49 protein-coding genes, 4 tRNA genes, 1 pseudogene and 1 riboswitch (1 of these 55 running past the window's edge) are annotated in these 56,858 nt (G+C 66.7%); of the genes and pseudogenes, 32 read left to right on the top strand and 22 right to left on the bottom strand.

Features of this window, described 5'->3' with window-relative positions; translation table 11 throughout:
• The 4 genes from FHJ30_RS04325 to FHJ30_RS04310 form a co-directional block, all read left to right on the top strand.
• Positions 1-119, top strand: the 3' portion of a protein-coding gene (locus FHJ30_RS04325; protein ID WP_139028043.1) for a DNA polymerase III subunit delta'. Its footprint begins 1,024 nt before the window's first position; only the last 119 of its 1,143 coding nucleotides appear in the window; its start codon lies beyond the left edge, outside the window; it ends in the stop codon at positions 117-119.
• 16 nt (positions 120-135) lie between these two features.
• Positions 136-1,701, top strand: coding sequence for an alpha/beta hydrolase (locus tag FHJ30_RS04320; RefSeq protein ID WP_139028041.1), 1,566 nt, complete (start codon positions 136-138; stop codon positions 1,699-1,701).
• Positions 1,702-1,805: 104 nt separating this feature from the next.
• Positions 1,806-1,878 (top strand) — tRNA-Thr (locus FHJ30_RS04315).
• Between the two features lie 223 nt (positions 1,879-2,101).
• Complete coding sequence (locus FHJ30_RS04310) at positions 2,102-2,668, top strand: hypothetical protein (protein WP_139028039.1); 567 nt, start codon at positions 2,102-2,104, stop codon at positions 2,666-2,668.
• Here FHJ30_RS04310 and FHJ30_RS04305 read toward each other — a convergent pair.
• The gene (locus tag FHJ30_RS04305; protein WP_139028037.1) at positions 2,665-3,558 is read right to left on the bottom strand and encodes a DNA/RNA non-specific endonuclease; all 894 of its coding nucleotides are present in this window, start codon (positions 3,556-3,558) and stop codon (positions 2,665-2,667) included. The two genes, FHJ30_RS04310 and FHJ30_RS04305, sit on opposite strands and share 4 nt — an antisense overlap.
• A gap of 173 nt (positions 3,559-3,731) precedes the next feature.
• Between FHJ30_RS04305 and FHJ30_RS04300 the strand changes: the two genes are divergently transcribed.
• A complete protein-coding gene (locus FHJ30_RS04300) occupies positions 3,732-4,679 on the top strand; it encodes a DUF6454 family protein (protein ID WP_139028035.1) in 948 nt (315 codons plus the stop codon).
• Between the two features lie 192 nt (positions 4,680-4,871).
• Positions 4,872-5,498: a hypothetical protein gene (locus tag FHJ30_RS04295; protein WP_139028034.1), complete on the top strand. Its 627-nt coding sequence runs from the start codon at positions 4,872-4,874 to the stop codon at positions 5,496-5,498.
• Between the two features lie 16 nt (positions 5,499-5,514).
• On the opposite strand, the gene FHJ30_RS04290 is transcribed toward FHJ30_RS04295, so the two are convergent.
• Positions 5,515-7,110, bottom strand: coding sequence for an alkaline phosphatase (locus tag FHJ30_RS04290; protein ID WP_139028032.1), 1,596 nt, complete (start codon positions 7,108-7,110; stop codon positions 5,515-5,517).
• 191 nt (positions 7,111-7,301) lie between these two features.
• On the opposite strand from FHJ30_RS04290, the gene FHJ30_RS04285 reads away from it, so the two are divergent.
• From FHJ30_RS04285 to FHJ30_RS04265, 5 genes are all read left to right on the top strand, one after another.
• On the top strand, positions 7,302-9,035 hold the full coding sequence (locus FHJ30_RS04285) for a phosphodiester glycosidase family protein (RefSeq protein ID WP_139028030.1): 1,734 nt from the start codon (positions 7,302-7,304) through the stop codon (positions 9,033-9,035).
• A gap of 49 nt (positions 9,036-9,084) precedes the next feature.
• Positions 9,085-10,056: a hypothetical protein gene (locus FHJ30_RS04280; RefSeq protein ID WP_139028028.1), complete on the top strand. Its 972-nt coding sequence runs from the start codon at positions 9,085-9,087 to the stop codon at positions 10,054-10,056.
• A complete protein-coding gene (locus FHJ30_RS04275) occupies positions 10,016-10,675 on the top strand; it encodes a DUF416 family protein (RefSeq protein WP_171058914.1) in 660 nt (219 codons plus the stop codon). Before FHJ30_RS04280 ends, FHJ30_RS04275 begins: the two co-directional genes overlap by 41 nt.
• Before the next feature lie 60 nt (positions 10,676-10,735).
• Positions 10,736-11,161, top strand: a complete 426-nt coding sequence (comJ, locus tag FHJ30_RS04270; RefSeq protein WP_139028025.1) for a competence protein ComJ — start codon at positions 10,736-10,738, stop codon at positions 11,159-11,161.
• A gap of 62 nt (positions 11,162-11,223) precedes the next feature.
• Positions 11,224-11,409, top strand: coding sequence for a hypothetical protein (locus FHJ30_RS04265; RefSeq protein ID WP_139028024.1), 186 nt, complete (start codon positions 11,224-11,226; stop codon positions 11,407-11,409).
• A gap of 109 nt (positions 11,410-11,518) precedes the next feature.
• Here FHJ30_RS04265 and FHJ30_RS04260 read toward each other — a convergent pair whose 3' ends face one another.
• The 8 genes from FHJ30_RS04260 to FHJ30_RS04225 form a co-directional block, all read right to left on the bottom strand.
• Positions 11,519-12,364: an aldo/keto reductase gene (locus FHJ30_RS04260; protein ID WP_139028023.1), complete on the bottom strand. Its 846-nt coding sequence runs from the start codon at positions 12,362-12,364 to the stop codon at positions 11,519-11,521.
• 63 nt (positions 12,365-12,427) lie between these two features.
• A complete protein-coding gene (locus FHJ30_RS04255) occupies positions 12,428-12,904 on the bottom strand; it encodes a hypothetical protein (protein WP_139028022.1) in 477 nt (158 codons plus the stop codon).
• A 7-nt stretch (positions 12,905-12,911) separates the two neighbouring features.
• Entirely contained in the window at positions 12,912-13,541 is a 630-nt protein-coding gene (locus tag FHJ30_RS04250) for a bacterial proteasome activator family protein (protein WP_139028021.1), read from the bottom strand.
• Positions 13,542-13,619: 78 nt separating this feature from the next.
• Positions 13,620-13,823, bottom strand: a complete 204-nt coding sequence (locus FHJ30_RS04245) for a YbdD/YjiX family protein (protein ID WP_139028020.1) — start codon at positions 13,821-13,823, stop codon at positions 13,620-13,622.
• Positions 13,823-16,123 carry a carbon starvation CstA family protein gene (locus tag FHJ30_RS04240; protein WP_139028019.1) on the bottom strand — a complete coding sequence of 767 codons (2,301 nt, stop codon included), beginning with the start codon at positions 16,121-16,123 and terminating at the stop codon, positions 13,823-13,825. Before FHJ30_RS04240 ends, FHJ30_RS04245 begins: the two co-directional genes overlap by 1 nt.
• Before the next feature lie 269 nt (positions 16,124-16,392).
• On the bottom strand, positions 16,393-16,677 hold the full coding sequence (locus FHJ30_RS04235) for a DUF1540 domain-containing protein (RefSeq protein ID WP_139028018.1): 285 nt from the start codon (positions 16,675-16,677) through the stop codon (positions 16,393-16,395).
• A gap of 94 nt (positions 16,678-16,771) precedes the next feature.
• Complete coding sequence (locus tag FHJ30_RS04230) at positions 16,772-17,305, bottom strand: PadR family transcriptional regulator (protein WP_139028017.1); 534 nt, start codon at positions 17,303-17,305, stop codon at positions 16,772-16,774.
• A gap of 38 nt (positions 17,306-17,343) precedes the next feature.
• Positions 17,344-18,327, bottom strand: a complete 984-nt coding sequence (locus tag FHJ30_RS04225) for an NAD(P)H-quinone oxidoreductase (RefSeq protein WP_139028016.1) — start codon at positions 18,325-18,327, stop codon at positions 17,344-17,346.
• Between the two features lie 107 nt (positions 18,328-18,434).
• Here FHJ30_RS04225 and FHJ30_RS04220 point away from each other — a divergent pair.
• The 3 genes from FHJ30_RS04220 to FHJ30_RS04210 all read left to right on the top strand — a co-directional run bounded on the left by FHJ30_RS04220 (position 18,435) and on the right by FHJ30_RS04210 (position 24,394).
• A tRNA-Ser gene (locus tag FHJ30_RS04220) sits at positions 18,435-18,522 on the top strand.
• 164 nt (positions 18,523-18,686) lie between these two features.
• Entirely contained in the window at positions 18,687-19,481 is a 795-nt protein-coding gene (locus FHJ30_RS04215; RefSeq protein WP_139028015.1) for a VOC family protein, read from the top strand.
• Positions 19,482-19,837: 356 nt separating this feature from the next.
• Positions 19,838-24,394 (top strand): ExeM/NucH family extracellular endonuclease, encoded by a 4,557-nt coding sequence (locus FHJ30_RS04210; protein ID WP_139028014.1) that lies wholly within the window; start codon positions 19,838-19,840, stop codon positions 24,392-24,394.
• Positions 24,395-24,516: 122 nt separating this feature from the next.
• Here FHJ30_RS04210 and FHJ30_RS04205 read toward each other — a convergent pair whose 3' ends face one another.
• Complete coding sequence (locus tag FHJ30_RS04205; protein ID WP_139028013.1) at positions 24,517-26,457, bottom strand: FAD/NAD(P)-binding domain-containing protein; 1,941 nt, start codon at positions 26,455-26,457, stop codon at positions 24,517-24,519.
• 84 nt (positions 26,458-26,541) lie between these two features.
• Here FHJ30_RS04205 and FHJ30_RS04200 point away from each other — a divergent pair, with 84 nt between their 5' ends.
• The 4 genes from FHJ30_RS04200 (at position 26,542) to FHJ30_RS04185 (ending at position 31,077) form a co-directional block, all read left to right on the top strand.
• On the top strand, positions 26,542-28,785 hold the full coding sequence (locus FHJ30_RS04200) for a prolyl oligopeptidase family protein (RefSeq protein ID WP_139028012.1): 2,244 nt from the start codon (positions 26,542-26,544) through the stop codon (positions 28,783-28,785).
• Complete coding sequence (locus FHJ30_RS04195; RefSeq protein ID WP_228405284.1) at positions 28,755-29,309, top strand: GNAT family N-acetyltransferase; 555 nt, start codon at positions 28,755-28,757, stop codon at positions 29,307-29,309. The genes FHJ30_RS04200 and FHJ30_RS04195 overlap by 31 nt, the downstream gene beginning before the upstream one ends.
• A gap of 102 nt (positions 29,310-29,411) precedes the next feature.
• Positions 29,412-29,499 (top strand) — tRNA-Ser (locus FHJ30_RS04190).
• A gap of 141 nt (positions 29,500-29,640) precedes the next feature.
• Positions 29,641-31,077, top strand: coding sequence for an MFS transporter (locus FHJ30_RS04185; RefSeq protein WP_139028011.1), 1,437 nt, complete (start codon positions 29,641-29,643; stop codon positions 31,075-31,077).
• A 59-nt stretch (positions 31,078-31,136) separates the two neighbouring features.
• Here the strand turns inward: FHJ30_RS04185 and FHJ30_RS04180 are convergent, their stop codons facing one another.
• Positions 31,137-33,347, bottom strand: a complete 2,211-nt coding sequence (locus tag FHJ30_RS04180; protein WP_171058913.1) for a RecQ family ATP-dependent DNA helicase — start codon at positions 33,345-33,347, stop codon at positions 31,137-31,139.
• 152 nt (positions 33,348-33,499) lie between these two features.
• Here FHJ30_RS04180 and FHJ30_RS04175 point away from each other — a divergent pair, with 152 nt between their 5' ends.
• From FHJ30_RS04175 to FHJ30_RS04160, 4 genes are all read left to right on the top strand, one after another.
• Positions 33,500-34,918 (top strand): phosphomannomutase/phosphoglucomutase, encoded by a 1,419-nt coding sequence (locus FHJ30_RS04175; RefSeq protein ID WP_139028010.1) that lies wholly within the window; start codon positions 33,500-33,502, stop codon positions 34,916-34,918.
• A 6-nt stretch (positions 34,919-34,924) separates the two neighbouring features.
• Positions 34,925-35,428: a hypothetical protein gene (locus FHJ30_RS04170; protein WP_139028009.1), complete on the top strand. Its 504-nt coding sequence runs from the start codon at positions 34,925-34,927 to the stop codon at positions 35,426-35,428.
• Between the two features lie 15 nt (positions 35,429-35,443).
• Positions 35,444-35,893, top strand: a complete 450-nt coding sequence (locus FHJ30_RS04165; RefSeq protein WP_139028008.1) for an Rrf2 family transcriptional regulator — start codon at positions 35,444-35,446, stop codon at positions 35,891-35,893.
• A 141-nt stretch (positions 35,894-36,034) separates the two neighbouring features.
• Positions 36,035-37,195: a globin domain-containing protein gene (locus tag FHJ30_RS04160; protein ID WP_139028007.1), complete on the top strand. Its 1,161-nt coding sequence runs from the start codon at positions 36,035-36,037 to the stop codon at positions 37,193-37,195.
• Positions 37,196-37,284: 89 nt separating this feature from the next.
• Here the strand turns inward: FHJ30_RS04160 and FHJ30_RS04155 are convergent, their stop codons facing one another.
• A complete protein-coding gene (locus FHJ30_RS04155; protein WP_139028006.1) occupies positions 37,285-39,120 on the bottom strand; it encodes a phosphoenolpyruvate carboxykinase (GTP) in 1,836 nt (611 codons plus the stop codon).
• Between the two features lie 277 nt (positions 39,121-39,397).
• On the opposite strand from FHJ30_RS04155, the gene FHJ30_RS04150 reads away from it, so the two are divergent.
• From FHJ30_RS04150 to FHJ30_RS21515, 6 genes are all read left to right on the top strand, one after another.
• Positions 39,398-39,474 (top strand) — tRNA-Arg (locus FHJ30_RS04150).
• 83 nt (positions 39,475-39,557) lie between these two features.
• Positions 39,558-41,009: an NAD(P)/FAD-dependent oxidoreductase gene (locus FHJ30_RS04145; RefSeq protein WP_373683169.1), complete on the top strand. Its 1,452-nt coding sequence runs from the start codon at positions 39,558-39,560 to the stop codon at positions 41,007-41,009.
• A 78-nt stretch (positions 41,010-41,087) separates the two neighbouring features.
• Positions 41,088-41,774, top strand: a complete 687-nt coding sequence (locus FHJ30_RS04140; protein ID WP_240793584.1) for an ABC transporter ATP-binding protein — start codon at positions 41,088-41,090, stop codon at positions 41,772-41,774.
• Positions 41,771-43,807 carry a YhgE/Pip domain-containing protein gene (locus tag FHJ30_RS04135; RefSeq protein WP_139028004.1) on the top strand — a complete coding sequence of 679 codons (2,037 nt, stop codon included), beginning with the start codon at positions 41,771-41,773 and terminating at the stop codon, positions 43,805-43,807. The genes FHJ30_RS04140 and FHJ30_RS04135 overlap by 4 nt, the downstream gene beginning before the upstream one ends.
• Positions 43,804-44,487 (top strand): TetR/AcrR family transcriptional regulator, encoded by a 684-nt coding sequence (locus FHJ30_RS04130; RefSeq protein ID WP_139028003.1) that lies wholly within the window; start codon positions 43,804-43,806, stop codon positions 44,485-44,487. The genes FHJ30_RS04135 and FHJ30_RS04130 overlap by 4 nt, the downstream gene beginning before the upstream one ends.
• 8 nt (positions 44,488-44,495) lie before the next feature.
• Positions 44,496-45,305 carry a hypothetical protein gene (locus tag FHJ30_RS21515; protein ID WP_240793583.1) on the top strand — a complete coding sequence of 270 codons (810 nt, stop codon included), beginning with the start codon at positions 44,496-44,498 and terminating at the stop codon, positions 45,303-45,305.
• Between the two features lie 30 nt (positions 45,306-45,335).
• Here the strand turns inward: FHJ30_RS21515 and FHJ30_RS04120 are convergent, their stop codons facing one another.
• Both FHJ30_RS04120 and FHJ30_RS04115 read right to left on the bottom strand, forming a co-directional pair.
• Positions 45,336-45,863, bottom strand: a complete 528-nt coding sequence (locus FHJ30_RS04120; RefSeq protein ID WP_139028001.1) for a histidine phosphatase family protein — start codon at positions 45,861-45,863, stop codon at positions 45,336-45,338.
• A 347-nt stretch (positions 45,864-46,210) separates the two neighbouring features.
• Positions 46,211-47,077 carry a winged helix-turn-helix domain-containing protein gene (locus FHJ30_RS04115; RefSeq protein ID WP_139028000.1) on the bottom strand — a complete coding sequence of 289 codons (867 nt, stop codon included), beginning with the start codon at positions 47,075-47,077 and terminating at the stop codon, positions 46,211-46,213.
• Between the two features lie 736 nt (positions 47,078-47,813).
• Between FHJ30_RS04115 and FHJ30_RS04110 the strand changes: the two genes are divergently transcribed.
• From FHJ30_RS04110 to FHJ30_RS21285, 3 genes are all read left to right on the top strand, one after another.
• A complete protein-coding gene (locus FHJ30_RS04110) occupies positions 47,814-48,554 on the top strand; it encodes a response regulator transcription factor (protein WP_139027999.1) in 741 nt (246 codons plus the stop codon).
• A 7-nt stretch (positions 48,555-48,561) separates the two neighbouring features.
• On the top strand, positions 48,562-50,091 hold the full coding sequence (locus FHJ30_RS04105; protein WP_139027998.1) for a HAMP domain-containing sensor histidine kinase: 1,530 nt from the start codon (positions 48,562-48,564) through the stop codon (positions 50,089-50,091).
• A 95-nt stretch (positions 50,092-50,186) separates the two neighbouring features.
• A riboswitch (cyclic di-AMP (ydaO/yuaA leader) is annotated at positions 50,187-50,347 on the top strand.
• Positions 50,348-50,352: 5 nt separating this feature from the next.
• The gene (locus FHJ30_RS21285) at positions 50,353-51,066 is read left to right on the top strand and encodes a hypothetical protein (RefSeq protein ID WP_171058912.1); all 714 of its coding nucleotides are present in this window, start codon (positions 50,353-50,355) and stop codon (positions 51,064-51,066) included.
• On the opposite strand, the gene FHJ30_RS04095 is transcribed toward FHJ30_RS21285, so the two are convergent.
• The 3 genes from FHJ30_RS04095 to FHJ30_RS04085 are packed head-to-tail and all read right to left on the bottom strand — an operon-like array spanning position 51,063 to position 52,947.
• A complete protein-coding gene (locus FHJ30_RS04095) occupies positions 51,063-51,467 on the bottom strand; it encodes a glyoxalase superfamily protein (protein WP_139027997.1) in 405 nt (134 codons plus the stop codon). The genes FHJ30_RS21285 and FHJ30_RS04095 overlap by 4 nt on opposite strands.
• 46 nt (positions 51,468-51,513) lie before the next feature.
• Complete coding sequence (upp, locus tag FHJ30_RS04090; protein ID WP_013599856.1) at positions 51,514-52,149, bottom strand: uracil phosphoribosyltransferase; 636 nt, start codon at positions 52,147-52,149, stop codon at positions 51,514-51,516.
• A gap of 12 nt (positions 52,150-52,161) precedes the next feature.
• Entirely contained in the window at positions 52,162-52,947 is a 786-nt protein-coding gene (locus FHJ30_RS04085; RefSeq protein ID WP_139028077.1) for a phosphatase PAP2 family protein, read from the bottom strand.
• Positions 52,948-53,029: 82 nt separating this feature from the next.
• Here FHJ30_RS04085 and FHJ30_RS04080 point away from each other — a divergent pair, with 82 nt between their 5' ends.
• A complete protein-coding gene (locus FHJ30_RS04080; protein ID WP_139027996.1) occupies positions 53,030-53,536 on the top strand; it encodes a nucleoside deaminase in 507 nt (168 codons plus the stop codon).
• Here FHJ30_RS04080 and FHJ30_RS04075 read toward each other — a convergent pair.
• From FHJ30_RS04075 to FHJ30_RS21605, 4 genes and pseudogenes are all read right to left on the bottom strand, one after another.
• Positions 53,533-54,735 (bottom strand): glycosyltransferase family 4 protein, encoded by a 1,203-nt coding sequence (locus FHJ30_RS04075; protein WP_240793582.1) that lies wholly within the window; start codon positions 54,733-54,735, stop codon positions 53,533-53,535. The genes FHJ30_RS04080 and FHJ30_RS04075 overlap by 4 nt on opposite strands.
• Positions 54,736-54,739: 4 nt before the next feature.
• Positions 54,740-55,141, bottom strand: a complete 402-nt coding sequence (locus FHJ30_RS04070) for a 6-carboxytetrahydropterin synthase (protein WP_139027995.1) — start codon at positions 55,139-55,141, stop codon at positions 54,740-54,742.
• Positions 55,142-55,144: 3 nt separating this feature from the next.
• Positions 55,145-56,203: a zinc-binding alcohol dehydrogenase gene (locus tag FHJ30_RS04065; RefSeq protein ID WP_139027994.1), complete on the bottom strand. Its 1,059-nt coding sequence runs from the start codon at positions 56,201-56,203 to the stop codon at positions 55,145-55,147.
• Between the two features lie 132 nt (positions 56,204-56,335).
• Positions 56,336-56,858, bottom strand: a pseudogene (locus FHJ30_RS21605) (hypothetical protein); the annotation flags it as partial.

Here is a 56,858-nt window from a genome sequence, read left to right as displayed (position 1 = left end):
CCACGCCGGAATCCACGCTTGCCCGGATGGATGCCATCAACAAAGCCCGCGAACGCATCACCACCACCAACGTTGCACCGCTGTTGACCATTGAGTCCATGGCAGCCAGCCTGATCTAGTCCTTCAAGGAGACCGATGACTGCCCGCCCCCTGCCCGCACGGCCGCGATCCGTGGCGATAGGCGTCCGCGCCCTTGGTGCCATGGTCCTGGCCATGGTCCTGGCGTCCTGCAGCCTCCTCAACGGCGGCGAACGCAGCCAGGAGGCTGCCACGGCCAAGGCCGACCCGTCGATCGTGGCCTCTGCGCCTGCCGGGCTGGAGAAGTTCTACTCACAGGAAGTCGTCTGGGAGCCGTGCGAGGGCGAGTTCCAGTGCGCCAAGGTGGCAGTGCCCATGGACTACGGCAACCCCGACGGCGGGACGATCCAGCTGGCCGCGCTGAGGGCTTCGAGCACGGGGAAGAAGACGGGCAGCCTGCTGGTCAATCCGGGCGGTCCCGGCGCTTCCGGCTATGACTTCGTCAAGGACGCCGCCGGCACCCATTTCTCCCAGCCTGTTCGCGATTCGTTCGACCTCGTGGGCTTCGATCCCCGCGGCGTGAAGCGCTCCGCCCCCGTGACCTGCATGACGGACGCGGAACGGGACGCGGCCAGGGCGAAGGTCTACGCCATGGAAACGGATCCCGGCCTGGCTGCCGCCCTGGCGGACAACAAAGCGATCGCCGCGCAGTGCGGTGAGCAGACCGGCTCGTTGCTGGGGCACATCGACACCGTCAGCTCCGCGAAGGACCTGGACATCCTCCGTGCCGTGGTCAACGATGCAAAGCTAAACTACCTCGGGTACTCCTACGGCACCTTCCTGGGGTCCACCTACGCTTCCCTCTTCCCTGAGAATGTGGGCCGGATGGTCCTCGACGGTGCCCTGGACCCCTCCATCAGCTATGAGGAGCTGACCAGCGGACAAGCCCGCGCCTTCGAGAAGGCAATCCGGGCATACGTAGCCAGCTGCCAGGCCCAGGACGGATGCCCGCTGACCGGGGACGTGGATACGGGCGTCCAGCAGATCCGCGACCTGATCGCCGCCGTCCAGCAGACTCCCCGCACGGCCAAGGACGGGCGTGTAGTCAATGCCACCATCTTCGTGAGCGGCCTCATCACGCCGCTGTACAACGACCAGAGCTGGCCCGCCCTGACACAGGCTCTGGAAGCGGCAATGACGGGAGACGTGAGCCTCATGCTGCGGCTCGCGGACCTCGGCGCGGACCGGTCCTCCGACGGGACGTACACATCCAATTCCACTTTTGCGTTCAACGCCATCAACTGCCTTGACTACCCCATGGTGTCCGATACCGCCGGGATGCGTGCGGAACAGCAGCGCCTGACGCAGGACTCCCCCACCTTCGGGTATTTCTTTGCCTACGGCGGCACCAACTGCGTCGACTGGCCGTATCCGAACGTGCGCACGCCCGCCCCCGTGGAATACGACGGCGCATCCACCATCGTGGTAATCGGCACCACCGGGGACCCCGCCACGCCGGTGGAGTGGGCGTCATCGTTGCGCAAGCAACTGGGCAACGCTGCACTTATGACCTGGAAAGGCGAAGGCCACACCGCATACGGCCGGTCCAACGGCTGCATCGAGGATGCGGTTGACGCCTACCTCGTCCGCGGGCAGGTTCCCGCGGACAACACGGTGTGCTGAAGGCCTAAGGCTGTACCCGGCCGCCCATTTTGACCCGGGCGCTGGGACTCTATTACAGTTGACTCTTGCATGAGGCGCCCGGTTCCGCCGGAGATTCATGCGGTGCTTCCTTAGCTCAGTCGGTAGAGCGTTTCACTCGTAATGAAAAGGTCATCAGTTCGATTCTGATAGGAAGCTCGGGATAAACCCCCTAGAAATCAAGGTTTCTAGGGGGTTTTTCGCTGGTTTAAGAGCCAATCTGGATTGCCGGGCAGTCCGCGGTTTCCGTCACCCCCTGCGCCAAGGGCCGCTTTCCCGCCTTAATCGGTGCTGGCGCCCCCGGGGCTCTTTACAGCCGGCAGGCCTGCCCCGCATTCTGGTGTGAAGGCCCAAGCAGCGGGGCCCCGGACAGGAGACCGGCATGGTTGATTCCACAGGCTTCCTCGGGCGCGCATTCCATCGAAACACCACCGCAGCCCCGCCCCTGGCCGATTTACTGCCGGCGCCAGGCCGGGAGTTGCGAACGCGGTTTGAACCCCGCTTTGCGGAGCTTGTGGGTGCTGTCGTGGCGACGCTCCGCGTCGCCGGAAAGACGCCCGTACCGGTCAGCGATCCCCATGGGCGGCAATGGGCCCCCGCCTACATTCTGGGCAGGCTGGAGCACGAGCAAGACCTAACGGATGCTGCTTCCAGCCTGGCAGTCGCGGAAGTGGTGGTGGACGGTTCGGGCCGCATGGTCCGCAACCATCCGGTGCAAGTGATCCGCGGTGCACATAAGCTCCTGCCCGTCAGCTGCCCGAGCCTGGCCGACCGCTACGAACAGTTCATCCTCGCCGTACGGATGGGCGAGGAACCGCGGGGCGATGCCATGGTCCTGACACGGCACGGGGACCTGATGATCACAGGCCCCGGCCTGGCACCCATTGCCGTGGCCGACTACCTGAACGGCCTCTGCCGTTCCGCCGTCGGGCGCGCTGTGGCCTTTTAGTCCGCCAGGTCGAAGTCGAGATCCAGGTCTTCCATCGCCGCCAGCTCCCGCCAGGTTGATCCGACCGTAGCTGCTCCGAGCGTCGCTGCGATCGGCATGCGGTCAGCGGCAATCAGCTGGCGCAGGTCCAGGCCGGTCAGCTCTGCGATGTCCCGGATGGGTGCCTGGAAGGTGCGGAACGGGCCGAGGGGCGGGGGGTCGTCAAGGGCGCCGGGCCGCGGCACGTCCGGCATTTCCGCCAGCTGCGGAGTCTGGTCCACCACGTAGCCGGCGGCGGCCAGTTCGCCCTCATGGATAAAGGCCGCGACCTTGAAGAACCGCAGCGGGATGTCCACCCCGCGGTAAACAGGATCGACGTCGCTGAAGATCGGACCGGTGAAGACCACGATCCGCCGTCGGTGCCCTGCGGCATGGTCCAGCAGGTAGGACTCCATCCCGAGCCACAGTTCCAGGCCCTGGTTGAACTTCGCCGCCTGGGGAGCCGCATTGGTGTAGTGGAAAGTGTCCCCGTTTGCCTGCGCCGCCTCGGCACGGGTGTCTCCCCACACAGCTGAGGCACGGCGGACCAGGTGCCCTCTATCGATGTCGTTCCTGGCGTAGACCCGCTCCCCCGTCTGCTGGTCTTCGCGCAGGCGGGGGTCCAGCCGCCAGTTGATCCCGTCCCGGTCCAGGTCCATCAGTTTCCCGCCATCGATTCCAAGCCCGGTCACGGCAGCGAGGCGTTTGTCCAGGCGCATCAGCACGGAGAAGTGGGTGTAGGGCAGCAGGACGGTGTCGGCGCCGGGCAGGCCGGGCAGGGGCACCCGGCGGTCCAGGAAGTCCTCGTCAAGGCCTTTCCTATTGGCAAGGTCCACGGTGGTTGCGGCAGCGGCAGTCAGCAGTTCGTCCATGGGGCGGACCCTACCAGTGACCGGTGACAGGCAGCTGAATCCGGGGTATCGCCGGCTCCGGCCATTGGCTTCACCCTCTCGACACCTGCCGTTGTCTGCCATGCCATCCCGGGCGCCTAGGTTTGATCGGGCGCCCAGCCCCCGGGCACCCCCATCACGCACCTGGAGCAGACATGAAGATGAACCGAGTCCTGGCCATTGCGGCAGTCGCCGCGGCCGCCCTGACAGCCGGAACCTCCGCTGTTGCCACCAACGGGCAGACCCCCAAGGGCCTCACGGCAGAAGCGGAGGCCTTCACCAAGGTAGACCGCAACACCCAGTGGGACCAGGTCCAGAAGCTCAAGCTGGACTTCCCGACCTTCCACCCGCAGGGCATGTCGCTGGTGGGCGACAAGATCTTCCTGAGCAGCGTCGAGATCCTCGAACCGACAGTGCGCTACCCCTCGCCCGTCGACGGCTACGACCGCACACCCGGCAAGGGCCGCGGCCACGTCTTCGTCCTCGACCGGCAGGGAAAGCTGCTGAAAGACATCGTCCTGGGCGAGGACACTGTCTACCACCCGGGAGGCACGGACTTCGACGGTGAGAACGTCTGGGTTCCGGTCGCGGAATACCGGCCCAACAGCAGCTCAATCGTCTACACAATCGATCCTGACACCTACGAGGTCACGGAGCAGTTCCGCCAGGCGGACCACGTGGGCGGGGTCGTCGCCGACCGCAAGACCAACCGAATCAGCGGCGTCAGCTGGGGTTCACGCAAGCTGTTCACCTGGAACAGCCAAGGTGCGCTCCTGGGAACCCAGGCAAACCCCAGCCACTTCATCGACTACCAGGACTGCGAGTATGCCGACGCCGGGCACCAGCTCTGCTCCGGTGTCACCGGCCTCAAGACTGCCGACGGGAAACCGTTCGAGCTCGGCGGCCTCGCCCTGACCGACCTCTCCGACCGAAAGATTGTCCACGAGGTTCCGTTCCAGAAGTTCTCCACCGCCGGGCACTCGATGACCCGCAACCCTGTTGCCCTGGAGTCCGATGGCGGCGTGCTGCGCCTGTTCGCCGCCCCCGACGACGGCGAAGAAGCCGCCGGAACCGAACTCTTCGTGTTCGAGGCCCGTCCCTGAGCCGGTAGGAATCCGTCACTGCGGGAGGGGCCAGGGATTCCCGTCCCCTCCCGCAGCACACCCTGGGGAATGGATCCCGGCCGTAGTGCCGCGGCAGGGCTAGACTGGCCGGACAAGGACGGGTTGGGGGATCCAGGGCGGCACTGCCGCCGTTCCGCTGGTCGGTCGCAGCCAGCAACCCGAGGAACGACCGTGACCTTCTTCCAGGACTTTCCCATCCCGCCGTCCGGCCCAAGGCCGGCCACCCCCAGGTTCGTCCCGCCTCCGTGGGCCTCTCCACCGGCCTACGAACTGCCGGTCGTTGTCCACCTGGGCTCGTTCCTGCACCACAGCCCGGAGATGGTCATGGCAGTCAAAAGTGCCGAGGTGTTCTCCACCGGCTGCTCCTTCAGCCTGTCCTGGATCATTCGCCGCGGCGAAGAAGACGAGGATGACTGGGCCGACAAGCACGCACTGTTCTTCCAGCCGGGCATGCACCTCCGCCGCGGCACCGTACCCTTATCCGGGCTGATGTTTGGCGTCCAGTTCGCCGATGGATCCAAGGCAAGCACGGGAGCCCGCGGTCCCCACGGGTTTATGGGCAGTGACGACGAGCCGGAACCGCCAACCCTTGTCCTGAACAACGGTGGCGGCGGCGGTGGGCCCGATGAGCTGGCGGGCAGCGGCACCCTTTGGCTCTGGCCGCTTCCGCCCGCCGGCAACCTGCGCTTGGTGGCCCAATGGATCGACTTCGGCATGGAGGAGAGTTCGGTAACGCTCGACGGCGGACAGCTGCGGCAGGCCGCGGAGGGCGTGCAGCGGTTCTGGCCGGACGAGTAGCCGGAGGGGGTAGGTGCTAGGAAACCCGCACCGCTCCCGGCGTGCCGTCCGCGACCTCGAACACCGCATGCGTGTACTGCCCTGCGGTCCGGCTGCCCACTCCCGTGGCCATGCGAAGCTCCGTGCGCCAGCGCTCCGGAGTGACCCGGCAACGGACGTAGCCCCGCCTGTCGCCGTCGAAGAATTTGATGTGCGGATTGAACCCGATCATCGGCTCGTAGTACGGCCCGTAGACTGGCACGTCGCCGTTGGTGCTGATGGAGGTCCCGACGAACTCGGTGGCCACAACCGGGGAGTCCGGCCGGTCGAAGTCAAGGTGGACGTCATTGACGAACGTGGAGTGCCAGTCCCCCGTGACGAACACGGCGTTGCGCACGGCCGGCCCGGCGACCACATCCAGCAGCCTCTTGCGGGCCGCCGGAAAGCCATCCCAGGCATCGTGCCACAGCAGCTCACCGGCGGCGCCGTCATGGTCGAGGCGGGAGACCATAACGTTGTTCCCGAGGATGTTCCACCGCACGTCCGAGTCACGCAGGCCGGCGTAGAGCCACTGCTCCTGCTCCGGGCCGAGCATGCTGATGGCGGGGTCGTAGGCCGCTTCGCATGCCTGCGCTTCGCCCCAGCCGCAGGGCGGGGCGTCACGGTACTGCCGCCCATCCAGGACGTCCAGCTGCGCCAGACGGCCGTACCGCAACCGCCGGTAAAGCTGCATGTCCGTGCCCTGGGGCAGCGACCGTGCCCGCAAGGGCTGGTGCTCGTAGTACGCCATGTATGCCGCGGCCCGCACGGCGGTAAAGGCCTGGGTTTGCCCTTCCCATCCTCCGGCGTAGTCATTGCTGACCTCATGGTCGTCCCAGGTGACGATAAACGGGAACCGGGCGTGCGCCGCCTGCAGGTCGGGATCCGACTTGTAGAGGGCGTAGCGGGCCCGCCACTGCTCAAGCGTCTGCGGGGCCGGCTGGGCGGCGGCGGGCACTGGCGTGCGGCGCAGCCCGCCGTCGGCCCCGATCTCGTACTCGTAGACGTAATCGCCCAGGTGCACCACGAAGTCCAGGTCCTCTGCGGCCATGTGGCGGTAGGACGGAAAGAAGCCGTCATCCCACTTCTGGCAGGAGGCGAAGGCGAAATCCAACTGCCTCACATCGGCCCCGGGGGCTGGCAGGGTCTTGGTTCGGCCCACCGGGGACCAGTGGCTACGGAACTTGAACTCGTAGAAATACTCGGTGTCCGGTTCCAGGCCCTCCACCTCCACGTGGACCGAGTGCCCCAACTGCGCCGGGGCGTGTGCACTGCCGTCCCGGACAACATTGCGCATCCCGGCGTCGGTGGCCAGACGCCACTCCACGACGGCGTGGCCCGGGGGCACACCGCCGTCCGGCTCGAACGGTTTCGGGGCCAGGCGGGTCCACAGCACCACCCCGGACGGCGTGGGGTCCCCGGATGCAACGCCGAGCGTGAAGGGATCATCCTTGCTCCGCGCCGGCGTCGCGGCAGCGTCCGCCCTGGTGGCCGGGGCGGTGGCCAGCGCGGCAGCGGCGGAGATACCCGCTACGCCGGAGAGGAAGAGGCGGCGGTCGATCAGACGGGAGTTTCCAGGCAGGATCAGGGGCATGGTGCCAGCGTCCCCCGGAGCCCTGAACAGGAGGTCTCACGCCGGGGACTCCGAGGGAACCCGCCGGTAAACAAGCGATGAAGCGGCGCGGCAGCCGCCAGCGGAAACGAGCCGTGAACACTCCGCCACAACCTGCTGAACTCCGGCGTTTGGCTTCGCCTTCCGGCTGATCGCCTCACTAAGGTCGCAGCATGGAATCCCCACACAAACTCCCCGTCAAGGCTGCCGTCACCGCCCTGGTCCTCGGGCTTCCCGGAGCCTTCCTCACCACCGCCGGCCCTTCCACAGCCAGCCCGTCCCTCCCGTCCGGGGACGCAAAGGCCCTACCCGCCGTCGAACTTAACCTCGGCGCCCAGGACCTGCCCGAAACGCGCGACGTGACGGAACTGGCCCCGGGGCTGACCCGCACGTCGATTACCCGCGGAACGCCCAACCCTTCGCTTTTTTGGACGGCTGAAGTTGCCATTCCGGCCGATTCACCCGATCCGGACGCACCGTCGTCGGCCCTGTCCGGTGAGGCGCAAGCCCAGTCCGTTGCCAACGCACTCACCGCCGCCGGCGTGGCGGCCAGGGTGGAAAAGGTGCAGTCCCCGCAACTTGCCGATGCGGGCGGCGACTTGGGTTACCGGGTCCGTGCCGGCCAGTTCGCCACAAAGGACGACGGCGCCGCGACCGTGGCGCGGATCAAGGCGGCCGGCTACTCATCCTCCGTCCTCTACACAGGGTGGGACGGTGACGCCGGAAGCACCGACCAGTCAAGGGGCCAGTGGAAGCTGGAAGTCCTCAGCATTGATCCGAAGCAGTTCAAAGGCGAACTCTCGTCAACGTTCGGCTCCGACCTGGTGAACCGGGAAACCACCAGCCAGCTGGCGGCCACCGATGGTGCGCTCGCCGGCATCAACGGCGGCTACTTCGTCCTGGACCCCAAGGCCGGCGCCCCCGGGGACCCCGCAGGAACGGCCGTTGTCAACGGCGAGGTCCTCAGCGAACCGGTCGGTGACCGGCCCTCGCTGGTGATCGACGGCAAGAAGAACGAGTCCAGCATCCAGCGGCTGGGCTGGCGCGGCAGCGTCACCGCGGCGGGCGGCGCCCCGGAAGACAGCGTCCCGCCGGGCGGCGCCCCGGAGGACACCGGCGCCGGCAGCGCCGCCAAGGACGCGCCGCTGGCCCTGGACGGCATCAACCGGGTCCCCGGGCTCATCCGGAACTGCGGCGGCACGGGAGATGCCCCCACCGTCCTCCCGCTGCACGACTACACCTGCACGGACCCCGACGAGGTCATTGCCTTCACGGAGGACTTCGGCTCAGCCACACCGTCCGGGCCGGGGCTGGAAGTGCTGCTGGACAGCCACGGCACCGTCACTGCGGTCAGCACCTCCCGGGGCGCGGCCGTGCCCGCCGGGGGACGAACGCTGCAGGCCACGGGTGCCGACGCTGCCACGCTGGGCAGCCTGGCAACGGTGGGCGCCCGCCTCGACGTCGATGCGGACCTCGTCAGCGGGGACGGCAAACCCTTGAAGACCAACGCGTCCACGGATGTGGTCAACGGCGGCCCGGTCCTGGTGTCCGGCGGCACCGAAAATGTCACCGTGAGGCGGGACGGGATGGCGCGCAGCGGGGACAACAACAGCTTCTATTACGGCTGGGTGCACAAGCGCAATCCGCGCACCATCGCCGGCGTTGACGGCCAGGGCCGCACGCTTTTGGTCACCGCCGACGGGCGGCAGACCGCATCCCTTGGGCTGAGCATCAAGGAGGCGGCAGACGTTGCCAGGTCCCTGGGCATGGTGGACGCAATCAACCTCGACGGCGGCGGGTCCACCACCATGGCCGTGGGCGGTCAGGTGGTGAACCGCCCTTCCGACGCGTCAGGTGAACGTCCCGTAGGCGACGCGATCCTCGTGCTCCCCCGCCGCAAGGACTGAACGCCCGCCGCGGCTGCTGGATGCAGCCGCGGCACCTAAGATGGCGTCCATGGAAGACGAGGCCCTGGCAGGGATCGCGGGCGGGCTCTACGCCAAGCCGATGGAAGACTTCGTTGCAGCGCGTACCGCCGCGGCCAAGGACGCTGCCGGTTTGGACAAGGAACTCGGAGCAGCAGTGCGCGCCTTGCCGAAACCGTCAGTCGCCGCCTGGGCCGTCAACATGCTGTCCGTGCACCGGCCTGATGTCCTCGCGGAGCTGGCGGACCTTGGCGGCAGGATGCGCGAGGCACAGTCGTCCCTGGACGCCGGGGCACTCCGGGAGCTGGGGCGTGAGCGCCGCACCCTGCTCGCCGCCGCCGTCGAGACTGCCCGCTCCGTTGCCAAGGAGAACGGCCGGGGCCTCAGCGATGCCGTGGCGGGGGACGTCGAGGAGACCCTTAGGGCCCTGACGGCCGATGAGGGAGCGGCGGCCGCCGTGCGGAGCGGGCGCCTCCTGACCGCGCTGTCTGCCGACGGAATGAACACCGTTGACCTGGAAGGGGTTGTGGCCGTGCCCTCGGCGCTGCCGCCGGCTGCTCCGCCGGCCAGGCCGGCAGCCACAGCGGACAGGAAACCGCGCACGACGACGGCCGGCACCGCCCGTGCCAAGCCGGACAGGCCGCGGCTTGAGGCAGTCCGCCAGACCCCGCGGCCGGCGTCACCGCCGGCATTGGAGAAGGCCAAAGCCGCCCTGGCGGAAGCGCAGGCGGCAGAGGCTGATGCGGCCCAGACGGCCCGGGAGCTGCAGGACCAGGCGGACCAGGCACGGACCGACATTGCGGAACTCATGCAGGAAGCGGCTGAGCTCCGCGCCCGGCTCAGGGGCGTTGACGAGCGGCTGGAGCGCTCCCGGAAAATGCTGGCTGCCACCACCGCGGAGGCCAAGCAGGCGGTGCGTGCGGCGGACAAAGCCGAGCGGACGGCGATGCTCGCGCAGGAACGTGTCCTTCGGCTGGCTCAACTACAGCAAAGTGGCCACTGACGTGCTGAATCGGGTATATGACGAGACGGCGCTGAAAGGCCGGCTTTCACGCCTTGACAAGAGAGCCAAAACGGCATTCGCCGCCGCATGCGCGGAGAGTCTGGCCGCACTTCAAAACCGCTATTGGGACAGGACGGGCGGCAGCGGCGGTGCGGCGCGAACGCGAGACATCCTCGACGCTGCCTGGGACGTTGCTTCCAACGGCAATGCCGACGTCAGCTCGCTCGATTCGGAAGCCGCCGCATTGGCACCCTCGGATGACGAGGAGTGGTCGTTTGATATGGGATACGCACAGAACGCGTCTGCGGCGCTGGCGTATGCGATCAGGACATGGCTATCCGACGACGCGCAGGAAGCCGCGTGGGCCGCCCGGCAGATATACGAAGCCGCCGAATACTCGTTCAGTCAGCCTGACGTGGGCCCGGGCGATGTGCTTGTCCGCAAGGTCAGTGAGGTCTCATCCCACGCTGCGGGCGCTGCTTCATCGGCAGGCATGCAGTCTGTCTTGGCTTTTCTTGACCAAGCACTCAGGATCTGCGAAGACCTGCCACCGTCCTGGACCCAACTGCAACTGATTGCACGGTCGGCGGGTCAGTCGTGGGCCTCCTCTTTCAGGTAGGGCTGAAGGAGCCTGTTTCCTGGGGACACTGTCCGGATAAACATCAAGCAGGGAGCAGAGATGGACGCCGAATTCGACCTCTTCACCGATTACCACCAGTTCACGGTCTCGGACTCGACCGCGGACTTCTCGGATCTTTGGGCGAAATGGACGGACGAAACGGTCGAATCCATGTTCGTCCAGGGCGACCGCTATATCGCCGTGGGCACAGCGCGCGATTTCAACGCACCCGTTCTGATCCGCCTCGACTCGGAGCGGTCATTCACCGGCAGCGTGGACAGGGTCATGACGGGAATCCTGGAGGTCCCCAGCGGAGTGGTGGAGGTATCGGGACCCACGGACAACGGCATGAGCGGCGGGAAGGTGGAGGTGCCACCGGGCACCTACCGGGTGGAGGTGCAGTACTTCAACCTGGAATCGATCGATGACGACGGCATCGAAGGCGACGACCGCTATATGGTCACCCTGACCAGGGTGGAGCGTTGATCCCACAGCAACACGCGGGGCTGATTCCGAAAAATGTCAGACCCCGGTTGCAGACTGGATTCATGGAAAACCAACTGGTACAGGAATTTCACGTCACGTACTTCGACTCCGACTGCGGCCGTGCCCGGGCCGAGGTCTTTGACACTTTGGCCGACGCCGAGCGCTTCGCCAGCCGGTACTGCCGCGAGGAGGACGGCTGGGCCGTCGTGGACGCGGTGGCCGTCGAACAGGTCCGCACTGCCGCCTGAAGAGTTCCGGCTCCCTGCTGACGCCGCTTAAAGCAGGCCGCCCCGGCCTGCTGGACACAGGCCGGGGCGGTTTGCGGAGCCGGCACCCGCTTCGGGCGCCGGTCGCCGGCTAAGCGAAGTCGGAAACTGCAGGATCCGCGCCAATGCGGCCTTCACCGTTGGCGGAGCGGTCCAGCGCGTTGATGGCCTCGACGTCGCTGTCATCCAGGCTGACGTCGAGCGCTGCGAAGTTTTCACGGATCCGGGACTCCGTGACCGACTTGGGAATCACCACGTTGCCGATGGCGAGGTGCCAGGCGATGACAACCTGTGCGGGAGTTGCGTTGTGCTTGGCGGCGATGGATGCCACCGTTGCGTCCTCCAGCAGCTCGCCGCCCTGGCCCAGTGGCGACCAGGCCTGCGTCAGGATCCCCTTGGAAGCGCCAAACTCCCGCAGTTCCCGCTGGCTGAAGTACGGGTGGAGCTCGATCTGGTGGATCGCCGGAACCACGCCCGTCTCGTCGATGAGCCGCTGCAGGCCCTCCACGGTGAAGTTTGAAACACCAATGGACGTGACCCGGCCGCGCTTCTGCAGCTCGATCAGGGCCTTCCAGGTGTCCACGTACTTGTCCTGCTTGGGCTGCATCCAGTGGATCAGGTAAAGGTCCAGGGTTTCCAGCCCGAGCCTGTCCATCGAATCCTCGAAGGCAGCCAGCGTGGACTCATAACCCTGGTCTGCGTTCCAGAGCTTGGTGGTGATGAAGAGCTGTTCCGGGGACAAACCGGAACTGGCGATCGCCCGCCCCACGCCCGCCTCGTTGCCGTAGATCTTGGCGGTGTCGATGTGGCGGTAGCCCGCTTCAAACGCCTGGCGGACCACCTTTTCAGCCACGCCGTCCTCAACCTGCCACACGCCGTAGCCGAGCTGGGGGATGGTGTTTCCGTCATTGAAGGTCAATGTAGGTGAAAGTGTCATCCGTCCATCCTGCCAAACCGCGGGTACCGTCCGGGCGGTATTACCGGAAAGTAAGCCAGGCGCTTAACCGGGAATACCCAAGTGCTGCGGCCCGGAACCCTCTTCGCTCAGGTGCCGTTCGGCGTCGGCCACCTGCTGGAACACGGACTCGGCGCGACGGCGGACGGAGGCCGCTCCTACCGGGATGGGGCCCACGGCGAGCCGGAGCATGGCGGCTGCTTCGGCGGTCGTGGCCAGCGAGTTGCCGGCCTTGGACAGGGCGCGGTGAACCCCGGAAAGGGCCACGGGGATATCAAGGCCGTCGTTGGGCGAACGCCGCTGCGCTTCCATGCACACCAGCCGTACCCTTTCGAGGAGGCCCGCCAGTTCATTGGCGATCTCCAGCAATTCGGCGTACAGCTGGTCGTCCTCCACGCCTTCAAGCACCTGGTGGAAGCGGTCCAGGCCCCGCTGGAAACGGTCATGGGCCCGGCGCCACAGCCCCTGGCCCAGCTCCGCGTCGTCCTTGCGCCCCTGCCTGGCGGCGCTGAAAAATCCCAAGCGGAACCTAGAGGTATTGTCCGGGACCGTGGTCCGGGTCGTCCCGCTGGCCAGGCCGTGCCGGGCTTCCGGACCGGGCACCCGCACCGGCGCGCTGCGGCTCCCCGTTTTCCCCGATGACCACTCCCGGCGCGATCATGGTGCCGGGCGGGAGCTGGCGGAGCTGCATCTGCGCGGCCGCGTGCTCACGGGCCGCATGCTGTGCAGCAATGGCAGTCTGGATCCCGTGGAACAATCCCTCCAGCCACCCGACAAGCTGGGCCTGGGCTATCCGGAGTTCAGCGTCGGAGGGAGTGGCCTCGTCGGAGAAGGGCAGGCTGATCCTGTCCAGTTCCTCCACCAGCTCAGGTGCCAGCCCGTCCTCCAACTCCTTGATGGAGCGCGCGTGGATCTCGGCGAGCCTGCCCCGGGCAGCGTCATCCAGGGGCGCAGACTTCACTTCCTCCAGGAGCTGCCGGATCATGGTTCCGATCCGCATCACCTTGGCCGGTTCATCCACCAGGTCCTGGAGGTTGCTTCCCTTGGGCCTGCCATCCGCCGGGGCGGCCTGGGCGGGCACCGGCGGCTGCCGATCATCGATGGGAGTGCCTTCTACGGGGAGGTCCTCAGCTGACTGAGTGTCTTGTGGATCGCTCATGCGTTCATACTCTCATGAGCGATCCACCCGGGACTCACTCGATGAACCCTCCCGGCGGCTTGTCCGCTGCAAGCTCAATCAGCAGCACCGGCCTTGGGGGTTGCTGTCCTGGCGGTCGGTCCGGTCGCGCCAGAACTCGCGCTCGGTCAGGGGCGCTGTCCCGTGCCCGGCCGCCCTGTGATGCTCCAGGTACTTGGCGTAGGCGTCCGCGCCCATGACACCGCCGAGGTACCGGGCGAAGCCCTTGAACCCGATGGAGAGTCCGGTGAGGGCCGCGCCCATCAGTGGTGACCTGCCCGTTCGAAGCGGAGTTCAGCCGGAACCTTGTCCCATTCCGCCATCAGCTCGCGCTCAGCGGGAGTGGGAATCAACCCGGCAGGGGCAAAGACCCGTGAAGGCTTGGCGGGATCTTCATTGTCCGTGATGACCGCTCCCGACGTGCGGCTGCGGAACGCCTTGATCGTGGCGAGCAGCGCCGTCGCGATCACAATGATGCTGAGCACCACGAAGATCACCGACAGCCAGCCCTGGATGGCAGTGTTGCGGACCACGGCTTCCATGGCTGCCACGGACTTTGCGGTACCAAACTCGGTCTTCCCGTCGGCCAGTGCCTTGCTGAAGGCCGCGTTGTTGGCGAAGTAGCCCACTGCCGGGGTGGACGAGAAGATCTTCTGGTAGCTTGCCGTAATGGTGACCACGGCGGCGAACGCCAGCGGCAGCGCGACGATCCAGAGGTAGTTGAAGGTGCCGCGCTTGGCTACGATGGCCAGGCACACGGACAGGGCGATGGCCGCGAGCAGCTGGTTGGCGATTCCGAAGAGCGGGAACAGCGTGTTGATGCCGCCCAGGGGGTCTGTCACACCCATCAGCAGCACGGCGCCCCAGGCCCCGACCATGATCGCCGTGCAGAGCCAGGCACCCGGGCGCCAGGAGTGCTCTTTGAACTTGGGGATGAAGTTGCCGATCGAGTCCTGCAGCATGAACCGGGCAACACGGGTGCCGGCGTCCACTGCGGTGAGGATGAAAAGGGCTTCGAACATGATGGCGAAGTGGTACCAGAACGCCATCATGGCCGTCCCGCCGATGAACTGCTGCATGATGTGCGCCAGTCCCAAGGCGAGCGTGGGCGCGCCGCCGGTCCGGGACACGATGCTTTGCTCGCCCACGTTCTCGGCTGTCTGGGCCAGGAGGTCCGGGCTGATGTTGACCCCCGCCAGGCCCAGGCTGTTGACCCAGGTAGCGGCTGTTTCCACCGTTCCGCCGGTCAGCGCCGCCGGCGAGTTCATGGCGAAGTAGAGGCCGCGGTCGATCGAGATGGCGGCCACGAGCGCCATGATCGCCACGAAGGACTCCATCAGCATGCCGCCGTAGCCAATGAAGCGGGTCTGCCGTTCCTTTTCCACCAGCTTTGGAGTGGTGCCCGAGGAGATCAGCGCATGGAAGCCGGACAGGGCGCCGCAGGCGATGGTGACGAACAGGAAGGGGAAGAGCGCGCCGGGGAACACCGGACCGTTCTCCCTGCTGGCGAACTCGCTGAAGGCCGGGACGGTGATTTCCGGGCGGACCGCAATGATGGCCACGGCGAGCATCACGATCACGCCGATCTTCATGAACGTGGACAGGTAGTCACGCGGTGCCAGCAGCAGCCACACCGGCAGGATGGCCGCGATGAAGCCGTAAATGATGATGCCCCAGGCGATGGTGACCCGGTCCAGGCTGAAGACGTCCGCACCCCACGGGGTTTCGGCCACGATGCCGCCGCCGATGATGGCCGCCATCAGCAGCACAAAGCCGATCAGCGATACTTCCAGGACCTTCCCGGGACGCAGGTAGCGCAGGTAGACACCCATGAACAGGGCGATCGGGATAGTCATGCCGACGGAGAAGACACCCCACGGGCTTTCACCCAGGGCATTGACGACGACGAGCGCCAGGATGGCGACGATGATCACCATGATGAGCAGGGTGGCTATTAGGGCGGCGGTGCCGCCCACGACGCCGAGCTCCTCGCGGGCCATCTGTCCCAGCGACCGTCCGCCGCGCCGCATCGAGAAGAACATCACCAGGTAGTCCTGGACCGCGCCCGCAAGGACGACGCCGATAATGATCCAGATTGTGCCGGGCAGGTAGCCCATCTGCGCGGCCAGCACGGGTCCCACCAGCGGACCCGCGCCGGCGATGGCGGCAAAGTGGTGGCCGAACAGGACATTTCGGTCTGTCCGGACGTAGTCCTTGCCGTCGGCCTTGTACTCGGCAGGCGTGGCACGGCGGTCATCAGGTTTGGTGATGTACCGCTCGATCACCTTGGAGTAGAAGCGGTAGCCGATGAGGTAGGTGCAGACCGAAGCGAACACAAACCAGATGGCGTTCACCGTCTCGCCGCGGATGATGGCCAGCATGAACCAGGCCACGCCGCCGAGGAGTGCAATCGCAGCCCAAAGCGCGATCTTTCCCGGGGTCCACTTCCTCTCTTCGGCCTCACGGACCGCGTCATCCACCGCTGTGGGCGGCAGGGCCGGGTCGGTGGCGGCAACGCCCCTGCCTCCGGATGCATTTCCCCGCTGATCAGGCGTTTTGGCCATGTCTCCTCCTTGAGATGGTACTGGTCTCCCCTACTAAGCCAGCTTACCTAGCCGCGCTCCCATTCCAGAGGGGTTTATGCATGGCGATGCGAAGTCATGCGGCGAGCGGAGTGGATGCGGCGGCGAGTGACAGGCAAAACACGGAAACAGGGAAGCACTGAAAGCACTGAAAACGCGCCGCAAGGAACGCGCGGCGTACGCAGGGAAGGCCTCCGTCCGGACAGTCCGGGCGGAGGCCTTGGCTTCTTCGCTGGACGCGCGGAACCGGCTTAGGCGTGTGCGTAGGTGAGACAGTCAGCGTTGTCCGCGCCGGGGCCGACGTGGACCTCGGGTGCTTTGCACATCAGGTGGTCATTGTGGACGCACTCGGCGCGCTGGCACGCCCCGACGTCGGCAAGGACCTTGGGCAGTCCGCCGTGGATCCCGGTCTCGATGAAGGTGGCGCAGTGTGCATGGTTCTCGGCGCCGCCCACAGTGATGGCGGCGGCATTGCAGTTGGTGTGGTCGTTAAAGGAACAGTTCGTTACGCTGCAGTCGGCGACGTGCGTTGTCATGAGCTTCCTCCGTTGGTTCCACCGCCCGGCCGGACGGTTCGTGGAACTTACGGTATGCCCGCCGGTGGCATTCAAAAAGACCCAATTGTGTTTCCTATTTCCCCTGCGCCTGCTGGATCATCCTGGCCTCGCACAGGTCCAGCCACCGTACTTCCGCCTCCGCCTGGAAGATCAGGGAGTCCAGGACCAGCAGCGACGCCGTGTCACCGGCCCGCTGGTTCAGTGCGGTGTCCCGGCGGGCCTTCGAGTAGTCCTGCAGCGACCTGAGGGAGGATACCCGCTGGTTCTGGATGATGGCCTGGACGTCGACGCCGGGGAGGGTGACGGCGAGCGCCAGCTTGATGGCAAGCTCGTTGCGGGGCGGGTTGTTCCGCTCCACGGGTACCGCGAACCAGTTCCGGATTTCGGCCTTGCCGGCCGCGGTGATGCTGTAGACCACGTGGCCGTTCCCGTCGTCGCCATCCCTGGCCACCAGCGCATCGCGTTCCAGCCGGTCCAGAGTGGTGTACACCTGCCCGATGTTGAGCGGCCACGTGGCACCAGTGCGGTTCTCGAATTCAACCCGCAGCTGGTAGCCGTAGCGGGGCTGGTCCTCCAACAGGGCGAGGAGGCTGTGGCGGATGGACATGCTGTTCCTTGTATTTGGCGGGCATCGGCGTGCGGAACCTACATCAGCAGGAGGACCTTGCCCACGTGCTCGCCGGTGTCGAAGTACCGGTGGGCGGCGCGCACCTGGTCCAGGGGGAAGGTCTTTGCCACCAGCGGGCGGACGGTTCCGTCGCTGATAAGCGGCCACACGGCGTCGCGGACGGCGTTCATAATGGCGCCCTTTTCCGCTACCGGACGCGGGCGCAGCGCGGTGGCCACGACGGCGGCGCGCTTCTTGAGCAGCTGCCCCAGGTCGAGCTCCCCCTTGGTTCCTCCCTGCAGCCCGATGACCACCAGGCGTCCGTAGTCGGCGAGCGCGTCCACGTTCTGCGCCAGGTATTTGGCGCCCACGACGTCGAGGATTACGTCCGCGCCCTTGCCCCCGTTCTGGCGGCGAAGGCTTTCGGGAAAGTCCTCCTCGGCATAATTGATGGCGATGTCGGCCCCCAGGAAGGCTTTTGCCGTGCCCACCTTTTCATCAGATCCGGCAGTGGCTGCAACCCTGGCGCCGAGCGCCTTGGCGAGCTGGATAGCCATGGTGCCGATCCCGCCCGTTGCCCCATGGATCAGGACGGTTTCACCCGCCTGCAACTGCGCCGTCATCACCAGGTTGGAGTAGACCGTGGCCGCAACCTCGGGAAGGGCAGCTGCCGTCACCAGGTCAACGCCGTCGGGCACGCGCAGGACCTGCTCGGCCGGGACCGCCACCTGCTGCGCGTACCCGCCGCCGGCCAACAGTGCCACTACCTTGTCGCCAAGGGAGAAGGCTTTTGTGACACCGGGACCGAATCCCGCAATCCTGCCGGACACTTCAAGGCCGGGAATTTCCGATGCGCCGGGCGGTGGCGGATAAAGGCCCCTCCGCTGCTGCACGTCCGCCCGGTTAAGGCCGGCCGCTACGACGTCGATCAGCACCTCTCCGGTACCGGGTACCGGGGCTTCAGCCTCCCGGACCTCCAGAACTTCCGGGCCGCCCGGCTCCGAAATGTAGACGGCTTTCATGGAACACTCCCGTTTCTGACTGAATACTGCGTGCAACCAGTGTGCACCGGACACCTTCCGGGCTCTGTTTTGTTGCAGGCAAGTGCCTATGAAACACTACTGGGTGAGGAAGGTTGTCCGAGCGGCCGAAGGAGCTAGTCTTGAAAACTAGTGTGCGGTAACCCCGTACCAAGAGTTCGAATCTCTTACCTTCCGCGAAACAGGACCCCTGTCCGCCAGTACGCTGGCCGGCAGGGGTCCTTCGTTTAGCCGGACCCCGTGAAACTGGGCCCCTTGAAAGTGTCAGACCCCGGAAATAGGGTCGGGGTGTTCCACCCCGAAGGCCCCCGCCTGCCGGCGCACACCAAGAGGAGACTGCCATGCCCAGCCCCGTACCCACACCCGGCGCACCCTGCTGGATCGACCTCATGACCACCGACGTCAACACAGCCCGGCGTTTCTACGGCGAGCTGTTCGGCTGGGAGTACCAGGCCGGGGACGAGGAAAAATACGGCGGGTACGTGACCGCATCGAAGAACGGCAAAGCGGTTGCGGGGATCATGCAGAAGGACGGGAGCCAGGCGGGCAAGCCTGACACGTGGTCCACTTACCTTCGAACCGACGACGCCGCAGCCACTGCCAAAGCGGTGGAAGCCCACGGCGGGCAGGTCTATATGCCGCCCATGGACGTTCCCGGGCAGGGGCACATGGCCATGTTTGGTGACGACACGGGAGCAGCCATCGGTGTGTGGCAACCGCGGGAAATGCTTGGCTACGAGCTGGTCGGCGAGCCGGGAACCGCCGCCTGGCACGAACTCCACGCCAAGGACTACGACGCCGCCGTGAAGTTCTACCAGGATGTGTTCGGCTGGGAAACGGAGGTCATGAGCGACGCCCCCGGGTTCCGCTACACCACCATGGGCTCGGGGATGAATGCACAGGCGGGAATCCTGGACGCCTCGGGCTACCTGACCGGTGAGATCCCCTCGCACTGGCAGGTGTATTTCTCCGTGGAGGACACCGATGCCGCCATCGACCAGGCCAAGGCCATGGGCGCCACAGTCCTGGAGGGGCCGGCGGACAGCGACTTCGGCCGGGTAGCGCAGCTCGCCGATCCTGCCGGGGCCACCTTCAAGATCATCTCGGCGCAGGCAGGCTCGGGGCAGGCCCAGTAGGTCTCTGCCCGGGTGCAGCCACCCGGGAAATCAAACCCCTGCCGGCCGGAGCTTTCCAGGAAGCTACCGGCCGGTATCCTTTGTGATGCCCGGCACATTCCGTTCCGGGCACCAACCAAGCATCGACAGCATCCACCGGGACCGGGCGACTGGGGCTCCGGCCGGTGGGGCGGCGTGTTCCGCTGGGGAACGGCCCGCCGAATGCACGCGCTATCAATCCTGCGTTCATTCAGAGCTGTTGGGATGTGCCGGATACCACTTGACCAGGAGCAGGATCCGGGCCCTTGTGCGCTGGGTACAACCCGGACACCTTCCATCGGTTCCCCTACCGGGGACCCTTCTGAAAGTAAGAGCGGATGCATCAAACACCTTGGAAACTGGCGCTGGGAACAGTGCTGTCGGCGGGGCTGGCAGCAGCGCCCGTGGCAGCCTTGCCCGCAGTCGCCGACTCGACAGCCGCGGAGGTCTCAGCCGCGGCAGGAACCTCCCCCGTTGTGATCAACGAGGCCTACCTCAGCGGTGGCAGCAGCGGCGCCGCATACAAAAACAAGTTCGTGGAGCTGTACAACACGTCGGACGCCCCCGTCCCGCTGGACGGCTGGTCGGTCCAGTACCGTGCAGCCTCAGCCGCGACGGCCCCCACCAGCGTGGCCGCCCTCTCCGGTTCGATCCCGGCCAAGGGGCACTACCTGATCCAGGGTGGAAGCAACGGTGCCAACGGTGCGGACCTTCCCGCACCTGACCTCGTTGCCGGTGCCCTGAACTTCAGTGGCTCGGCCGGCACCATCGTGCTCGCCAAGCAGCCCACCGCCGTCGCGCTCGGCACCGGTTCCCAGGTGGAACCCGCCGGAGTGGCCGACCTGCTGGGCTACGGCACGTCCAACACCTTCGAAACACACGCAGCCCAGGCCCCCGCAGGAAATACCGACGTCAAGAGCCTGAACCGGGCAGCAGGGTCGGACAGCAACAGCAACGCCGCGGACTTCGCCCTGAACGCCGCCATCACACCCACCGGGACGGGCAGCACCGCCACGCCCGATCCTGGCCCCACTGCGGACCCAACGCCAGCGCCCACACCGTCCACGCGGTCCATCGCCGAGATCCAGGGCACTGGCACCGCGAGCCCGCTGGCAGGTTCCACGGTCACCACCACCGGCAAGGTCACCGCAGTCTTCCCCACGGGCGGGCTCAACGGCTACTACCTGCAAACGGCTGGCACCGGCGGCGACCTGACGGCAACCAACCATGCCGCTTCGGACGGAATCTTTGTCTACTCCCCCGCCACAGCGGCTTCGGTGCAGGCCGGAGACTACGTCCAGGTGTCAGGCGCGGTGGCGGAGTACTACGGCATGACGCAGCTCAACGTCACTGCGGCGTCCGGCCTCACCAAGCTGGCCGAGGCCGCGCCTGAAGTCAAGGCCACGGCCTTCGCGCTGCCGGCCAACGAGGCTCTCCGGGAATCCCTTGAGGGAATGCTCCTCGCTCCCCAGGGCCCGCTGACCGTCACGGACAACTACAGCCTGAACCAGTACGGGGAGATCGGCCTGGCCGGCGGGACAACACCCCTGGTCCAGCCCACCGCCGTCGCGCCTTACGGCTCCCCTGAATACACCGCCACGGTAGCGGAGAACGCCGCCCGCGGCATCAAGCTCGACGACGGCTCCAGCACCAACTTCCTCAAGGACGCCGCCACCAAAGCCCAGGTCCTGCCCTACCTGACCGCCACGGACCCGATAAGGGTGGGCTCCCCCGCCACCTTCACCACCAACGTGGTGCTGGGCTACGGCAACAACGCCTGGAAGCTCCAGCCGCTGACCCACCTGACGGAAGCCAACAAGGCCGCCGTTCAGCCGGCGTCGTTCGGGGCAACCCGCACCGATGCTCCGGCCGCTGTGGGCGGGAACCTGAAGATCGCCTCCTTCAACGTGCTCAACTACTTCCCCACCACCGGCGACCAGCTCACCGGCTGCACCTTCTACGAGGACCGCGAAGGCAACCCGATCACGGTCCGCGGCGGCTGCAATGCACGCGGGGCAGCCAACGCGGAGAACTTCAAGCGGCAGCAGGACAAGATCGTCACCGCCATCACCAAGGCCGGCGCGGACGTTGTCACGCTGATGGAAATCGAGAACTCCGCCCAGTTCGGCAAGGACCGGGACGACGCCCTCGCCAAGCTGGTGGACGCGCTGAACATCGAGACCCCGGGGATCTGGGACTACGTCCGCTCGCCTGCCAACGCCCCGCCGCTGAGCGACGAGGACATGATCCGCACCGCGTTCATCTACAAAAAGGCCGTCGCTGAACCCGTGGGTGAATCCATCATCCACAATGACACCGTTGCATTTTCCACCGCACGCAAGCCCCTGGCCCAGGTCTTCAAGCCCGTGGGGGGCGACCCGGGGACAGAGTTCATCGCCATCGCCAACCACTTCAAGTCCAAAGGCTCCGCCGCCACGCCGGACGACACCGACCAGGGCCAGGGCGCTTCAAACCTGGCCCGCACCGCCCAGGCCAAATCCCTGCTGGAGTTCAGCAAGTCCCTGCAGGAGTCCAAGGGCACGGACAAGGTGTTCCTCATTGGCGACTTCAACGCCTACGCCAAGGAAGACCCCATCAACGTCTTCACTGCTGCGGGCTACGTCAACCAGGACGAGAAGGCACGCAACGCGGACGGTTCCGCCAAGCACTCGTACCTGTTCGGCGGGACGGTGGGCTCCCTGGACCACATCCTGGCCTCCCCCGCCGCCAACGCGGCGGTCACCGGAGCGGACATCTGGAACATCAATTCCGTAGAATCCGTGGCCCTGGAGTACAGCCGCTACAACAACAACATCACCAACTACTACGCCCCGGACCAGTACCGCGCCAGCGACCACGATCCCGTTGTGGTGGGCCTGGACCTGCGGTCCGCGCCCGCCACCGTTGACCTGAACTTCCTGGGCATCAACGACTTCCACGGCCGGATCGATTCCAACACCGTGCTGTTCGCCGGGACCATCGAGAAGCTCCGGGCGGCAGCCGCCCCCGGGGCTACCGCCTTCCTCTCCGCCGGAGACAACATCGGGGCGTCGCTGTTTGCCTCCGCCGTCGCCAAGGACCAGCCCACCATCGACGTGCTGAACGCACTGGAACTGAAGGCCTCGGCCGTGGGCAACCACGAGTTCGACGGCGGGTGGGCGGACCTGCGCGACCGCGTCATCTCCGGCGGCACCAACGCGAAGTTCCCCTACCTGGGGGCCAACGTCTACAGGAAGGGCACCACCGAACCGGTCCTGCCTGAATTCACCGTCCTTGAGATGAACGGCGTCAGGGTGGCCGTGATCGGCACTGTCACCCAGGAGGTCCCGTCCCTGGTGACCCCCGCCGGCATTGCCGACCTTGAGTTCGGCGATCCGGTGGAAGCCATCAACCGGGCGGCGGCGCGCATCACCTCAGGGAACCTTGCCGACGTCATCATCGTGGATAACCACGACGGCGCCGGTTCAGGTGTGGTGGAAGGCGCCACGCTGGAGCAGGAAGTGGCAGCCGGCGGTCCCTTCGCCAGGCTGGTCACCGAAACATCCGCGGACGTTGACGCCATTTTCACCGGCCACACCCACAAGGAATACGCCTGGGATGCCCCCGTCCCCGGCGTCGAGGGCAAGACCCGTCCCATCGTCCAGACCGGCAACTACGGCGAGAACGTGGGGCAGATCCAGCTCACCGTGGATAACGCCACGAAGCAGGTCACGTCCTACAAGGCAGGCAACGTTAGGCGCACCACGGACCCGGTGGCGGACCTGATCGCCGCCTACCCGCGAGTGGCCGCCGTCGACGCGATCGTCAGGAAGGCACTCGCTGAGGCCGCCGTCGTCGGAAACCAGCCTGTTGGTTCCGTCACGGCGGACATCACCACGGCGTTCACCACGGACGCCGCCGGTGCTGCCAAGCGCGATGACCGCGGGAACGAATCCACCCTGGGCAACCTGGTGGCCGATTCGCTCCTGGATTCGTTGCAGCCGGCCGAGCTGGGCGGCGCCGAAATCGGCGTCGTCAATCCTGGCGGCCTGCGGAACGAGCTTTACTACGCCCCGGACGGGAGCATCACGTATGCGGAGGCCAACGCCGTGCTGCCGTTCGTGAACAACCTCTGGACCACATCCCTGACGGGCGCCCAGTTCAAGACGCTGCTGGAGCAGCAGTGGCAGACCAACGCGGACGGGACGGTGCCCAGCCGCGCCTACCTCCAGCTGGGCCTGTCAAAGAACGTGAACTACACCTACGACGCCGCCCGGCCCGCCGGGGACCGCATCACGTCGGTCCGCGTGAACGGCGCCGCCCTGGACCCGGCGAAGTCCTACCGAGTGGGCACGTTCAGCTTCCTGGCAACAGGCGGCGACAACTTCCGGGCTTTCACGGAGGGCGCCAACACCAAGGACTCGGGACTGGTGGACCGGGATGCCTGGATCAGCTACCTGCAGGAGAGCAGCCCCGTTTCGCCGGACTTCGCCCGGCGCTCCGTGGCGGTCGCCAACACCACGCCGGCTGAGGTCAAGCCCGGGGAGCAGGTCAGCCTCACAGTGTCCAAGCTGGACCTCACATCGCTGGGCAGCCCGGTCAACAAGACTCTCTCCGCAGTGTTCACCGACGCCGCCGGTGCGGTAACCCAACTGGGGATGGTGCCGGTGGAAGCTGGCACGGCCAACGTGAACCTGCCCGTACCGTCCGGCGCAGCCGGCGGGACAGGGACGCTTGTGCTCACGGCGGCTGAATCCGGCACCGTGGTGACGGTTGCGGTGACAGTGGCGAGCATTCCGGTTGAACCAGGATGCACCACTCCCGTCAAGCCCGCCCGGCCCACGGACCTTGCCGGGCAGCTGAACTACGGACAGGCCATGGCCGCCTACCGGGCCTGCCTGCGCGCGAACCGGTAACCATCCCAACAAACGCTCTCTCACTCAATGCGCGTTTTTCCCCTACGCTCTCTCACCCAAAATTTTCGGGTGAGAGAGCGTTCGGGTTTAAGGCGCATCAAGTGAGAGAGCGTCCGGGAAAGTTACAGCCCCAGGATGGCCCCGGCGATTTCGTCAGCGTCGCGCAGGGTCCGCTGGCCGCTGCGGTAGTTGGGCCCGCCGGGCTGGAGGGCCTCGGCGGCGATGGCCGTGCCCCACTGGACGGACGAGAGCTGCAGGCCCAGCACGTACAGGCCTTCGGTTACGGAGCCGTTGGCTGCAACTGGGCGGTAGGGATGTGCCACCACGTCCAGGCCGGTGGACTGGACGGGCGCCCCCTCCACCGTCATCATGAGCCGCGGCCGCACCAGGCCGTCCGCCAGCAGCTGCTCGAGCACCGGCGAATCGTTAGCCGAAACCCGGTTTCCGGGCGCGAGCGCCTCCACCATGGTCCGGGCAGTCACCGGAGCCCCGCCCACCCAGGGTGAAGACGCCGTAAACGCGCCGTTCTTACGGTCAACCGCGAACTTGGGGTCCGGCCCCACGAAGCTCACCACACCTGCCCGGGCCAGCGCTGCAAGCTGCTCGGAGCGCAGCGCGGGAGGCCCGCTGGCGAGTCCCTCCACAAACGACTCGAACCAGCCACGCAGTCCCGCCACCCAGGATTCATCGGTGATGCCGCCGTCGGCAACTGCCGTCTTCAGCACGGCGCGCCCGTGGTGGAGCGCCCCGATGGCCATCTTCACGGGGTCGTCCTCGCCGAGCGCGGACCGGCGGGCATCGTCCAGCAGGTAATCCACGACGGCGGCATCCAGTTCCGCGCGTGAGGCAAAGGAGCGTCCGGCCAGGGGTGCGGCGAGCGCCGGCAGGTCCAACCGGTGCCGGGGCCCCACATGGACGGCCAGCACACTCTGCACGCTGTCCTCCCAGTTGGCGGCACTGTGCGCGTGCGGGTGGAGCGCCTCCTCCAGGTCGGCAAGGAACGCCTGAGCGTCAGGTACCGCGTTCGGCTGGGAACGGACCAGGGTGGAGTAGTACGCCCAGAGCGCGTCACGGTGAAGGAGCGGCCAGAAGTCATGGTCGAAGGCGGGGCGGATTCCGGCCGTGCGGAACCGTTCCAGTGCCGCTTCGGTGAAGTAGCGCAGGGTGACCGACGCCGGGTAGTAGCCGTTCAGCGCGGCTTTCCCCCGGTAGGGCGTTCCCCGCCGGGAAGCGGCAATGATCCGCGGTTCCTGGCCCGACGGCTCGTAGCTGAGCGCCGTTCCGTTACTGACGAACTTTCCGCCGCGGCCCTCCGTCAGCTGGACCATGGTGTCGAAAAAGTTGAGCCCCATGCCCCGGACCAGGACGGGCTCACCTGCGGGAATGAGCGACCAGTCCACGTCTGCAGGAACGGCCGGCGGGAAGTACTGCAGGCCCAACCGCCGGGCCGACGCCTCCAGTTCGCGCTGTTCAGGGTTCAGGCGTGACGGGACGTGGCCCAGGGCAAGCACCACGGCGTTGGTGCGCAGCGTGGCTCCGGTGGCCAGGCCGACGTCGAACGTTCCGTCCCCCGACGGGCGCACGGACTGTGCTGACGTTTCGTGGAAGGTGATGGTGACGCCGTCGGGCGCTTTGGATGCCAGCTCCTCCAGGGTGCTGCGGAGGTAGCGGCCGTAGAGGGCGCGGCTGGGAAAGTCGTTGGCCTCCAGGACGGCCAGTTCAGCAAGTTCGTCCTCGCCGAGCGCAGGCGACGGGTGCCGCTGCTGCCTGGCCCGCCACTGGTCAAAGGTGGTTCCGGCGACCGGCGGGGCCAGGTCCGGATCCTCCGGAATCAGCGTGGGGTAGAAGGACTGCGTGTTCATCAGGAACAGCCGGGACTGATGCGGCTGCCACACGTGCCCAGGGCCCGCCGGATAGGGGTCGATGACATCGATGTGGAGGCGCACGGGGCCCGCACCCGCAGTGATCTGCGCGGCACAGCGGGCGAGCAGGCGTTCCAGGACGCTGGTGCCCCGCGGACCTGCGCCGATGATGGCGGTCCGGGTGCTCTGCGTTTTTTCCACGCCATCCAGCGTACGGGCTGAAAACAAAGTGTGCGCCCGACGCTTGACTTGCCAGCCGGGGTGCATGTTGTTTGGATGAGGCGCATGACCACCACTGAAGCTGATCCAGCGCCCGCCCCCGGTTCCGGCAACACCACCGGCACCGCCCCGCAGGGCATCGCGCCCGAGCCCACGGACGAGAACGTCTGGCTTGAGGATATCTACGGCGAGGAGCAGCTTGCCTGGGTGAAGGAGCAGAACTCCCGCACCGAGGACCTCCTGGAGGACGCGGACTATGTCCAGCTTGAGGGCAGCATCCTTGAGGTCCTGGACTCCACGGACCGGATCGCCATGGTGGGCAAGCGCGGTGACTGGTACTACAACTTCTGGAAGGACGGGAAGAACCCCAAGGGCCTGTGGCGCCGCACCACGTGGGAGAGCTACTGCACGGATACCCCCGAGTGGGACGTTCTGCTCGACGTCGACGCGCTGGCGGAGGCCGAGGGCCAGGAGTGGGTTTTCCACGGTGCCACCTTCCTGCGGCCCGCTTCCGGCGAACCATACCGGCACGCGTTGTTGGCCCTCTCCCCCGACGGCGGCGACGCCAACCGGTACCGCGAATTCGACGTCAAAACCCGCGCCTTCGTGGACCCCGCGAAGGGCGGCTTCGACCTCCCGACGGCGAAGGGCAATGTTTCGTGGCTGGACGCGGACACGCTGCTGGTGGCCTCCACCGCGGACGGACTGCCGAAGACCGCTTCCTCCTACGCCCGGACGGCCGTCACGCTCAAGCGCGGGGACACCCTGGCCGGGGCGCCACGCCTGTTCGAGGTGCCCGAGCACCACATGATGACCGTGGTTGCCCACGATTCCACCCCCGGTTTTGAGCGCACCTTCGCCGTTGACTACATCGATTTCTTCAACCGCAGGAACCTGGTGCTGCGCGACGGTTCCTGGCTCCAGATCGACGTTCCCACGGACGTGAATGTCAGCGCGCACCGGGAATGGCTGCTGTTCCGGCCCCGGCAAGACTGGGCACTGGGCACCTCGACGTATCCGGCCGGCTCGCTCCTCGCCGCCCGGTTCGAGGACTACCTGGCCGGCTCACGGGACATTGCCGTGCTGTTCACCCCGGATGCGAATACGTCCCTGCAGTCCTGGAGCTGGACCCGCGACTTCCTGCTGCTGAACCTCCTGAAGGACGTGTCCTCCGAGATCCGGGTGCTCGATCCCGCCCGGCCAACGCACAATGCGCAGGAAGCGTGGGCGTCTTCGCCGTTGGATGCCTGCCCGCCGCTGCATGACGTCAACGCCTACGCGGTGGACGATGAAGACGAGGCCGACGGCGGTGCGGGCAACGACTTCTGGCTGGTCGCCACAGGTTTCACCACCCCCACCACGCTGATGCGCGGCACCTTGGAGCGCGCGGCTTCCGGTACCCCCGGCGTGGTGAGCCGGCACGCGGTGGTCAAGGCGTCGCCGTCGTTCTTTGCAGACGGCGATTATGAAGTGCAGCAGCACTTCGCCGTGTCCGACGACGGGACCCGGGTTCCGTACTTCCAGGTTGCCTCCCGGGACCTGCCGCTGGACGGGCAGAACCCCACCCAGCTTTCCGGCTACGGCGGATTCGAAGTTTCCCGGACACCGGCCTACACCGGCACGGTGGGCAGGGCCTGGCTGGAACGCCGGACCTCGGGCGCGCAAGGGACGGACGGGGAAGCCCCCCACTCCCGCGGCGGCGTGTACGTGGTGGCGAACATCCGCGGCGGCGGCGAGTACGGGCCGGCATGGCACCGGGCGGCGCTGCAGGAAAACCGGCACAAGGCCTATCAGGACTTCGCCGCCGTTGCCAGGGACCTGATCTCCCGGGGCGTCACGTCGCGGGAGCGGCTGGGCTGCGTGGGCGGGTCCAACGGCGGCCTGCTGGTAGGCAACATGCTGACCCAGTACCCGGAGCTCTTCGGGGCCGTTTCATGCGGGGTGCCGCTGCTGGACATGCGCCGCTACACCAGGCTCTCCGCCGGCCACTCCTGGATTGCCGAGTACGGCGACCCCGATGTCCCGGAACAGTGGGAGTACATCAGGACGTTCAGCCCCTACCACCTGCTGAAGGACGGGGTGGAGTACCCGGAAACGTTCATCTGGACGGCAACCTCCGATGACAGGGTTGGCCCGGTCCAGGCGCGCAAGATGGCGGCCCGGATGCTGGCCATGGGCATCCCCAACGTCTGGTTCCACGAAGCGCTGGAGGGCGGCCACGCGGGCGCGTCGGACAACCGGCAGGCCGCGGCGCTGCAGGCCCGCAGCCAGCACTTCCTGTGGAAGTCGCTGGCCGGCGGGGCCTCATAACGTTGGCGCTTGAGGTGCGGCGGGCGCTGGCCCCGGACGTGGAACGGCTGGCCGCGGTCCACGTCCGCTGCTGGCAGGAGACGTACCGGGGCATGTTGTCCGAGGGATTCCTTGCCTCGCAGAACGCCGGTTCCCGGCTGCCCCTCTGGCGCCACCTGCTGGAGGCCGCCGAGCCGGCGCATGCGTGGGTGGCTTCCGACGGCGGCACGGTCGTTGGGTTTGCCGGCATCCGCAGGGAGCCAGGGGCCGCCTCACACAGCTTTGCGCCGCCGTCGTCCGGGAACCTGGAACTGTGGGGGCTGTACCTGCTGGCTTCGCACCAGGGGCTGGGCCTGGGCCGCCGCCTTCTTGTTGCAGCACTGGGCAATGAGGCGGCGAGCCTGTGGGTGGCTGCCGACAACCAGCGCGCCATTGGCTTCTACCGTCACTTCGGGTTTGAACCTGACGGCGCCGCCGACGTGATTCCGGAGTGGGAGGACCTTCGCGAAATCAGGATGGTCCGGGGCGCACAGCCCCCGGGGTGAAGCCCGCGCCGTGCAACCGTGGCGTCCTGTATCGGCCGGGGCGATCCGTTTTGCACTGCATGCCCGGTTCTGCGTATCCTTGGTGGGCTAGGAATAGCAATTGGAGACGTGCCAGAGCGGCCGAATGGGCTTCACTGCTAATGAAGTGTGGGGCACAACTCCACCGGGGGTTCAAATCCCCCCGTCTCCGCGTTTGGCCCCGGTCCTGGACCGGGGCCTTTTGCTTGCCGTGGCATTTCCACCGCGCCGATACGTCCACCACCGCGGACATATCCGTCCGTCGGACGGACACCCGGCGCTTTGCACGTCCCGCCGATGGCAGGATTGTCGGATGGCAGCAAGCAACACGGTGGATGAGGCGCATGGCGGCGCGGTGCAGGTGTGGAGTCCCCGCCTGGCGCTGCTGGTGGCCGCCACTTTCTTCATGGAATTCCTCGACGGCACGGTCCTCACCACGGCCATCCCCAACATCGCCGCCGACTTCCGGGTTCCAGCCGCGGACGTGAACATCACCATGACCGCATACCTCCTGACCGTCGCCATGGGCATCCCGCTCAGCGGCTGGCTGGCTGAGCGCTTTGGTGCCCGCCGCATCTTTTGCCTTGCCATTGCCATCTTCACAGCCGCATCCCTGGCGTGTTCACTCAGCCAGGACCTCGTTGCCCTCACTCTCAGCAGGACCGCGCAGGGGTTCGGCGGCGCCATGATGGTACCGGTGGGAACCCTCCTGGTCCTCCGCGGGACGCCGAAGGCCGACCTCCTCCGCGCCACGGCGTTCCTGGTATGGCCCGGGCTCCTGGCGCCGGTGCTCGCACCGCTGGTGGGCGGCGCCCTCACCACCTACCTTTCCTGGCACTGGATCTTCCTGATCAACCTCCCGCTGGGTGTGGCGGCGTTCATTGCGGCCCTGCGCCTGGTGCCTGCACGGGCCGGTGACCGCGGGCGACGGCTGGACTGGCTGGGGTTGTCGCTCACCACCCTGGGGGTTGGTGCCCTGGTGGCGGGCCTTGAACTGGTGAGCGCCCACCCTTCCGCTCCCTGGGCCGCGCTGAGCGCCGGGTTCGGTGTGGTGGCTGTTGCCTGCGCCGTCATCTGGATGCGCAGGACCCGGAATCCGCTCTTTGACCTCGGGGTCTTCAGTACCCGCACCTTCAGGGCGATGGCCACCGGCGGGTTCGCCTACCGCCTGACCATCAGTTCCGTCCCTTTCCTGCTGCCGCTGATGTTCCAGGCCGGGTTCGGGTGGTCCCCGCTGCACGCGGGCGCCATGGTGGCGGCCGTGTTCATCGGCAACATTGGCATCAAGCCGGCCACCACACCCCTGATCCGGCGTTTTGGCTTCAAGGCGATGCTCGTCTTCGCCTCCCTTGCTTCTGCCGCTACGTTTGTCCTCTGCGCCCTGCTTACGGCAGAAACGCCAGAGCCGCTGACGTTCGCCCTGCTGGTCTGCAGCGGCGCCTTCCGCTCGATCGGGTTCTCGGCCTATGCGTCAGTCCAGTACGCCGACATCGCACCCGCGCAGCTCACCTCGGCAAATATGGTGTCTGCCACCTTGGTCCAGCTCGCTACTGCTGCCGGCATTGCTGTGGGGGCCCTGCTCATCCGGCTGTTCGACGGGCTCAACAGCTTTCCGGCTGACGCCGCCGGCCCGTTCCGCGGCGCGTTCCTCGCCATGGCGGTGTTGATGCTGGCGAGCACGGCGGACAGCCTGTTCCTGCCGCCCCACGCCGGTGCGGAAGTCAGCCGGCGGAAGGCGCAGCGCGTCTAGATCCAGCCTGGGTAGGCCAGCCCGCCTTAGCCAGTCGGCCGTGGGCGGGCCGGGATGAATCAGCCAGCCTGGGCCAGCACCAGCGGAAGCACGGCACCCGCCCCGGCCTGGCGAAGGGCCCGGCCGGCCACGGTGAGCGTCCACCTGCTGTCCACAATGTCGTCGACCAGCATCACGCTGCCGCCCTGCAAGGAACCCAGCGCGGCCTCAAGGTCCGGCCCCACCACAAGGCGGTCCCACACCCCCGCCAGCCGGTAGGCGCTGTTGCCCCCGCGGCTTCCCGTGGGGCCACCATGGGCCAGCTGAAGCTCGCCCAGGTACGGAATCCGGCCGATCTCCGAGATTCCCTTCGCAAGGGACCCCACTAGCTCAGGTTTGCCGCGCGACGGGATGCTGACGATGGCGGCCGGCCTGCCCGCCCCGCTCCATCCTGGATTGCGGGGGTCGCCGGCACCCCATTCGCGCAGCACCTGGACGCACGCCTGAAGCATGCCGGGGTCAACGGGCCGGTCCTCCGCGCCTGCCGCAAACAGCTCCCGCAGGGCGCCGCCCCAGCCGAGGTCCGTCAGCCGCGCGAGGACCCGCCCCTCCGAGACTCCTTCCGCAGGTTTGAGCTTGCCCTTGACCGGAACGCCGAGGCGGTCCATGCCGGAGGGCCACTGCAGCCGCGCTTCCAGCACTCCGCCCGCCCTGCTGAGCGTCTGGCCGGCCGCCGCGGTAGCCTGCTCGGCGATCTCCGCCGGAAACCACCGGCCGGCACAGTTATCGCATCTGCCACAAGCATGGGCGGTCTCGTCGTCGAGGACGGACGTGATGTACTCCATCCGGCAGCCGGCAGTGTCCTGGTAGATCACCATGGAGTCCTGCTCGTCCACGCGTGCCTCGGCTATCCGCCGGTACCGTTCGGCGTCGTAGGCCCAGGGCTGCCCGGTGGACCGCCAGCCGCCACCCACCCGCTCCACAGCACCATCCACCGAGAGGACTTTCAACAGCAGTTCCAGCGGAGTGCGACGGAGGTCCACCCTTGCTTCCAGGGCAACCGTGGACAATGCCGTACCGGCTTCGGCAAGCGCCGTGAGGACGGCGGCGGCTTTTTCCTCGGACGGCATGGAAGCAGTGGCGAAGTACTGCCAGATGTCCCGGTCTTCGGAACCTGGCAGAAGCAGGACATCGGCATTTGCCGCCCCACGGCCCGCACGCCCAACCTGCTGGTAGTAGGCCACCGGCGAGGAGGGCGCCCCCAGGTGGACAACAAAACCCAGATCGGGCTTGTCAAAACCCATGCCAAGCGCGGACGTGGCAACCAGCGCCTTTACCTGGTTGTCCTTCAGGAGCTGCTCGGCACGTTCCCTGTCCGCGGGGTCCGTGCGGCCAGTGTAGGCCAGCACTTCATGGCCGGCCTCCGCCAGGAGGCGCGCCGTATCCTCCGCAGCGGACACCGTTAATGTATAGATGATTCCGCTGCCGGGAAGGTCGGCCAGATGCGTCAACAGCCAGCCCAGGCGCTGCTTGGCGTCAGGAAGTGACAGGACCCCCAGCCGCAGGGAATCCCTGCCCAGCGCACCACGGATGGTGAGGACGCCCGCGCCGAGCTGCTCTTCGATGTCGTGGACCACCCGGGAGTTCGCAGTGGCGGTGGTGGCCAGCACCGGAACCGAATCCGGCAGCTGGGTGATCAGGTCGGCGATCCTGCGGTAATCGGGCCGGAAGTCGTGGCCCCAGTCGGAGATGCAGTGGGCCTCGTCGACGACCAGCAGGCCCGTGCGCCGGATGAGTTCGGGCAGCTGGTTTTCCCGGAAGGAGGGGTTGGTCAGCCGTTCCGGCGACACCAGCAGGACGTCCACCTGGTCAGCGGCGAGCTGTTCGCGGACGGTGTCCCATTCCAGCTGGTTCGCAGAGTTGATGGCCACAGCCCGCACCCCTGCCCGGGCAGCCGCGGCTACCTGGTCCCGCATCAGGGCGAGGAGCGGCGACACGATGAGCGTAGGCCCGGCCCCGCGGCGGCGCAGGAGCAGGGACGCCACAAAATAGACTGCGGATTTTCCCCAACCGGTGCGCTGCACCACCAAAGCCCTGCGGCCGTCGTCGACCAGTGCCTCAATGGCTTCATACTGGCCCTCATGGAAGCCGGCCGTGGGGTTGCCCACCAGTTCGCGCAGGACGGCTAGCGCCTGCGCGTGGGTTGCCGACGAGGGAGGGACGGTGCTGCCTGCCGGTCCAGGAACGGTTGCGGGTTCTATGAGGTTGGTGGCGTGCTGGTTATCGACCATTGATTCAGTATCCCAGCCCCCTCCGACACCAGGCACACGGGGGCGCCCTATGTGGAAACCCCGCCACCGCAGGGCCGTCCGGCCCGTGTCACATACGCCGCTCCCCACCTTTCCTCCACAGCCACTTCCGCGGCCCACGTAAGATAAAGCCCGTGACTAGCGAACAGACAACGACTTTTGACCTTTCGGCATCCTTCAAGGCGTACGACGTCCGCGGCATCGTGGGCGAATCCATCACCGCCGAAATCGTCGAAGCCGTGGGGGCCGCCTTCGTGGACATCCTGAAGCTCGAAGGCGAGACCATCCTGGTGGGCGGGGACATGCGCCCTTCCTCCCCGGAGTTCAGCAAGGCCTTCGCCAACGGCGCAGCCACCCGCGGCGCCAACGTTGAGCTGCTGGACCTGATTTCCACGGACGAACTGTACTTCGCCTGCGGTTACCTGAACCGGGCAGGGGCCACCTTCACCGCCAGCCACAACCCTGCCGGCTACAACGGCATCAAGATGTCCAAGGCCGGCGCCGTTCCCATTTCTTCCGAGTCCGGCCTCAAGGACATCCAGGCCCTCGCCGAGCAGTACCTCAACACGGGCGCCATCCCGGCCGCGGCCAAGCGCGGGCTCATCGGCGTCCGCGACGTACTCAAGGACTACTCCGAATACCTCCGCAAACTGGTGGACCTGTCCGGTTCCCGGCCGCTGAAGGTGGTGGTGGACGCAGGCAACGGCATGGCCGGCCTCACCACCCCTGCCGTGCTGGGCGACACCCTGCTCCCCAAGCTGCCCCTGGACATCGTTCCCCTGTACTTCGAGCTGGACGGCTCCTTCCCCAACCACCCTGCGAACCCCCTGGAACCGGAAAACCTCCGCGACCTGCAGGCGGCAGTGGTGGAGCATGGCGCGGACATTGGCCTGGCGTTCGACGGCGACGCTGACCGCTGCTTCGTGGTGGACGAGAAAGGCGAGCCCGTCTCGCCGTCGGCCATCACGGGCATGGTGGCGCGCCGCGAGATTGCCCGCGCCAAGGCGTTGGGCGAGGAAACCCCCACGATCATCCACAACCTCCTCACCTCGCGCGCCGTGTCAGAGCTGGTGGAGCACGACGGCGGCCGGGCAGTCCGCACGCGTGTGGGCCACTCCTTCATTAAGGCGGTCATGGCGGAGGAAGGCGCGGTCTTCGGCGGCGAGCACTCAGCCCACTTCTACTTCCGTGACTTCTGGAACGCGGACACCGGCATGCTGGCAGCGATGCATGTCCTGGCAGCCCTGGGCGAACAGGACGGCCCGCTCTCTGAGCTGGGCCGCGAGTACGAGCCCTACGTCAGCTCGGGCGAGATCAACTCCGAGGTCGAGGACAAGCCCGCCGCCGTGGAGCGTGTGCGCGCGGCCTTCGCAGACGAGGACATCACCATCGACACCCTGGACGGCAGCACGTTCACCGCCAACGACGGCAGCTACTGGTTCAACCTGCGCCCGTCCAACACCGAACCCTTCCTCCGGCTTAACGCAGAGGCAACCGACCGCGCCACGATGGAACAGGTCCGGGACCGCGTCCTGGCGATTGTCCGGGCGTAGGGCAGCGTGACAGGCACGCCGGAGCATGGCTCCGAAGAACAAGGCTCCGAAGAACAGGGCTCCTGGCGCGGCTCGGTGCCGGATGCCACCGCCACGGACTTGGAGAACCTCCTGGGCACGGGCGTCAGCGCCGCCCAGGAGCAACTCCACCGGAGTGGCGGCTTCCTGCCTTTCGCCCTGACCGTCCAGAACGACGGCGAGGTGCGGCTGGTGGCGGTATCGCCGGCAGATGCCGCGGAAGGTTCAGACGGCGACTTTGATGCCGATGCCATGATCAGCGACCTCACAGCCCTGCTGCGGCAGAACCGGGAGGATTTCCGGGCTGCCGCCGTGGTCTGCGACATCCTGCTGGTGGAGGAGGACTCGGACGCCATCCATGTAGCGGCGGAGCACCGCGACGGGTCTGTCTTCGCAGCCGTGCTGCCCTACTCGGCAAACGCCGGAACCCAGACGTGGGAATTTGGGGAGCTGGCGGCCGACGCCAGCGAGCCTTCGATCTGGGTGGACTAGACCGGCGGCGCCCGCATGAAGATCAACGCCTTCGCCGACGTCAGCCTGCGGGCCCTCATGGTGCTCGCGGCAGCCCCTGCCGGCACCCTGCTGACCACGCAGAACATCGCCGACTCCGTCGGGACGCCCTACAACCACGTCAGCAAGGCGATGGCGAAGCTGCGCACCCTCGGATACATCGAGGTGGTCCGCGGCCGTACCGGCGGTTCCCGCCTCAGCCACGCCGGCCGCAATGCCACCGTAGGGCAGGTCCTGCGGCAGCTCGACACCCGGACCGATGCGGCAGAATGCGTGGCTCCGGGCGGGAACTGCCCCCTGATCAACGAGTGCAGGCTCCGTTCCGCGTTGTCCCGGGCACGTGAGGCGTTCTACCTGGAACTCGATTCCATCACCATTGCCGACCTCCCGGTTTCGCGCCAAATGGCTCCGGTCTTCAGCATGATCGGGCTCCGTCCCGGGATCTGACAGCCCCGCCAAGCCCGTATTACAGGGCGATTTGCTTCCATCTTCTACAAGATGTAGAAATTGGGTATGAAAACCGGCATCTGACATGCAGGTATTCGCGAAGGCCGGACGAAGGCCCCGGCCGCTACCTCAGGAGTTCCCATGCTCTCGGAAAAATCCCGCCCCGTCATTGAAGCGACCCTCCCCCTGGTGGGCTCCCGGATCGGCGCCATCACCCCCAACTTCTACGCCCGCCTGTTCGCCGCGCACCCCGAACTCCTGGACGGCCTGTTCAGCCGTTCCAACCAGCGTTCCGGCAACCAGCAGCAGGCACTGGCAGGCAGCATCGCGGCCTTCGCAACCCACCTGGTCAACAATCCGGGCACCCTCCCCGAGACCGTCCTGTCCCGCATCGCCCACCGGCACGCTTCCCTGGGCATCACGGAACCGCAGTACCAGGTGGTGTACGAGCACCTCTTCGCCGCCATCGCCGAGGACCTTGCCGAGGTCATCACGCCGGAAATCGCCGAGGCCTGGACCGAGGTGTACTGGCTGATGGCCGATGCGCTGATCAAGCTGGAGAAGGGCCTCTACGCAGCGCAGGCCAACGACAGGATGTGGATGCCGTGGCGGGTGGCCGCCAAGACTCCCGCAGGAGCCGGCTCCATGACCTTCACCCTCGAACCCGCCGACGACACGCCCGTCACCCCGGCCCTGCCCGGCCAGTACATCAGCGTCAAGGTGGCCCTGCCGGAAGGCCTTCGCCAGGTGCGCCAGTACTCGCTCTCCGGGGAGGCCGGCACCAGCCGCAGCTTCACCACCAAGCTTGACGACGGCGGCGAGGTCTCCCCCGTGCTCCACAACAGCGTCCAGGTGGGTGACATCCTGGAGATCTCCAATCCGTACGGCGAGATCACCCTCAAGGAGGGCGACGGGCCGGTGGTCCTGGCCTCCGCGGGCATCGGCTGCACCCCCACCGCGTCCATCCTCCGGTCCCTGGCCGAGTCCGGCTCCGACCGCCAGGTCCTGGTGCTTCATGCGGAAAGCACGCTGGACAGCTGGGCACTCCGCGGCCAGATGACGGACGACGTCGAACGCCTGGACGGTGCGGAGCTGCAGCTGTGGCTTGAACAGCCCGTGGCTGGAGCCAAGGAAGGCTTCATGTCCCTGCGCGAGGTGGATCTTCCGGCTGACGCTTCCCTGTACCTGTGCGGCCCGCTGCCGTTCATGAAGAACATCCGCAATGAAGCGATCAACGCCGGCATCCCTGCCACCCGGATCCACTACGAAGTGTTCGGCCCGGACATCTGGCTGGCCAGCTGAACAAGTCCGATGGGAGAACGACGGCGGCGCCGCACCTTTCCTGGAAAGGTGCGGCGCCGCCGTCGTTATGCCTGTTTGTTGCGTGCTGCTTAGCTGTGGTCAGCCATGCGTTCCTTCAGGGCTTCAAGCTCGGCACGCAACGCGTCGGGGAGGGAATCGCCGAACTGTGCGTACCAGTCCTCGATGGAAGCCAGCTCGGCGTCCCATTCCTCCCGGTCCACGCGGACAGCTTCCTCCACGTGTGCGTGGGTGAGGTCCAGGCCGGTCAGGTCCAGCGAGTCGCCGGCGGGCACGTAACCGATGGGCGTCTCCACGGCACCGGCCTTGCCCTCGATGCGCTCGATGGCCCACTTGAGGACACGGGCGTTGTCACCGAAGCCCGGCCAGGCGAACCCGCCGTCGGCCGTGCGGCGGAACCAGTTCACCAGGAAGATGTGGGGCAGCCGCTCGGGGTTGGCCTTGCCGGAAACACTGATCCAGTGCTTGAGGTAGTCGCCGGCGTCGTAGCCGATGAACGGGAGCATGGCCATGGGATCGCGGCGGAGCCTACCCACCTGGCCGGCTGCGGCGGCAGTGGTCTCGGAGGAGAGTGTGGATCCCATGAAGATGCCGTTGGTCCAGCTGCGGGCCTGGGTCACCAGGGGAACCGTGGTCTTGCGGCGGCCGCCAAAGAGGATGGCGGAAAGCTCCACGCCTTCGGGGCTGTAGTATTCCTCGGCCAGCATGTCGATCTGGGAGATCGGCGTGCAGAACCGTGAGTTCGGGTGGGCGGCAGGCTTGTCCGAATCCGGGGTCCAGGAGTTCCCCTCCCAGTCGGTCAGGTGCGCCGGCACCTCGTCCGTCATGCCCTCCCACCAGACACCGCCGTCGTCAGTCAGTGCCACGTTGGTGAAGATGCTGTGGCCCTTGGCGATGGCGCGCATGGCATTGGGGTTGGTGCCCCAGCCGGTGCCCGGGGCTACACCGAACAGGCCCGCCTCGGGGTTGGTGGCGCGCAGTTCGCCTTCCTTGCCGATCCGCATCCAGGTGATGTCATCGCCGAGGGTCTCGACTTCCCAGCCTTCAATGGTGGGGTCCAGCAGGGCAAGGTTGGTCTTACCGCAGGCGGACGGGAAGGCCGCTGACAGGTAGTACGACTTCTTCTCCGGCGAGGTGAGCTTGAGGATGAGCATGTGCTCAGCCAGCCACCCTTCGTCACGGGCCATCACGGAGGCGATGCGGAGGGCGTAGCACTTCTTGCCCAGGAGGGCGTTTCCGCCGTAGCCGGAGCCGAAGGACCAGATGGACCGCTCCTCGGGGAAGTGGACAATCCACTTGTCCGGGTTGCAGGGCCATGCGACGTCGGCCTGGCCGGGTTCCAGCGGGGCTCCCAGGGAATGCAGGGCCGGGACAAAGAACGCGTTGGTCTCGGTGATCTTGTCCAGCACCCGGGTGCCGATGTTGGCCATGATGCGCATGGAGGCAACAACGTAGGCGCTGTCCGTAATCTCGACGCCGAACTTGGGGTCCTCAGCGTCAAGGTGGCCCATGACGAAGGGGATGACGTACATGGTGCGGCCGCGCATGGAACCGGCGAACAGCCCGCGCAGCTTTTCCTTCATCTCCGCGGGAGCCATCCAGTTGTTGGTGAACCCGGCATCGCGCTTGTTTTCCGAGCAGATGAAGGTCTGCTCCTCCACGCGGGCTACGTCTGCGGGGTCGGAGAAGGCCGCGAAGGAGTTCGGAAACAGGTCCTGGTTCAGCCGGGTCAGGGTTCCGGCGGCCACCAGCTCATCGGTCAGCCGGGTGTTTTCCTCTTCGGACCCGTCCACCCAGTAGATGCTGTCCGGCTGCGTTAGCTCTGCAACCTCTTCGACCCATGCCAGCAGACCGGCATGTGTGGTGGGTGCTTTCTCAAGCAGCGGCTTCTGCGCCAGATCGCCCATTGCGGTTCCCTTCCTCGGGTTCATCGGTGTGTGCTAAATGCTATGGTCCGGACCACTGGAGTTTTTTGGACGTATGCTGACCGTCAGAGGTCACAGAAGTAGAATTCCGCGGGAAATCAAGGAACTTCAGGCTGAAATTCTACGATTAAGTGACAAAGGTCACCTATACCGGTCTAGTAGCGGAGATTACAGGCGCTACGATTTGGCATCCCAGCCAACCCTCGCGTAAAGTAATTCGAGGTTCAGGGAGAGCGGTTCTTCTCCAGGAACACGGAATGCGCCCATAGCTCAGCTGGATAGAGCGTCTGTCTACGGAACAGAAGGTCAGGGGTTCGAATCCCTTTGGGCGCACCAACAAGGTCCGCACCGGTTCGCCGGTGCGGACCTTTTGCGTTGGGCCCACTTCCGCGTTGTCCCCGGCGTAGGCTGTCCCCATGATGCCCGAGCCTGTGAAGCAGGAATTTGACGTTGTGGTGATCGGCGCCGGCGCCGTGGGGGAAAACGTCGCGGACCGCGCCGCCCAGGGTGGCCTCTTCGTGGTGCTGGTGGAGGCGGAACTGGTGGGCGGCGAGTGCTCCTACTGGGCCTGCATGCCGTCAAAAGCGCTGCTTCGCCCCGGGACCGCGTTGCACGCTGCGCAAACGACGCCGGGCGCAAAGGAAGCCGTCACACGGACCCTGGATGCCGCGGCAGTGCTGAAGCGCAGGGACTATTTCACGTCCAACTGGCAGGATGACAGCCAGGTTGCCTGGGTCAAGGATTCCGGCATCGACCTCATCAGGGGCCACGCCTGGCTGACGGCCCCCAAGACAGTCCAGGTTGCGGGGTTGGACGGCACCTCCCACCAACTGGCGGCGCGCCACGCGGTGGTGCTGGCTACGGGTTCAGTGCCGAACACTCCCCCTATCGAGGGACTGGAGGACCTGCAGGTCTGGGGAACCCGCGAGGCCACCTCCGCCAGCGAGATTCCGGAGCGGCTCGCTGTCCTGGGCGGCGGCGTTGCGGGAACCGAACTGGCTCAGGCATACGCCCGCCTCGGATCCGCCGTGACGCTGGTGGCGCGCAGCAGGCTGCTGCGGAATTATCCGGAAGAGGCAGCCAGCCTGGTGGCCGCCGGCCTGCGCGCGGACGGAGTGGACATCCGGCTCAACACCGGGACGCAGGGAATCAGCGGGAACGATGACGGCACCTTCAGCCTGCAGCTGGCCGACGGGTCAACGGTCATCGCCGACAGGGTCCTGGTGGCCGTTGGACGCCACCCCGCCCTGGAAGGATTGGGACTGGAAAGTGTCGGCATCGAACCGGACGGCAGCGGGCACCTGGCCCTCAGCACGGACACGTCCGGTCTGGTGGAGGGCGTTTCGGGCGACGAACCGTGGCTGTACGCCGTGGGTGACGCCGCCGGCAAGAATCTGTTGACGCACCAGGGAAAATACGAGGCCCGGGCGACGGGCGACGCCATCGCCGCCCGGGCAAAGGGCGAACTGACCGGCCGGCCAGCGGACTGGAGCCGCTATTCACAGACCGCAAACCAGCAGGCCGTGCCCAACGTCGTGTTTACCGATCCGGAATTGGCAACCGTTGGCCGCACCCTGGAAAGTGCCCGCGAGGACGGCTACAACGCCTCATCGGTGGAACTTCCCATCCAGGTTGCGGGATCTTCGCTGCATTCGGAGAACTACGAGGGCTGGGCGCAGCTGGTGGTCGACGAGGAGCGCCAGGTACTGCTGGGCGCCACGTTCGCCGGAGCGGACGTCTCCGAACTCCTGCACGCAGCAACGATCGCCGTGGTGGGCGGGGTGCCGCTGGACCGCCTATGGCACGCGGTGCCCTCCTACCCCACCATTAGCGAGGTATGGCTGCGCCTCCTTGAAAAATACGGCCTGTAGGATCGGTGAGCGCGCTTATTTGAACTGACCGGTCAGTTCGGTTAGGCTTGCAGCGACGCATTCTGCGAAAGGCCACCCTTGCTCTCAGCACAGCTGCTCTCTGCCAAAGGGCGCAGGGATCCCCTGCTCCCGGCAACTTCCCTCCACGTGAACCGCGGCGAACTCCTCCTTGCCACCGGCGAACGGCAGGACCAACGCACAACGCTCGCACTGGTCCTCAGCGGCCGGATGAAGGCAAGCGGTGGTTACGTCAGCTGGGACGGCAGCGAGCGGATCAAACCGCGCCGCCTGGCGAGTGCCCTGGTGGACTCCCCCGGCGTCAACGAGCCCGAGCAGCACCTTAGTGTCCGGGACCTGGTGACCGAGGACCTGGCCCTCATCCCGCGCCACTACCGGGGCGCCCTGCTGAGCAGCCCGTGGCTGAAGGTGAACAGCTTCGAGGACATCGCGGGCCTCTGGACCGAGCAACTGGATCCCGGCCGCCGGCTCGAGCTCCTGATCGCGCTCGCGCTGGCCAATCCGAGCACGGACCTGCTGGTGGTCGATTCCCCTGACCGTCACAGTGCGGACGAGTCCCACTGGCTGCCGCGGCTGCAGCGCCTGGCGTCCGACGGCGGGCGGCCGCTCGCCGTCGTCGCGACGGTTGGTGCGCTCCCGCCGTCGTGGAACGGACCCAGCGCCGCCATAGGCAACGCCGCCACCGTGGACTCAGCCACAGGGGACGCCGCCGAAACTGCTGAACTCGAAACAGAGGTTGCCAAGTGACTGTACTGCGGCTGGCCCGCTCCGAACTGAAGCGGATGACCGGCGGGCTGCTGCCGAAGCTGACCATCCTGGCGCTGACCATGGTCCCGCTGCTGTACGGCGCAGTGTACCTTTACGCAAACTGGGACCCCTATGGCAACCTCGACCACATCGACGCTGCCCTGGTTGTGGAGGACGCCGGCGCCCCGGCCAGCGACGGCCGGCAGCTTGAGGCGGGAGCGAAGGTGGCGGACAGCCTGGTGGACGGCAACCTGTTCCACTGGATACCCGTAGCCACCACGGAAGAGGCGGACCAGGGGGTCAGCAGCGGCGAATACGCGTTCGCCCTGAAAATCCCCCGGGACTTTTCCGCCAACCTGGTGTCCTCGGGCAGCTTTGACTCCGCCAACCAGGCAATGTTGAACGTCACCACCAACGATGCCAACAACTACCTCCTGGGCACCATCGTGGATAAGCTCACCACCGCCGTCCACAGCACGGTCGCCACGGAGGTGGGCGAGGAAACAGCCAACCAACTGCTCACCGGCTTCGGCACCATCCACACGCAGATGGTCAAGGCGGCCGACGGCGCCAGCGGGTTGGTGGACGGGGCGGCACGGCTTCGCGACGGAGCCGCCTCACTCCGTGAGGGCACATCCGGGCTGGCCACCGGTGCCGGCGAGCTTTACGCCGGGCAGGCCAAGCTGCGCGACGGCGCCAACCAGCTGACCGACGGTGCGGGCCAGCTCAGCAGCGGGCTCTCCACCCTCAAGGACAAGACGTCCACGCTGCCCACCGATTCCCGTACCCTCGCTGCCGGGGCGGCCCAGGTGGCGGCAGGCAACGCGCAGCTGAACGCCAAGGTACAGGACGTTGCAACCCAGTTGGAGGCCGCAGACCAAGGGCTCCGGACACGGGTGGTCGAATCAAACAGCAGGCTCATGGCGGCCGGCGTCCTCACGCAGGAGCAGGCGGACAGCATTCTGGCCGACTTCGACGCCACAGCAAGCTCCAGCCCCATGGCCGCAGCCAAAACGGGGATCCAGGCAGACGCCGCACAAATCCAGCAACTCGCCAGCGGTGCAGAGTCCGTCAGTGCCGGCGCGGCGCAGCTCGCCGCAGGCACGCCCGCGCTGAGGGACGCCGTCTCGCAGGCTTCGTCAGGCGCTGACCAGCTGCACACGGGGGCTGCCGCGCTGGCCACCGGAGAGCAGGCCGCGCTCGACGGCGCCGGCCGGCTCGCCGAGGGAGCAAGCAGGGTGGACGCCGGGGCAGCCCGCCTGGAGGAGGGCGCCGGTACGGCCGCGGACGGCTCCCGCAGGCTGGCGGACGAACTCGGCAAGGGCGCAGGGCAGGTGCCCAACCCGGACGACACCCAAAAGAGCAACCTCTCCCGGGTCATGGCAGACCCGGTGGCGGTCAGCAACGTCTCACAGGCCAAGGCCGAATCGTACGGCGCCGGGCTTGCCCCGTTCTTCCTCACCCTCGCGCTGTGGATCGGCATCTTCATGCTGGTCCAGGCCATGCGCCCCATCACCCAGCGGGCGCTGGCGTCCAATGCGGCGTCCTGGAAAATCGCGCTGGGCGGCTGGCTGCCGTTCCTTGCGGTCTCTGTGGTCCAGGCAACCCTCCTTACCCTGGTGGTTAACCTTGCACTGGGGCTCAATCCCGCCCATCCGGTCCTGATGTGGCTGCTGATGCTCGCCGCGGCGATGGCGTTCAGTGCCATCATCCAGGGCGTTGTGGCGTTGCTTGGATCGCCCGGGAAACTCGTGGTGCTCGTCCTGCTGGTCCTGCAGCTGGTGTCTTCCGGCGGGACCTTCCCCTGGCAAACCACTCCGCAGCCGCTCCACGTGGTGCATGAAGTCCTGCCCATGGGCTATGTAGTGACCGGAATGCGGCACCTGGTCTATGGCGGGGACCTGTCCATGATCGCGCCCACAGTCCTGGGCCTGGTGGGCTATACCGCGCTCGGTGCTGCACTGTCCACGCTTGCCGTGCGCAGGAACAAGTACTGGACCCTGAAGACGCTGAAGCCTGAGATTGCAGTATGAGCATGGAGCCATCCAGGGCAGCGAAAAGCCTCCGCCCCGCCCGGACTACCGCCACGCGCCAGAAACTCTTCGACGCGTCCATGGAGCTCATCGGCGAGCGGGGTGCCGCGGGCGTCACGGTTGATGAGATCGCCGCTGCGGCAGGCGTCTCCAAGGGGACCGTCTACTACAACTTCGGCAGCAAATCAGAGCTCATCGCGCAGCTGCTGCGGCATGGGGTGGACATCCTGAAGGCCCGCCTGATGGGAACACCGGAACAAGGAGCTGACCGGCCAAAAAGCCTGGACGGGGCCGGAGGCGTTCAGGCCAGTGACCCGCTGCTGGCCATGGAGGCAATGATCGGCCAAGCCCTGGACTTCATGGCCGAATACCCGTCCTTCGCGCGCCTCTGGGTCAGCGAAAACTGGCGCATCCCCAGCGAGTGGCAGGGCACGTTCGCGGTCCTGCGCGGCGAACTGCTCGCTGTGATCGGGGAGGCGGTGGAGAAGGTGGCGCAGGCATACCCCGTGGACTCCTCGATTTCCCGGGGCAGCCTGGAAACCGCCATCTTCGGGGCCTGCTTCGTGGTGGGACTGGACCGGCAGACGTACCACCCCGAGCGGACGCGTGACCAAAGCGTTGCAGCAATCATGGCCATCATGCGCGGCTACGTGCTGAAGCAACCCCCGGCTCAGGGATGATGGGACGCATGGGGAAGAGCGGAAAGTTTGCGGTTGTTGCCGGTGTTGTTGCGGCCGGCCTGCTGGTGCTGACCGGGATGACGCTCGCCGAACCAGTGTTCGTGGCGTTCCTCGGCGTCCTGGCGCTGGCATGCCTGGCATGCATCATGGAGATCCTGAACCGGGGGCGGCGCCTGGCCCTGCTGGCAGCCGGCGCGGGCACCAGCCTCACCATCGGTTTTTCCCTCGCCTTCGTCAGCACGTGGGAACTGGCGTTCGCAGGCGAGTCCTCATTCATCGGAACGCCGCTGCCTACCCACGACCCCGACAACTACTTTTTCGGTGCTGCCGCCGCAGGCCTGGTGACCCTGCTCGTGCTGTTCCTGGGCGCTGCCTGGCCCCGCGGGCGTCGGCTGCAGCCGCTGTCGCGGAAGGACACGGCCGGACGGGGCACGGCCGGACGGGGCACGGCCGGACGGGGCAGGGCCGTACGGGGCGCGGCTGGACGGGGTACCACTGGACGGGGCACCGCTGGACGGGGCACCGCTGGTGGAAAGAGTACGGCCGGCAGGGGCACGGCAGGCCGCGGCACTTCCGTCAAGGGACGGACGACGGCGGCCGGCAGGCCCGCGGCCACGGCAACAGCAACGGCAACGGCCTCGGGGCAGCGCAAGCCGGCCCCGCAGGCGGCGACGCCGCGGACCCGCGGCGAGGGAACCGGGGGCCTCCGCGCACCTGCCCGGGTGCCCTCCACGCCAGCCACCCGGCCGTCGTCGTCCGCCTCCCCTGCCAGGACACCGCCGTCGAAAACCGGAGCCAAACCCACACCGCGCCGGTGACCCCGCCCGTCCCCTCCGGACTGGGGGCAGCTAGTGGGCCCGGGGAACCTTGAACCTGGTGATGCGCGCGTCCTGTCCGTCCAGCTCCGCCCAGGATTTCTCCGTTTCCAGGACGGTGAGGGCATTCGTGGGGTACCTGGTGGCGGCGTCCATGTAGGCGTCGTGGTCCGAATCCCGCGAGGCCAGGTGCATTGCCAGATCCTGGACGCCCGGCAGGTGCGAAATCACCATCAGTGTGGTCACGGTATCCGGAACGTGGTTGATCACCGTGAGCATCCGGAGTGCCGAGGCAGCGTAGAGCCCGTCCTCAAGCTTGGGGGTGGGCGCCTTGTCTCCGAGTTCGGAACACACCCACGTACAGGTCTGCCGGGTCCGCAGGGCGCTGGAGCAGAGGATGAAGTCCGGGACGATGTTGTGCTTGAGCAGCCAGCGGCCGGCCAGGGGCGCCTCCCGGTGGCCCCGCTCCTCCAGCGGGCGCTCGTGATCGGCCACCCCGCCAGGCCAGTCGGCCTTGGCATGGCGCATGATCACAAGCCGTCGAAGATGGTGCCCACTCATGCCCCAAGCCTAGCGGGAGGGACCAGCCAGAAGCAGCGTCACGCAGGGCACGCTTTCAGCCTCGCCCGGGAAGACACACGGCGGAAACTCAGGCCTCGCCACCAAAGCAGAGCTCAAAAGCGTGCCCACAGTGACGCGAGCCCCATCAGCCGCGGAGGCGGCCCAGTGCCTGGAGAGGCCGGGACGCGCAGCAGGTGGTGCCTGGGTCATGCCGGTCGCCGTAGCGCAGCGAGGCGTCCTGAAAGCGCCGTTGTTGCGTGAGGCACGAGCGCAGGCGCCGAAGGATGCCTCGCGAGAGCGAAGGCGACCAGCCCGGCAGGAGCAGGTCGCCTTCGCGCGAAAGTGAGTTAGATCGAGTATTCCGGAGCGGCCCAGACCACAACTTCGGGGTGCTCGTAGAACCGGTATCCCTGGCCGCGGACCGTGCGTACGGTATTGGCGAGGCGGCCCAGCTTGGAGCGCAGCCGGCGGATGTGGACGTCGATGGTGCGCTCGTTGGGGACCTCTTCGGCGTTGCGCCACAGGCCTTCCAGGAGCTCGTCGCGGCCCACGGTGCGGGTGCCGTTCTCCACCAGGTAGTTCAGGAGTTCGAACTCCTTGAACGTCAGGTTGAGCGACTCGCCGTCCAGGTGGACTTCGCGGCGGGCGAGGTCGATCAGGACACCGGACGGGCGTGGCTCCTGGGCCTGCGCGGGACGCGCGGCCTCAGTGCGCGGGCGGGTGTTGACGGTGGGGTCACCGAACGTGGAACGGACGACGTCAAGCGCGGAACCGGGGGTGCCTGCGGGAGCCACTGCGACGGCTGCGTAGCTTTCGGCTCCGGACACCAGCGACTGGGCGTAGGCACGGATCTCCTGGGCCAGCTTGGCGATGGATGTCCCGGCGGCTGCCGCGGTTTCCTCGTCGATGCCCATGTAGAGGACGAAGCCGCGGGCAACGTTGTCATTGGCGACAGGACGGACGGCAGCCGGGCCGGCCACTACGGGGGTGGGGGCCGTCATCGGTGCAGCCTCCGCCGGCTGGACGGCGCGGAGCTGCCCGTAGGAATTGGGGTTGAAGCCCTGGGGCGCGTAGCCCTGGGCAGGAAAGCTGCTTCCGGAAGCAGAGGGAGCAAGGGCAGGGCGGGGGCCGAAACCGGGGCGGAGGCCGGAGGCCTGGCCCGCCTTGGCGGCGTTACGGACGGAGATGTGGACGTATCCGGATGCAACTGTCATGTTTGCTTACCTCAATGTGAATGGCCGTCATCACGGCCCGAATGCTGGGTTTCCCCGCAATGCGAACTGGGGAGGGGCGCCCGACGCTGGGCTGGGGGCGAATGCCTAAGAACTTCGGAGGGTGGGAAGGTCAGGCGTGCATTCGACAACAGCGCATGTCGGCAGCAGCGGATGTGCTGGGCCAATATTCTGCGGCTGCAGGTGCTGTTGAGTTCTTGTTCACATTGGAAGTGTGCAGCGTAACAATGACAACTTGCAAGTAACAATGGACCGGATCGTCCGCATTATGAGACGAATTGGGCTAATGTGCCGCAGATCACGATTCTGGCATAGCCGCAAAAATAACGCTTGTTATCCGTTACCAGCCGCCAACATGGCCGGACTGCAGAATGATATTCGACGGAACAGCGCTCAGGCGTCCACATATTCAACACCCGGACTGATAGGGAAATCCCACTCACCGCGCCGCTGGCGTGTCCAGCCGCCTCCAATTCCGGACAAGAAAATTTCCACGGACGGGCAGCAGAAGCCGGCGGCAGGGGTCTGCAAATGCCTGGCGGGCAATTCGGCAGCGGCAGCAAGGCGGCAGCAAGGTGGCAGCAAGGTGGCAGCCGAAACAAGGCAGCAGCACCGCGGTACCAGCCGTTGCGGACGTTCAGCTCGCTAGGCTGGGATTCACAGCTTGGGCACAGGAACGCCATAGCCGGGCTTAAACCAATGATCGGAGAGTTGTTCCATGGCCACTTCGCACTCCATGACAAACAACCTCCCCAAGCTCACCCATCCGGACGGCTCCCCCATCAGGGCGCTGGTGGTGGATGACGAACCCAGCCTCTCTGAACTCATGAGCATGGGCCTGCGCATGGCGGGCTGGTCAGTGGCGGTTGCCGCCGATGGTCCCGCAGCGGTAAAGCTGGCCAAGGACTTCCGCCCCGACGTCCTGGTCCTGGACGTCATGATTCCGGGGTTCGACGGCGTCGAGGTCCTGGGCCGGATCCGCGCCTTCGCGCCCGAGGTCCCCGCGCTCTTCCTGACTGCCAAGGACGCTGTCCAGGACAGGATCGTGGGCCTGGCTGCCGGCGGGGACGACTATGTCACCAAGCCGTTCAGCATGGAGGAAGTCCTGCTGCGGCTGCACCGGCTGGTCCAGCGGTCCGGCGTTGCGGCCATGGACACTGCCGAACTGGTGGTGGGAGACCTTGTGCTCAACGTCGACACCCGGGAGGTGACCCGCGCGGGCGAGGAGCTCCAGTTGACGGCCACCCAGTTCGAGCTGCTGCGCTACCTCATGGAAAACCCCAAGCGCGTCATCAGCAAGGCCCAGATCCTGGACCGGGTGTGGAATTACGACTTCGGCGGACAGGCAAACATCGTGGAGCTCTACATTTCCTACCTGCGCAAGAAAGTGGATGCCGTGCAGCCGCCCATGATCCACACCGTTCGGGGCGCCGGGTACGTCATCAAACCGGCGGAGTAGGCGCGCCATGACCTCCGTGCAGACGGCGGAGCCGCAGCGCCGGAGGTGGCTCAGGCCCAACACCTGGCATCTGCGGACCCGGCTCATCCTCCTGGCCATGGCGCTGCTGGTCGCCATCTGCGGTGCAGTGGGCGTGGTGAGCTATGCCTCCATGGACGCTTTCCTCACGCGCCAGCTGGACGAGCAGCTGGGCCAGGCCGCAGCCCGCTCCAACGATCCCGGCCGCCCTCCGTCCGGCGGCTTCAATGGCAGGGACCCCCTGGATTCCCGCGGCCAAAGCGTGGGAACGCTGAACGCCCGTATCCTCAACGGCCAGGTCAACAGCGCTGGCTTCCTCGCAGCGGATACCACCCGCGCCGCGCTGTCCACGGAGGACAAGCAGGTCCTGCTGGCATTGGCCACCGACGCCCGGCCTATTGACCGCACGCTTTCAAACGGCGACTACCGGCTGGTCGCGGTCAAAACCAGTTTCGGCGACGTCCTGGTCACCGGGCTTCCCCTGGCGGCCAAGGAGAGCACGCTCACGTCCCTGGTCTGGACCTTCGTGGTTGTCTCGCTGGGCGGGTTGCTCCTGATCGGGCTCGTGGGCACGGTCCTGATCCGCCGCACCATGAAGCCCCTTGAGCAGCTCTCCGAGGTGGCCACGCGCGTTTCACAGTTGCCGCTGGATGCCGGTGAGGTAGCACTTGCTGTACGCGTACCGCCGTCGAACTCCAATCCCGGAACTGAGGTGGGCAGCGTGGGGCACGCACTGAACCTCATGCTGGACAACGTTGCCAATGCGTTGCAGGCGCGGCAGAAGAGCGAAACCAAGGTGCGGCAGTTCGTGGCCGACGCTTCCCATGAGCTGCGCACGCCGCTGACCGCAATCCGCGGCTACACCGAGCTGATGAGGATGACAGAAAATCTCACTGCGGACGGGGAGAAGTCGCTGGCGCGGGTCCAAAGCCAGTCGGAACGGATGACCGCCTTGGTGGAGGATCTCCTGCTGCTCGCGCGGCTTGATGAAGGCCAGCCGCTGAAGCTCAGCGAGGTGGACCTGACCCAGCTGGTGGTGGAAGGCGTCAGCGACGAAAAAGTCGTGGCTCCCGGGCACACCTGGCGCCTGGAGCTTCCCGACGAGCCGGTGGTGGTCAAGGGGGATCCATCCCAGCTGCGGCAGGTGTTGATGAACCTGCTCTCCAACGCCCGCAAGCACACCCCTCCCGGCACCACGGTGGTCACGGGCGTGGGGAAAACGCCGGAGGGCGCCGCGGTGGTGACGGTAACGGACGACGGCGGCGGCATTCCGCCTGAGTTCGTGGACCACGTCTTCGCGCGGTTTGCCCGCGCAGACGCGGCCCGCGCGGGCACCGGCAACGTTGCCGGGGCCCCCGCCGCTGAGGGAACCAGCGGCCTGGGGTTGTCCATCGTCGAGTCCATCGTCGAGGCCCACGGCGGACGGGTAACGGTAACGTCGCAACCGGGCCGCACGCAGTTCACCTTGCAGCTGCCCATGTTGCGCGGAATGGCGCAAGGCGACGCGCCGTCGTCGTGATCCCCGTTACCAAAATGTGACTTTCGTGCTGCACTCCTGTACCGTCGATGGGGTGCGTTCCGCGATCGGACCGCATATCCCGGGTTGACGCCAAGCTCTGCCACTTCCCGGATTCCTCTTGAGCAACGGCAGAGGCGGGGGACCCACCGTCCCGGGCACTGAATGCCCTTGGGGTTAAGCCTGCACGTGATTTATCCGTGCGGCCGGATGCCCTCATCCGAACCCGACAGCTAACTCCGCAGGTGTGAGAGGCGATCCATCATGTCAAAGTTCCTTGTAAAACCACGCCCGCTTTCAGGTTCCGACGCCAGCGCCCCGCGCGCAGCAGGCAAAATCCCGTCCTTCGGCCAGCGCGCCGCGATCCTGGCAGCGTCCTGCGCCCTCCTCGTTGGAGTCGGCGCCGCGGGCCAGGCCACTGTCACCAGCGCCCGCGTGGCCGCCACTGAAGCGCAGGCCTCGGAGGCCCAGTCGAAGCTGAGCATGGAGCAGAGCGAAATCCGTGCCAACCCCGCGCCTGCCGCCCCGGCAGAACCGATCAACGTTGTCCCGCAGGCCGCCGAACCGGCTCCAGCCCCGGCCGCGGAACCCGCGCCAGCTCCTGCGCCCGAGCCGGCACCTGCCCCGGCGCCCGAACCGGCACCCGAGCCGGCACCCGTCGTCGCGGTTAACGATCCTGCAGGCGCCCAAGCGTACGCTGCCGGTCAGCTGGCTTCCTATGGCTGGGCACCAGACCAGATGCAGTGCCTGCAGACCCTGTGGACCAAGGAATCGGACTGGACCACCACGGCCACCAACCCGAGCAGCGGCGCCTACGGCATCGTCCAGTCCCTGCCGGCTGAGAAGATGGCCAGCGCCGGCGCCGACTACCTCACCAACTACCGCACGCAGATCAACTGGGGCCTGGACTACATCCAGGAGCGCTACCAGTCCCCGTGTGGAGCACTGAACTTCCACTACGCCAATAACTGGTACTAAACCGAGGCAGCTTGCCCCTCGCGGTCCAGTACGTCCCGGCCCGGGATGTACTGGATCGCCCACCGGTTCCCGTCAGGGTCGGCGAAGTACACAAAATGGCCCCAGTCCTGCACGTCCACTTCGCTGACCTCCACCCCGTTGGCCTTCAGCTGCGCATGGGCGGCCTGGATGTCATTGACCACGAGCTGCAGGTTTGAGCCTGTGCCGGGAGGCGCATCCGTGAGCCCTTCCCCAATGCAGATGGAGCAGGCAGACCCTGGCGGGGTCAGCTGCACGAACCTGATGGAGTCGCTGGGCCGCTCGTCGAAATCTGCGTTGAAGCCCACTTTGTTGACGTAGAAGTCTTTGGCGCGGTCCACATCGGACACGGGCACAAAAACGAGTTCCAGTTTCCAGTCCATGCGCACAGGCTAAGCCTTGTGTTGGGAAGCGGGAAAGGCTTGAGTCCTAGCCTGCGATGCCGTACAGCCGGTCGCCGGCGTCGCCGAGGCCGGGGACGATGTAGGACTTTTCGTTGAGCTTCTCGTCGATGGACGCCAGGACAATGGTGACGTTTGCGCCGGAGAGTTCTTCCTCCAGCTTGGCCAGGCCTTCCGGCGCGGCGAGCAGGCAGATGCACGTGACATCGGAGGCGCCGCGCTTGAACAGGAACTTGATGGCTTCGCGCAGTGTTCCGCCGGTGGCAAGCATGGGATCCAGCACGAAGATCTGCCGGTCGGTGAGATCCTCAGGGAGCCGCTCGGCGTAGGTGATGATGTCCAGGGTTTCCTCGTCACGGGCCATGCCCAGGAAGCCCACTTCAGCGGTTGGGACCAGCTTGGTCATGCCCTCCAGCATGCCCAGTCCCGCGCGAAGGATGGGGACCACCAGTGGAGTGGGTTTGGTGAACGCCGTGCCCACGGTGGTGCTGACGGGGGTTTCGATGGTGACGGGCTCGGTGCGGACCTCTCGGGTGGCCTCGTAGGCGAGGAGGGTCACCAGCTCCTCCGTCAGCTGCCGGAAAACCGGGGACGGGGTGTTTTTGTCCCGGAGGACGGTGAGCTTATGGGCGACCAGCGGGTGGTCAACAACGAGAGTGCGCATGGGTCAAAACTATCACCCGGCATTACCCTCGCCCCGGTCGGTGTGCCGCCCGTCATGGTGCACCGCGTCGGCCACTACATCCCGCACCACGGGGCGTTCAAACGTGGGCGCAGGGCCTGCGTGCTCGCGGCGCCGTATCAGGTGGAACAACCGGTGGGCCAGGATCACCATGCACACCCAGGCGAGGCCAAGGAACCAGCCGGCCATCACATCGGTCAGCCAGTGGTGTCCCAGGAAAACCCTGCTCAGGCCCATGGCGATGATAAAGATGGCGCCGGCCGTGATTGCGGCGATCCTGGCCCAGAGGATCCGGAACTGAAGGCACATCAGGTAGACCAGGACCCCGATCACCACCGTTGTGTTCAGGGTGTGTCCGCTGGGGAAGGACGGTGTGGTTTCATAGGGCGGCACAGCCTCCGAATGGTCCGGCCGCGCCCTGCCCACCAGGCGCTTGCCCAGGGTGGTGGCCGTTGTGGAAACGAGGGCAGCACCGCCCACCAGGACGATGGGCCGCCAGGTCCTGCTCAGGAATGTCAGCCACGCGGTGAGGATGCTGGCAAGAATGGGCATCCCGATCCCGCCGCCCACGTTGGTAAAGCCCGTGGCGAAGGCATCCACGTCCGGGTTCCGCAGCGATTGGGAGTATTCCAGTGCAGGAATATCGAGGCTCGCCAGCCCTTCCTCGTCCACCACGTTCGCGTACACCTCGGCGCCGAGCAGGGCCAGGGCGACCACCAGTGTTCCCCCAATGATCATGGTCAGCCACAAGGCGGCATAGGGCTTGATCCACTTGTCCATGCGGTCTCGGACGGTGCTCACTGTGCCTCCCGGCGGCTGGGCGTCACGGGCTTTGGTTATCCCACGAAACTATCATTGAGCCATGGTCTCCGCAGATAAAAAATTCGACGCGTGGATGGGCCTTGCCCTGGCTGAGGCCCGCCGCGCCCTCGCCACGGAGGATGTGCCGATTGGTGCGGTGGTGCTGGGGCCCGACGGCGCCGTGCTGGGTTCCGGGCGGAACCAGCGGGAGGAGCTGGGCGATCCCACTGCTCATGCCGAAATGGTTGCTATCCGCGAGGCGGCGGACCGGCTGCGCCAGCTTTCACTGCTCGACGGCGGAACCGGGGACGGCTGGCGGCTTGCCGATTGCACCCTGGTGGTAACCCTTGAGCCCTGTGCCATGTGCGCCGGCGCCGTTGTCCTGGCCCGGATTCCCCGCGTGGTCTTCGGGGCGTGGGATGAGAAGGCGGGGGCGGCCGGATCCGTGTTCGACGTGCTCCGCGAGCGCCGTCTGAACCATTGGGTTGAGGTCTACCCCGGTGTGCGCGAGGCGGAATGCGCCGGACTGCTGCGTGAGTTCTTCGCCGGGCACCGTACGCGGCTCTAATTCCGGATGGCGTCCAGCACCACGGCCGCTGTGCGCTCCCAGCCCGGCAGCCTGTTCCTGGCCTGAACCGCCCTCTCCCGCCAGGAAGCCCTGGTTGCGGGGTCCTCCAGCCAGCTGCGGAGGACCTGGGCAAGCAGGGCGGGGTTGGCAGGGTCATCATCGGCGGGGAACGCAACCTTCGCTCCTGGAAGCGGGCCGCCGTCGTCGTCCGTTCCCGATGCGCCGAGGCGCAAGGCTTCAACCGCGCCCGTTCCGTCGCGCACGATAACGGGGATACCCCGGGCGAGCGACTCAGTGACCACCATGCCGAAAGCCTCAGCGCGGGAGACCAGCAGGCTGAGATCCGCCCGCTGCCATGCGCTTTCCAGCGGCTGGCCGGTCAGCTCGCCGGTGAGCTGGATCCGCCCGTCCAGCCCGTTCGCATGAACGGCGGCGCGAACCTTGCCGGTGTACCCGCTGTCTGCCTGGTCCGATCCCACCAGCGATGCCGTCCAGTCGAGGTCCTGCAGCAGGCCCAACGCCTCAACCACAAGCAACTGGTCCTTGTTGGGCAGGAGTGCGGCCACGGTGACGATATGGGGCGGCGCGGATCCTCCGGCCAAGGGCGCCGGATCGGTGCCGGGAAGGGCAACCTTGAGCCCGCGAAGGCCGTGGCGCGCCGCCAGGACATCCCTGGCCCAGGTGCTGGTGCACAGCACCCCGGCGGCGGCGCGCAGGGACCTCGCCTCGAGCCCGTGGCGGGCGGGGGCCGGCATGTGGACCAGCACCCAGGTTGCCCGGCCGGCTTTGGCCGCGAACTCCAGCTCATCCGGCGCGCCCATGGCGATCAGCCCGTCCACCAGCGTCACGATGCCCTGCGGCCGTGCACCCTGCTGGCTTGTGCCCTGCTGGCTTGCCGCTTGCTGGCCCGCGCCCTGCTGGCCCGCGCCCTGTTGGCTTGCCGCTTGCTGGCCCGCACCCTGCTGTTCCGCGTCCTGCTTGCCCGCGCCCTGCAGTCCCGCGTCCTGTTCCCAGGCGCCGAGGAGGCTGCCCAGCCGGCGCCGCGCGTGTGCACTGGCTTCCGGCCAGGCGCCGTCCACTGCGATCACTTCGACTTCTGTCCCCAAAGCCTCCATGCCCTGCACCAGCCGCGCGTTGTAGACGTTGCCGCCGGAATGGTGGTGGATATTGCCGGGGACCAGCAGTCGGATGCGGGGCACTGGATCAGGCTGCCGGCAGCAGGTCCAGCGAATAGGTGGCCCAGGCGTCCGGGTTCTCGCGCAGGGTGACGTCGATGCCCGCAAGCTGCCCGCCGTCGTCGTCATCCTTCAGCTTGTCCGCAACGGACTGGGCAATGTACTCGGCCAGCGCCTCGGTGGTGCTGAGTTTGCCCGTGAAGTCCGGGTGCTCGTCCAGGTTGCGGTAGTTCAGGCCTGCCAGCACCTCCTCGATCAAGGTGCCGGCGGCGCCGATGTCCAGCACGATCGCGTCATCGTTAAGCGTCCGACGGCGGAAGGACACCTCGGCCACAAAGGTTGCCCCATGCAGTGCCTGGGCGGGCCCGAACGCCTCACGGGGAAGGCTGTGGGCGATCATGAAGTGGCGGCGGACGGTCAGGCTGAACATGGGCTACCTCTGGTCTTCTCGGGTCTGGCGGGAATCTTCGTTCTGGGCGCCTTTGTTTCGGCGGTCTTCGTCGTGGGGGTACTCAATCACGTGGCACAAGGCCTCAAGGTTCCCGTGGGCGAGGTCCTGCACGGTGTCAGGCAACTCGGCGAACGGCGAGGTACCGGTGAGGAAGGTGTCGAAGACGGGGTCCTTCAGCAGCGAGACGGCGAGATCCAGGCGGTCGGCGCTGGTCCGGCGGTGCCGGCGGGCGCGTGCCACCACACCTACCTGGCTGGCCCTGATGGATAGCCGCCGGGCATGGAAGTCCTCCCCCAGCGGCAGGGTCACCTCCCGGTTGGCGTACCAGGACATCTCGATGACGTCCCCCTCGTCGCCCACGAGCTGCAGGCTCCGCTCAAGGCCTTCCTGGGATGCAGAGCAGTGAAAGACGATGTCGCAGTCGGCCAGGGCGTCATCCGGGTGGGCAAAGTCCACACCCAGGGAATCCGCCAGGCGCTTCCGGCCCGGATCCAGGTCCACCAGCTGCAGCCGTTGCAATGGGAAGGTCCTCAGCAGGGTGGCAACCATGCCGCCCACAAGGCCCGCTCCCACCACTGCAATCCGGTCACCAAGGCGCGGACCCGCTTCCCACAATGCGTTGACCGCGGTTTCCACCGTCCCGGTGAGCACCGCCCGGCGGGAGGGGACGTCGTCAGGGATTTTCGTCAGTGAACTGACCGGCACCACGTAGAGGTCCTGGTGGGGATTCAGGCAGAAGACGCGCTTCCCGACCCAGCTTTCCGGCCCCTCCTCCACCACCCCCACGGACAGGTACCCGAACTTCACCGGCCCGGGGAAGTGTCCCTCCTGGTGGGGCGCCCGCATCTCCTCGGCAACCCGGGGCGGAACAGCGCCTGCGTGGACCACCATTTCCGTGCCCTTGCTGATGCCCGAATACAGGGCGCGGACCAGGGCCTCGTCCGGCCCGCGGGCCGGCAGCTCCTCGGGACGAAGCTCCCCGTGCTCCTTGGCGGTGGTCCAGTAGGCGGTTGCGTGCATGGGACTGGATTGATTAGTCATCTTGCTGATGAATCTAGCGGGCCCCGTGCGTGGTGGAAAGTTCGACGGCGGCATACCCCCGGTTCCGTCCCTTCCTCCCTGACGGGAGACGCACTCCGCGCAGCCGTCATCGTCACGATCACCACGAGGGCTTCATGACGTGACGCCGGTGCTTGCCTGGCAGGCCATTTCCCACCAGGCATCTTCGGGCAGCGGGTCCTTGGGCGGCTGGTACCCAGGCAGGAACCAGTCAGCATATGTGTCCTCCGGCAACTCCTCCTGGGGATACGGGTCCTGAGAAGACGGCTCCTGGGGATATAGATCCTGGGGCGACAGATCGGTTGGTGGAGGCCAGCCAGGAGATAAGTCATCAGGCAGCGGCAACTCCGAAAGGTCATCGGGTGGACGCCACAGTTCCGAAGGGTCATCGGCTAGACGCCACAGTTCCAGGAGGTCATCAAGCGCGCGCAGCTCGTCCGGCACAGCGCGTTCCGGCCAGTGGGGTGGTTCCCAGTCTTGGTGTTCGCTTGTGTAGTGGCGGCCGGTGGGTGAGGTCCAGCCGGGTGGTCCGGTTGTGGTGGCGGGGGTGGGTTTCCAGCCGCTGGTGTGGCGGAGTTTGTGGTGTTTTGGGCAGGGCTGGCCCAGGTTGCTGATTCCGGTGGTGCCGCCTTGGTGC

Origin of the sequence: Arthrobacter sp. BB-1 (genome assembly GCF_006151685.1) — a bacterium.
In the GTDB taxonomy this organism is placed as follows: domain Bacteria; phylum Actinomycetota; class Actinomycetes; order Actinomycetales; family Micrococcaceae; genus Arthrobacter.
The sequence above is the reverse complement of the archived record's forward strand: the minus strand, read 5'-3'. Positions and strand labels throughout refer to the sequence as shown.

Excerpts from the sequence above, each read along its gene's own strand:
- FHJ30_RS04320 (WP_139028041.1), top strand. The coding sequence starts at position 136 with ATGACTGCCCGCCCCCTGCCCGCACGGCCGCGATCCGTGGCGATAGGC.
- FHJ30_RS04310 (WP_139028039.1), top strand. The coding sequence starts at position 2,102 with ATGGTTGATTCCACAGGCTTCCTCGGGCGCGCATTCCATCGAAACACC.
- FHJ30_RS04305 (WP_139028037.1), bottom strand. The coding sequence starts at position 3,558 with ATGGACGAACTGCTGACTGCCGCTGCCGCAACCACCGTGGACCTTGCC.
- FHJ30_RS04300 (WP_139028035.1), top strand. The coding sequence starts at position 3,732 with ATGAAGATGAACCGAGTCCTGGCCATTGCGGCAGTCGCCGCGGCCGCC.
- FHJ30_RS04290 (WP_139028032.1), bottom strand. The coding sequence starts at position 7,110 with ATGCCCCTGATCCTGCCTGGAAACTCCCGTCTGATCGACCGCCGCCTC.
- FHJ30_RS04285 (WP_139028030.1), top strand. The coding sequence starts at position 7,302 with ATGGAATCCCCACACAAACTCCCCGTCAAGGCTGCCGTCACCGCCCTG.
- FHJ30_RS04280 (WP_139028028.1), top strand. The coding sequence starts at position 9,085 with ATGGAAGACGAGGCCCTGGCAGGGATCGCGGGCGGGCTCTACGCCAAG.
- comJ (WP_139028025.1), top strand. The coding sequence starts at position 10,736 with ATGGACGCCGAATTCGACCTCTTCACCGATTACCACCAGTTCACGGTC.
- FHJ30_RS04265 (WP_139028024.1), top strand. The coding sequence starts at position 11,224 with ATGGAAAACCAACTGGTACAGGAATTTCACGTCACGTACTTCGACTCC.
- FHJ30_RS04260 (WP_139028023.1), bottom strand. The coding sequence starts at position 12,364 with ATGACACTTTCACCTACATTGACCTTCAATGACGGAAACACCATCCCC.
- FHJ30_RS04250 (WP_139028021.1), bottom strand. The coding sequence starts at position 13,541 with ATGAGCGATCCACAAGACACTCAGTCAGCTGAGGACCTCCCCGTAGAA.
- FHJ30_RS04245 (WP_139028020.1), bottom strand. The coding sequence starts at position 13,823 with ATGGGCGCGGCCCTCACCGGACTCTCCATCGGGTTCAAGGGCTTCGCC.
- FHJ30_RS04240 (WP_139028019.1), bottom strand. The coding sequence starts at position 16,123 with ATGGCCAAAACGCCTGATCAGCGGGGAAATGCATCCGGAGGCAGGGGC.
- FHJ30_RS04235 (WP_139028018.1), bottom strand. The coding sequence starts at position 16,677 with ATGACAACGCACGTCGCCGACTGCAGCGTAACGAACTGTTCCTTTAAC.
- FHJ30_RS04230 (WP_139028017.1), bottom strand. The coding sequence starts at position 17,305 with ATGTCCATCCGCCACAGCCTCCTCGCCCTGTTGGAGGACCAGCCCCGC.
- FHJ30_RS04225 (WP_139028016.1), bottom strand. The coding sequence starts at position 18,327 with ATGAAAGCCGTCTACATTTCGGAGCCGGGCGGCCCGGAAGTTCTGGAG.
- FHJ30_RS04215 (WP_139028015.1), top strand. The coding sequence starts at position 18,687 with ATGCCCAGCCCCGTACCCACACCCGGCGCACCCTGCTGGATCGACCTC.
- FHJ30_RS04210 (WP_139028014.1), top strand. The coding sequence starts at position 19,838 with ATGCATCAAACACCTTGGAAACTGGCGCTGGGAACAGTGCTGTCGGCG.
- FHJ30_RS04200 (WP_139028012.1), top strand. The coding sequence starts at position 26,542 with ATGACCACCACTGAAGCTGATCCAGCGCCCGCCCCCGGTTCCGGCAAC.
- FHJ30_RS04185 (WP_139028011.1), top strand. The coding sequence starts at position 29,641 with ATGGCAGCAAGCAACACGGTGGATGAGGCGCATGGCGGCGCGGTGCAG.
- FHJ30_RS04180 (WP_171058913.1), bottom strand. The coding sequence starts at position 33,347 with ATGGTCGATAACCAGCACGCCACCAACCTCATAGAACCCGCAACCGTT.
- FHJ30_RS04165 (WP_139028008.1), top strand. The coding sequence starts at position 35,444 with ATGAAGATCAACGCCTTCGCCGACGTCAGCCTGCGGGCCCTCATGGTG.
- FHJ30_RS04160 (WP_139028007.1), top strand. The coding sequence starts at position 36,035 with ATGCTCTCGGAAAAATCCCGCCCCGTCATTGAAGCGACCCTCCCCCTG.
- FHJ30_RS04155 (WP_139028006.1), bottom strand. The coding sequence starts at position 39,120 with ATGGGCGATCTGGCGCAGAAGCCGCTGCTTGAGAAAGCACCCACCACA.
- FHJ30_RS04145 (WP_373683169.1), top strand. The coding sequence starts at position 39,558 with ATGCCCGAGCCTGTGAAGCAGGAATTTGACGTTGTGGTGATCGGCGCC.
- FHJ30_RS04130 (WP_139028003.1), top strand. The coding sequence starts at position 43,804 with ATGAGCATGGAGCCATCCAGGGCAGCGAAAAGCCTCCGCCCCGCCCGG.
- FHJ30_RS21515 (WP_240793583.1), top strand. The coding sequence starts at position 44,496 with ATGGGGAAGAGCGGAAAGTTTGCGGTTGTTGCCGGTGTTGTTGCGGCC.
- FHJ30_RS04120 (WP_139028001.1), bottom strand. The coding sequence starts at position 45,863 with ATGAGTGGGCACCATCTTCGACGGCTTGTGATCATGCGCCATGCCAAG.
- FHJ30_RS04115 (WP_139028000.1), bottom strand. The coding sequence starts at position 47,077 with ATGACAGTTGCATCCGGATACGTCCACATCTCCGTCCGTAACGCCGCC.
- FHJ30_RS04110 (WP_139027999.1), top strand. The coding sequence starts at position 47,814 with ATGGCCACTTCGCACTCCATGACAAACAACCTCCCCAAGCTCACCCAT.
- FHJ30_RS04105 (WP_139027998.1), top strand. The coding sequence starts at position 48,562 with ATGACCTCCGTGCAGACGGCGGAGCCGCAGCGCCGGAGGTGGCTCAGG.
- FHJ30_RS21285 (WP_171058912.1), top strand. The coding sequence starts at position 50,353 with ATGTCAAAGTTCCTTGTAAAACCACGCCCGCTTTCAGGTTCCGACGCC.
- FHJ30_RS04095 (WP_139027997.1), bottom strand. The coding sequence starts at position 51,467 with ATGGACTGGAAACTGGAACTCGTTTTTGTGCCCGTGTCCGATGTGGAC.
- upp (WP_013599856.1), bottom strand. The coding sequence starts at position 52,149 with ATGCGCACTCTCGTTGTTGACCACCCGCTGGTCGCCCATAAGCTCACC.
- FHJ30_RS04085 (WP_139028077.1), bottom strand. The coding sequence starts at position 52,947 with ATGGACAAGTGGATCAAGCCCTATGCCGCCTTGTGGCTGACCATGATC.
- FHJ30_RS04080 (WP_139027996.1), top strand. The coding sequence starts at position 53,030 with ATGGTCTCCGCAGATAAAAAATTCGACGCGTGGATGGGCCTTGCCCTG.
- FHJ30_RS04070 (WP_139027995.1), bottom strand. The coding sequence starts at position 55,141 with ATGTTCAGCCTGACCGTCCGCCGCCACTTCATGATCGCCCACAGCCTT.
- FHJ30_RS04065 (WP_139027994.1), bottom strand. The coding sequence starts at position 56,203 with ATGACTAATCAATCCAGTCCCATGCACGCAACCGCCTACTGGACCACC.